The 57,033-nt window shown below is 60.0% G+C and carries 54 protein-coding genes and 1 riboswitch (1 of these 55 only partly in view); of the genes, 31 read left to right on the top strand and 23 right to left on the bottom strand.

Going from position 1 to position 57,033, the window contains the following annotated elements; genetic code table 11:
* The 13 genes from KHU30_RS08980 to KHU30_RS08920 form a co-directional block, all read left to right on the top strand.
* Positions 1–578, top strand: the 3' portion of a protein-coding gene (locus KHU30_RS08980; protein WP_211442331.1) for an NAD(P)H-dependent glycerol-3-phosphate dehydrogenase. Its footprint begins 439 nt before the window's first position; 578 of the gene's 1,017 nt are visible here — the last part of the coding sequence; the start codon falls outside the window, past its left edge; the stop codon is at positions 576–578.
* A 272-nt stretch (positions 579–850) separates the two neighbouring features.
* Positions 851–1,267 (top strand): type II secretion system major pseudopilin GspG, encoded by a 417-nt coding sequence (gene gspG / locus KHU30_RS08975; protein WP_329956516.1) that lies wholly within the window; start codon positions 851–853, stop codon positions 1,265–1,267.
* A gap of 2 nt (positions 1,268–1,269) precedes the next feature.
* Positions 1,270–1,767, top strand: a complete 498-nt coding sequence (locus KHU30_RS08970) for a GspH/FimT family pseudopilin (protein WP_211442329.1) — start codon at positions 1,270–1,272, stop codon at positions 1,765–1,767.
* Positions 1,768–2,160 (top strand): type II secretion system minor pseudopilin GspI, encoded by a 393-nt coding sequence (gspI, locus tag KHU30_RS08965; RefSeq protein ID WP_230411137.1) that lies wholly within the window; start codon positions 1,768–1,770, stop codon positions 2,158–2,160.
* Complete coding sequence (locus tag KHU30_RS08960; protein ID WP_211442328.1) at positions 2,150–2,803, top strand: PulJ/GspJ family protein; 654 nt, start codon at positions 2,150–2,152, stop codon at positions 2,801–2,803. The genes gspI and KHU30_RS08960 overlap by 11 nt, the downstream gene beginning before the upstream one ends.
* Entirely contained in the window at positions 2,800–3,804 is a 1,005-nt protein-coding gene (gene gspK, locus KHU30_RS08955; RefSeq protein ID WP_211442327.1) for a type II secretion system minor pseudopilin GspK, read from the top strand. Before KHU30_RS08960 ends, gspK begins: the two co-directional genes overlap by 4 nt.
* Positions 3,805–3,818: 14 nt before the next feature.
* Entirely contained in the window at positions 3,819–5,105 is a 1,287-nt protein-coding gene (gspL, locus tag KHU30_RS08950) for a type II secretion system protein GspL (RefSeq protein ID WP_211442326.1), read from the top strand.
* Complete coding sequence (gspM, locus tag KHU30_RS08945; RefSeq protein WP_211442325.1) at positions 5,102–5,644, top strand: type II secretion system protein GspM; 543 nt, start codon at positions 5,102–5,104, stop codon at positions 5,642–5,644. Before gspL ends, gspM begins: the two co-directional genes overlap by 4 nt.
* Before the next feature lie 51 nt (positions 5,645–5,695).
* A complete protein-coding gene (gene gspN / locus KHU30_RS08940; protein WP_211442324.1) occupies positions 5,696–6,493 on the top strand; it encodes a type II secretion system protein N in 798 nt (265 codons plus the stop codon).
* A gap of 89 nt (positions 6,494–6,582) precedes the next feature.
* The gene (gspD, locus tag KHU30_RS08935) at positions 6,583–8,865 is read left to right on the top strand and encodes a type II secretion system secretin GspD (protein ID WP_329956663.1); all 2,283 of its coding nucleotides are present in this window, start codon (positions 6,583–6,585) and stop codon (positions 8,863–8,865) included.
* Positions 8,862–10,313, top strand: a complete 1,452-nt coding sequence (gspE, locus tag KHU30_RS08930) for a type II secretion system ATPase GspE (RefSeq protein WP_199110794.1) — start codon at positions 8,862–8,864, stop codon at positions 10,311–10,313. Before gspD ends, gspE begins: the two co-directional genes overlap by 4 nt.
* 38 nt (positions 10,314–10,351) lie before the next feature.
* A complete protein-coding gene (gspF, locus tag KHU30_RS08925) occupies positions 10,352–11,572 on the top strand; it encodes a type II secretion system inner membrane protein GspF (protein ID WP_211442322.1) in 1,221 nt (406 codons plus the stop codon).
* A gap of 8 nt (positions 11,573–11,580) precedes the next feature.
* Positions 11,581–12,153 carry a type II secretion system protein N gene (locus KHU30_RS08920; RefSeq protein ID WP_329956662.1) on the top strand — a complete coding sequence of 191 codons (573 nt, stop codon included), beginning with the start codon at positions 11,581–11,583 and terminating at the stop codon, positions 12,151–12,153.
* 82 nt (positions 12,154–12,235) lie between these two features.
* Here the strand turns inward: KHU30_RS08920 and hslU are convergent, their stop codons facing one another.
* From hslU to KHU30_RS08865, 11 genes are all read right to left on the bottom strand, one after another.
* Positions 12,236–13,582, bottom strand: a complete 1,347-nt coding sequence (hslU, locus tag KHU30_RS08915; protein WP_211442321.1) for an ATP-dependent protease ATPase subunit HslU — start codon at positions 13,580–13,582, stop codon at positions 12,236–12,238.
* A 107-nt stretch (positions 13,583–13,689) separates the two neighbouring features.
* A complete protein-coding gene (gene hslV / locus KHU30_RS08910) occupies positions 13,690–14,226 on the bottom strand; it encodes an ATP-dependent protease subunit HslV (RefSeq protein ID WP_211442320.1) in 537 nt (178 codons plus the stop codon).
* Positions 14,227–14,458: 232 nt separating this feature from the next.
* On the bottom strand, positions 14,459–15,835 hold the full coding sequence (locus KHU30_RS08905; protein ID WP_211442319.1) for an STAS domain-containing protein: 1,377 nt from the start codon (positions 15,833–15,835) through the stop codon (positions 14,459–14,461).
* A gap of 436 nt (positions 15,836–16,271) precedes the next feature.
* Positions 16,272–18,314, bottom strand: coding sequence for a TonB-dependent receptor (locus tag KHU30_RS08900; protein ID WP_211442318.1), 2,043 nt, complete (start codon positions 18,312–18,314; stop codon positions 16,272–16,274).
* A gap of 217 nt (positions 18,315–18,531) precedes the next feature.
* Positions 18,532–18,903 carry a hypothetical protein gene (locus KHU30_RS08895; RefSeq protein ID WP_211442317.1) on the bottom strand — a complete coding sequence of 124 codons (372 nt, stop codon included), beginning with the start codon at positions 18,901–18,903 and terminating at the stop codon, positions 18,532–18,534.
* 150 nt (positions 18,904–19,053) lie between these two features.
* Entirely contained in the window at positions 19,054–19,458 is a 405-nt protein-coding gene (gene dksA / locus KHU30_RS25545; RefSeq protein WP_061946557.1) for an RNA polymerase-binding protein DksA, read from the bottom strand.
* 601 nt (positions 19,459–20,059) lie between these two features.
* Positions 20,060–21,112, bottom strand: a complete 1,053-nt coding sequence (locus KHU30_RS08885; RefSeq protein ID WP_211442316.1) for a CobW family GTP-binding protein — start codon at positions 21,110–21,112, stop codon at positions 20,060–20,062.
* 84 nt (positions 21,113–21,196) lie between these two features.
* Positions 21,197–21,799: a Fur family transcriptional regulator gene (locus tag KHU30_RS08880; protein ID WP_211442315.1), complete on the bottom strand. Its 603-nt coding sequence runs from the start codon at positions 21,797–21,799 to the stop codon at positions 21,197–21,199.
* A gap of 117 nt (positions 21,800–21,916) precedes the next feature.
* Positions 21,917–22,891, bottom strand: a complete 975-nt coding sequence (xerC, locus tag KHU30_RS08875) for a tyrosine recombinase XerC (protein ID WP_211442314.1) — start codon at positions 22,889–22,891, stop codon at positions 21,917–21,919.
* A gap of 18 nt (positions 22,892–22,909) precedes the next feature.
* Positions 22,910–23,575 (bottom strand): DUF484 family protein, encoded by a 666-nt coding sequence (locus KHU30_RS08870; RefSeq protein WP_211442313.1) that lies wholly within the window; start codon positions 23,573–23,575, stop codon positions 22,910–22,912.
* 201 nt (positions 23,576–23,776) lie between these two features.
* Positions 23,777–24,964: a porin gene (locus KHU30_RS08865; RefSeq protein WP_211442312.1), complete on the bottom strand. Its 1,188-nt coding sequence runs from the start codon at positions 24,962–24,964 to the stop codon at positions 23,777–23,779.
* A gap of 794 nt (positions 24,965–25,758) precedes the next feature.
* On the opposite strand from KHU30_RS08865, the gene KHU30_RS08860 reads away from it, so the two are divergent.
* The gene (locus tag KHU30_RS08860) at positions 25,759–27,378 is read left to right on the top strand and encodes a tetratricopeptide repeat protein (protein ID WP_211442311.1); all 1,620 of its coding nucleotides are present in this window, start codon (positions 25,759–25,761) and stop codon (positions 27,376–27,378) included.
* Here KHU30_RS08860 and dapF read toward each other — a convergent pair.
* Genes dapF through KHU30_RS08845 form a run of 3 tightly spaced genes read right to left on the bottom strand, consistent with a single transcriptional unit; the run spans position 27,375 to position 30,019 of the window.
* Positions 27,375–28,235 carry a diaminopimelate epimerase gene (dapF, locus tag KHU30_RS08855; protein WP_211442310.1) on the bottom strand — a complete coding sequence of 287 codons (861 nt, stop codon included), beginning with the start codon at positions 28,233–28,235 and terminating at the stop codon, positions 27,375–27,377. The genes KHU30_RS08860 and dapF overlap by 4 nt on opposite strands.
* A 42-nt stretch (positions 28,236–28,277) precedes the next feature.
* Complete coding sequence (locus KHU30_RS08850; RefSeq protein ID WP_211442309.1) at positions 28,278–29,171, bottom strand: LpxL/LpxP family acyltransferase; 894 nt, start codon at positions 29,169–29,171, stop codon at positions 28,278–28,280.
* A complete protein-coding gene (locus KHU30_RS08845) occupies positions 29,168–30,019 on the bottom strand; it encodes a lysophospholipid acyltransferase family protein (protein ID WP_211442308.1) in 852 nt (283 codons plus the stop codon). Before KHU30_RS08845 ends, KHU30_RS08850 begins: the two co-directional genes overlap by 4 nt.
* 287 nt (positions 30,020–30,306) lie before the next feature.
* On the opposite strand from KHU30_RS08845, the gene metK reads away from it, so the two are divergent.
* The 5 genes from metK (at position 30,307) to metF (ending at position 35,631) form a co-directional block, all read left to right on the top strand.
* Positions 30,307–31,467: a methionine adenosyltransferase gene (metK, locus tag KHU30_RS08840; protein ID WP_211442307.1), complete on the top strand. Its 1,161-nt coding sequence runs from the start codon at positions 30,307–30,309 to the stop codon at positions 31,465–31,467.
* 238 nt (positions 31,468–31,705) lie between these two features.
* Complete coding sequence (locus tag KHU30_RS08835; RefSeq protein ID WP_329956661.1) at positions 31,706–32,734, top strand: AI-2E family transporter; 1,029 nt, start codon at positions 31,706–31,708, stop codon at positions 32,732–32,734.
* Between the two features lie 89 nt (positions 32,735–32,823).
* Positions 32,824–32,897: riboswitch (S-adenosyl-L-homocysteine riboswitch) on the top strand.
* A gap of 26 nt (positions 32,898–32,923) precedes the next feature.
* Positions 32,924–34,360, top strand: a complete 1,437-nt coding sequence (ahcY, locus tag KHU30_RS08830; protein ID WP_211442305.1) for an adenosylhomocysteinase — start codon at positions 32,924–32,926, stop codon at positions 34,358–34,360.
* 71 nt (positions 34,361–34,431) lie between these two features.
* On the top strand, positions 34,432–34,776 hold the full coding sequence (locus KHU30_RS08825; protein WP_211442304.1) for a phage holin family protein: 345 nt from the start codon (positions 34,432–34,434) through the stop codon (positions 34,774–34,776).
* 12 nt (positions 34,777–34,788) lie between these two features.
* Positions 34,789–35,631 carry a methylenetetrahydrofolate reductase [NAD(P)H] gene (metF, locus tag KHU30_RS08820; protein WP_211442303.1) on the top strand — a complete coding sequence of 281 codons (843 nt, stop codon included), beginning with the start codon at positions 34,789–34,791 and terminating at the stop codon, positions 35,629–35,631.
* Here the strand turns inward: metF and KHU30_RS08815 are convergent.
* Positions 35,626–36,165, bottom strand: coding sequence for a 5-formyltetrahydrofolate cyclo-ligase (locus tag KHU30_RS08815; protein WP_230427297.1), 540 nt, complete (start codon positions 36,163–36,165; stop codon positions 35,626–35,628). The two genes, metF and KHU30_RS08815, sit on opposite strands and share 6 nt — an antisense overlap.
* A gap of 86 nt (positions 36,166–36,251) precedes the next feature.
* Here KHU30_RS08815 and KHU30_RS08810 point away from each other — a divergent pair, with 86 nt between their 5' ends.
* The 5 genes from KHU30_RS08810 to KHU30_RS08790 all read left to right on the top strand — a co-directional run bounded on the left by KHU30_RS08810 (position 36,252) and on the right by KHU30_RS08790 (position 41,313).
* Complete coding sequence (locus KHU30_RS08810; RefSeq protein ID WP_211442301.1) at positions 36,252–38,228, top strand: lytic transglycosylase domain-containing protein; 1,977 nt, start codon at positions 36,252–36,254, stop codon at positions 38,226–38,228.
* Positions 38,229–38,287: 59 nt separating this feature from the next.
* The gene (locus KHU30_RS08805; RefSeq protein ID WP_211442300.1) at positions 38,288–38,983 is read left to right on the top strand and encodes a glutathione S-transferase family protein; all 696 of its coding nucleotides are present in this window, start codon (positions 38,288–38,290) and stop codon (positions 38,981–38,983) included.
* Positions 38,984–39,011: 28 nt separating this feature from the next.
* Positions 39,012–40,238 (top strand): multifunctional CCA addition/repair protein, encoded by a 1,227-nt coding sequence (locus KHU30_RS08800; protein ID WP_211442299.1) that lies wholly within the window; start codon positions 39,012–39,014, stop codon positions 40,236–40,238.
* Between the two features lie 33 nt (positions 40,239–40,271).
* On the top strand, positions 40,272–40,985 hold the full coding sequence (locus tag KHU30_RS08795) for a GNAT family N-acetyltransferase (protein ID WP_211442298.1): 714 nt from the start codon (positions 40,272–40,274) through the stop codon (positions 40,983–40,985).
* Positions 40,986–41,058: 73 nt separating this feature from the next.
* Positions 41,059–41,313, top strand: a complete 255-nt coding sequence (locus tag KHU30_RS08790) for a YciI family protein (protein ID WP_211442297.1) — start codon at positions 41,059–41,061, stop codon at positions 41,311–41,313.
* A gap of 12 nt (positions 41,314–41,325) precedes the next feature.
* Here KHU30_RS08790 and KHU30_RS08785 read toward each other — a convergent pair whose 3' ends face one another.
* A complete protein-coding gene (locus tag KHU30_RS08785) occupies positions 41,326–41,847 on the bottom strand; it encodes an Lrp/AsnC family transcriptional regulator (protein ID WP_098494301.1) in 522 nt (173 codons plus the stop codon).
* Positions 41,848–42,006: 159 nt separating this feature from the next.
* Here KHU30_RS08785 and phhA point away from each other — a divergent pair, with 159 nt between their 5' ends.
* Both phhA and KHU30_RS08775 read left to right on the top strand, forming a co-directional pair.
* On the top strand, positions 42,007–42,885 hold the full coding sequence (gene phhA, locus KHU30_RS08780; protein ID WP_211442775.1) for a phenylalanine 4-monooxygenase: 879 nt from the start codon (positions 42,007–42,009) through the stop codon (positions 42,883–42,885).
* Between the two features lie 419 nt (positions 42,886–43,304).
* The gene (locus KHU30_RS08775; protein WP_211442296.1) at positions 43,305–46,910 is read left to right on the top strand and encodes an indolepyruvate ferredoxin oxidoreductase family protein; all 3,606 of its coding nucleotides are present in this window, start codon (positions 43,305–43,307) and stop codon (positions 46,908–46,910) included.
* A gap of 104 nt (positions 46,911–47,014) precedes the next feature.
* Here KHU30_RS08775 and queC read toward each other — a convergent pair whose 3' ends face one another.
* Genes queC through KHU30_RS08760 form a run of 3 tightly spaced genes read right to left on the bottom strand, consistent with a single transcriptional unit; the run spans position 47,015 to position 49,708 of the window.
* Positions 47,015–47,749, bottom strand: coding sequence for a 7-cyano-7-deazaguanine synthase QueC (gene queC, locus KHU30_RS08770; RefSeq protein ID WP_211442295.1), 735 nt, complete (start codon positions 47,747–47,749; stop codon positions 47,015–47,017).
* Position 47,750: 1 nt separating this feature from the next.
* The gene (locus KHU30_RS08765; protein ID WP_211442294.1) at positions 47,751–48,521 is read right to left on the bottom strand and encodes a DUF3108 domain-containing protein; all 771 of its coding nucleotides are present in this window, start codon (positions 48,519–48,521) and stop codon (positions 47,751–47,753) included.
* Positions 48,522–48,556: 35 nt separating this feature from the next.
* Positions 48,557–49,708 (bottom strand): DUF3108 domain-containing protein, encoded by a 1,152-nt coding sequence (locus KHU30_RS08760; protein WP_230427296.1) that lies wholly within the window; start codon positions 49,706–49,708, stop codon positions 48,557–48,559.
* Positions 49,709–49,805: 97 nt separating this feature from the next.
* On the opposite strand from KHU30_RS08760, the gene KHU30_RS08755 reads away from it, so the two are divergent.
* The 4 genes from KHU30_RS08755 (at position 49,806) to rfaE2 (ending at position 53,731) form a co-directional block, all read left to right on the top strand.
* Entirely contained in the window at positions 49,806–51,104 is a 1,299-nt protein-coding gene (locus KHU30_RS08755; protein WP_407928047.1) for a branched-chain amino acid ABC transporter substrate-binding protein, read from the top strand.
* Positions 51,105–51,149: 45 nt separating this feature from the next.
* Positions 51,150–51,815, top strand: a complete 666-nt coding sequence (locus KHU30_RS08750; RefSeq protein ID WP_211442293.1) for a PhaM family polyhydroxyalkanoate granule multifunctional regulatory protein — start codon at positions 51,150–51,152, stop codon at positions 51,813–51,815.
* Positions 51,816–52,302: 487 nt separating this feature from the next.
* Positions 52,303–53,157 (top strand): ferritin family protein, encoded by an 855-nt coding sequence (locus KHU30_RS08745; protein ID WP_098494296.1) that lies wholly within the window; start codon positions 52,303–52,305, stop codon positions 53,155–53,157.
* A 94-nt stretch (positions 53,158–53,251) separates the two neighbouring features.
* Positions 53,252–53,731, top strand: a complete 480-nt coding sequence (rfaE2, locus tag KHU30_RS08740) for a D-glycero-beta-D-manno-heptose 1-phosphate adenylyltransferase (protein WP_211442292.1) — start codon at positions 53,252–53,254, stop codon at positions 53,729–53,731.
* Positions 53,732–53,794: 63 nt separating this feature from the next.
* Here the strand turns inward: rfaE2 and KHU30_RS08735 are convergent, their stop codons facing one another.
* The 3 genes from KHU30_RS08735 to KHU30_RS08725 all read right to left on the bottom strand — a co-directional run bounded on the left by KHU30_RS08735 (position 53,795) and on the right by KHU30_RS08725 (position 55,674).
* Positions 53,795–54,271, bottom strand: a complete 477-nt coding sequence (locus tag KHU30_RS08735; RefSeq protein WP_211442291.1) for a copper chaperone PCu(A)C — start codon at positions 54,269–54,271, stop codon at positions 53,795–53,797.
* 122 nt (positions 54,272–54,393) lie between these two features.
* A complete protein-coding gene (locus KHU30_RS08730; protein ID WP_211442290.1) occupies positions 54,394–54,876 on the bottom strand; it encodes a tRNA (cytidine(34)-2'-O)-methyltransferase in 483 nt (160 codons plus the stop codon).
* Positions 54,877–54,918: 42 nt separating this feature from the next.
* A complete protein-coding gene (locus tag KHU30_RS08725; RefSeq protein ID WP_230427295.1) occupies positions 54,919–55,674 on the bottom strand; it encodes a ComF family protein in 756 nt (251 codons plus the stop codon).
* A 119-nt stretch (positions 55,675–55,793) separates the two neighbouring features.
* Between KHU30_RS08725 and KHU30_RS08720 the strand changes: the two genes are divergently transcribed.
* A complete protein-coding gene (locus tag KHU30_RS08720) occupies positions 55,794–56,738 on the top strand; it encodes a methyltransferase domain-containing protein (RefSeq protein WP_211442771.1) in 945 nt (314 codons plus the stop codon).
* Positions 56,739–56,762: 24 nt separating this feature from the next.
* Here the strand turns inward: KHU30_RS08720 and KHU30_RS08715 are convergent.
* The coding region (locus tag KHU30_RS08715) for a hypothetical protein (RefSeq protein WP_211442289.1) at positions 56,763–57,033 on the bottom strand (271 nt) is incomplete at its 5' end.

Raw genomic sequence — 57,033 nt, 5'->3', positions numbered from 1 at the left:
AAGTCGCGCGCGGCCTGCCTTGCGCCTTGTCGGTCGCCAGCGTCCATGCGGGCTTGTGCGAGCAGGTGGTGGCGGCGGTGCATGGCGATAACATCCGGGTGTATTCGACCGACGACCTGATCGGGGTTGAAGTCGGCGGCGCGGTAAAGAATATCCTGGCGATTGCCACCGGCGTCGCCGATGGCCTGGGACTCGGCTTGAATGCACGGGCTGCCTTGATCACCCGCGGCCTGGCGGAAATCACCCGGCTCGGCGTGGCGCTCGGCGGCCGCAGCGAAACTTTCATGGGTTTGTCCGGCGTCGGCGACCTCATCCTGACCTGCACCGGCGATCTGTCGCGCAACCGCAAGGTCGGGCTGGGGCTGGCGCAGGGCAAGCCGCTGGCGTCCATCGTCACCGAGCTCGGCCATGTCGCCGAGGGTGTGCGCTGTGCCGCTGCGGTGCGTGCTCTGGCGCAGCAGCGCGGCGTCGACATGCCGATCACCAATGCAGTTGCCGGCGTGCTGTTCGACGGCGCTTCCCTGCGTTCGGTGATGGAGCTCCTGCTATCGCGAAATCCGCGCGAAGAAGCCGCCTAAGGCGCTTGCAAGCCGGCCGGCAAAGCCGATTTTACATAGCGATGCAATGTCGTTATGCCGCTTTGGCGCAGCATCAAGTAGTATCATTTCTTTATGTCAAATCCATGACAAAACCTGGATAAATACGCCGAAGACAATTAAGTGTATTTCTCCTGCTTGTTGGCAACGATTGCGGCATATAATCGCCCTTTCCAAACATGATCGTGGTTTTTTTGATAAGGAAAGAAATGCATAGCACAATGTTCCCGGCTGTTCGACGTCGCTCTGCCCTTATGCAACGCGGATTCACGCTGATTGAAATCATGGTGGTGGTGGTGATCATGGGGATTCTGGCGGCCTTGGTCGTGCCTAAGCTGATGGGCCGCACCGACGATGCGCGGATCCAGGCTGCGCGCCAGGATATCGGCACCCTGATGCAGGCCCTCAAGCTGTACAAGCTGGACAACCAGCGTTATCCGACCACTGATCAAGGCTTGCAGGCGCTGGTGGTCAAGCCGACCAGCGGTCCCGCCGCCAATGGCTGGAAAAGCGGCGGCTATATCGACAAGCTGCCAAAAGACCCTTGGGGCAATCCGTATCAATTCCTGTCGCCCGGCATCCATGGCGAAGTAGATGTATTTTCCTATGGCGCCGACGGCCAGCCGGGTGGTGAAGGTAACGACGCCGACATCGGCTCTTGGGATTTGTAATAATGTCCCTCATGGCGCATCGCAACCTGCGCCAGGGTGCAGCGCGCGGCTTTACCTTGCTGGAGCTGCTGGTGGTGGTGGTGATCGCAGGCATCACTCTGGGCGTGGTGTCGCTCAACGCGTTTCGCAGCGATCGCCAGGTCATGCAGGACGACGCCAGGCGGATTGCCTTGCTGCTGCAGCTGACGCGGGAAGAAGCCATCCTGCGCAATCGCCCGACGGCTTTCGAAGCCGACGCCAGCAGCTATCGTTTCATGGTGCGCGAAGAAACCGGCTGGCAGCCGCTGGCCCAGGACGACATGCTGCGCCAGCGCGATTTCAAGCGCAGTCCGATGCTGCTGGCCATGGATCCGGCGCCGACCGAGGCAGCGCCGCCAAATACCCTGCGCATCACCTTCGGCCGTGAACCGGTCGACAAGCCTTTTACCCTGACCATGAGCAGCGGCGACAGCACGGTCCTCATCCGTGCCGATGGCATCGGTCATTTTGCGGTTGAATAAATGTCTAACTTGCGCATGCCTCCCCACCGTTATGAAGCAGGTTTCACCTTGCTGGAAGTGCTGGTGGCATTGGTCATTGTCGGCACCGCCCTGGGCGCCAGCTTGCGCGCGGTCGGCAGCCTGACGCAAAACAGCAGCGGCTTGCGGGCCGCCATGATGGCTTCCTGGTCGGCCGAAAACCGGCTGACGCAAATCCGCCTCGGCCATGAATGGCCGGCAATCGGCAACCGTTCCTTCGATTGCCCGCAGGGCGATCTGCCGCTGTATTGCCAGGAACACGTGCTGGGTACGCCCAATCCCTATTTCCGGCGGGTGGAAGTATCGGTGTTCGCCGACGCTAACTCCGAACGGCGCATCGTCAATCTGTCGCAGGTGGTGCCGAATGCACGTTAGCAGAAAGCTGAAAAGCGGCAGCCGCGGTTTTACGCTGGTGGAACTGATCATCGCCGTCACCATCCTGGCGATGGTGGCGATACTGGGCTGGCGCGGCCTGGACGGCATCGTGCGTTCGCGGATTTCGCTGACGGCGGAAATGGAGCAGACGCGCGGCATGCAATTGACGTTTGCCCAGCTGCAAAGCGACTGCGCCCAAATCGCCCCCAAGATGCTGATGACCACGCGTCCTTATTTATCGGCGGAGCCGGGCCGTTTGCTGATGGTGCGGCTGGTGTTCGCCGACCAGCAGCCGACCCGCCTGCAGGTGGTGGACTACCGTCTGCGCGACGGCCGCCTGACGCGCCAGGAGTCGGTGGCGACGCGCGATCCGAGCGTGATCGATACCTGGTGGCAGAACGCGCTCAACGATAGCGGCGACGGCGCCAACAGCCAGGCGGTGCTGTTGCAATCCGATATCGCCAGCATGCAGACGCAGGTGTGGGGCAGCGACCAGCAAGGCTGGCGTCCGTCTTCCGCCATCAGCGCTGGCAGCCAGGATAGCAGTGCCAACGCCAATAAATGGACTGGCTTGCAGGTGGCGCTGCAGCTGCGCGGGCGCAGCGGCGCCATGGCCAAGACTTTCCTGCTGGGGGCCTCATGAGGCGCGCGCTGCGGAGTCGCTATGCCCAGCGCGGCGTTGCGGTAGTGACGGCCTTACTGCTGACCACGCTGGCGGTCACTATCGTCGCCAGCTTGTTCTGGCAGCAGCAGGTGCAGGTGCGCTCGATCGAAAACCAGCGTTTGCAGCTGCAGAAAAACTGGATCATGCGCGGCGCGCTGGATTGGGCCAGCATGATCCTGCGCGCCAGCGGCAAGCAATTCCGTTACGCTGACCTGAGCCAGCCGTGGGCTGCGCCCCTGGCTGATACCCGCCTCGACCAGTATGTGGAAGACGGCCAGGCGGTTGGCGATGCCGGCGACGCCATCCTGTCCGGCCATATCGTCGATGCGCAATCGCGCTACAACCTGAATAACCTGAGCGTGGGCGGCAAGCCTTCCCCCGATGAGGTGGCCGCCTTCAAACGTCTGCTAAGTTACCTGCGCCTGCCGGGCACGCTGGCCACGGCGGCGGCCCAGGCCATCGCGCAAGGCTTGCCGGCGCCGCCGTCGGCCACCCCGCCAGGCACGCCGCCAGCCGGGCAGCAGGGGAATGCCGCAACCGCCGCCAGTTCGACCTTGCCGATGATGCAGGTCGACGATTTGCTGTCGGTGCCAGGATTCACGCCGGACATCGTGCGCCAGCTGCAAGATTATGTGGTGGTGCTGCCCTGGACCGGCGGTCCTACGCCGGTCAACGTAAATACAGCGTCGGCGGAAGTACTGGCTTCCCGTATTCCTAGCTTGACGCTGGCGCAGGCCAATACGCTGGTAGCCATGCGGCGCGCGGCGCCATTTACCGATATCAACAATTTCACTGCGCAGCTGACAACCCTGTTCAACATATCAACGCTGCCGGCAAACGCGTATCTCGAGGTTTCCAGTAAAAATTTTTTGGTCTACGGCAAGATTCGCATGGGTCGCGCCGCCCTGAATACCGTATCCTTGCTGAACCGTGCCGATAACGGCGCCAGCACCAATATCGTGTGGATTAGAGAACAATAAATGGAAGACGCGTTTTGAGTACCTTACTTCTCCGCTTACCCGCCAGGGCGACTGTGGACAGCGCCGCAGCGGTGGCCATGCCCGATTGCCGCTACGCGCTGGTGTCGGACGCCGGCCGCATCGAGCGCCAGGGCGCCGAACAGCTGTCCGGCCTGGCCGAGCAGATTGCCGCGGCGAGCCGGGTGGTGCTGATACTGGCTGCGGCCGACGTCAACCTGCTGCAGTTGCAGGTGCCGCCGCTGTCCGACGCCAAGCTGAAGATGGCGCTGCCGAACCTGGTGGAAGAACAATTGCTGGTCGATCCCTTCGACTGTGTGATCGTGCCCGGCCGCAAGCGCGTCGGCAGTGCCGGCGGTGCCGCCGACAATAAGCTGCGCCTGATTGCAGTGGTGCAAAGAGACTGGCTGGAGTTGCTGGTCAAGACCTTGCTGGCGCTGGGCGCGCATAACCTGCAAGCCTGGCCGGCCCAGCTTTGCCTGCCCCTGCGCGAACCGGATATGGCGGTCGCCGCCATCACCGATCACGGCGGCGACATCGACGTCGCCTTGCGTCTGTCAGGCGAACAAGGCATGGGCTGGTCGCTGTCGCCGGTTTCGGGACAGTCGGTGGCGCAGGAAGTACTGGAAGGATTGACGTCCATCCTGCCGCAGCAGCAGATTACTTTATATGTACCGCAATCCTCCCTGGCGGCTTACCAGGAACTGGAGCCGGCGCAGGTCACAGTGCTGGCCGACGACTGGTCGCACTGGCTGGCCGGCACCCAGGAGCAGGCGCGCAGCGGCATCGACCTGATGAGCGGCCTGACCGCCAGCGCCGCCGGCACCGAATTCAGCTGGCGCCGCTGGCGCTGGCCGCTGGGCCTGGCGGCGGCGCTGCTGCTAGTGAATGTCGTCAGCCTCAACTATGACTGGCTGCGCATGCGGCGCGAGGCTGCTGCCCTGCGCAGCGGCATGGTGCAAAACTACCGCGCCGCCTTCCCGAAAGAAACCGTGATCGTCGACCCGATCGCCCAGGCCAAGCAAAAAATCGCCGCTGCCCAGCGCGATGGCGGCCAGCTGGCGGCGGACGACTTCATCGCCCTGGCGGCCGCCTTTGGCTCGGCCTGGGCAGGCTTGCCGCAGAGCTCAGACAACGGCGCCATCGCCAGCCTGGAATATCGTGACCACCATCTGCTGGTGCGCCTGAAAAATCCCGGCGACGCGGATGGGGCCGAAGCGCAGCTCAAGAGTGCATTGAGCAGCATGAAATTAACGCTCAGCAAACCGGCTACCGGGGTCTGGCAAATCGGGAGCGGCAAGTGACGTCTACACGCAACCCCCTGCAGCAAGCCTGGAGCAAGATTTCAGCGCCGGCCGGCGCCTATTGGGCGCAAAGAAACCAGCGCGAACGCCGCCTGCTCGGCGCTGCGGCGGCAGTGATCCTGCTGGCCATCATTTATCTGCTGTTGCTCGATCCGGCCCTGAGCGGCCGCAGCCGCCTGCAAAAGGACTTGCCGGCGCTGCGCCAGCACGCTGCCGAATTGCAGGCCTTGACGGCCAAGGCGGCATCGCTGTCCAGCCAGATGGCGGAACGGCCGGCTTCGCCCTTGAGCAAACAGGCGGTTGAAACAGCATTGAAGAGCAAGGGACTGAGTCCGCAAAGCGTGACGTTGAACGGCGACATGGCCAAGGTGCAGTTGGCGGCGGTGGCCTTTGCCGGCTTGCTGGACTGGCTGGACGACGTCCAGAAGAATTCGCAATGGCAGGTGGTGGATGCCAGTGTCACGGCGCTGGGCGGTGCGACGCCGCAGCCGGGCATCGTCAACGCCACGGTCACTTTGCTGCAGCAAAAACATGAATAAAGTGTTGCGAGGGACGTCGCCGGCGTCGTTGTTCCAGATTGCAGGATAGCGATGCGCGGACTAGGCAGAGCATTGATATGGCTGGTGGCGGCTGGGTTGAGTGCAGTGATCACGGTACTGGCTTTCTTGCCGGCGGCGTGGCTGGCGCCATTGCTGGAAAGCCGTACCGGCGGCCGCCTCACCTTGGGCGATGCGCAAGGATCCTTGTGGCAAGGCTCGGCTTTTATCGGCGCCGCGCCTAGCGGCAAGGATGCGGTGGCGGCCCTGCTGCCGGGGCGATTTTCCTGGCATCTGTCGCCGCTGGTGCTGCTGGGAAGGGTCGATGCAAGGCTGGAGAATGCGCAAGTGCTGTCGAGCGCGGTCAGCATCCGCGGCAGCTGGAGCGAATGGACCGTCAGCCCGTCCGGCATGCTGTTGCCGGCCGAGCGTTTGTCGGCCTTGGGCGCGCCATTGAATACCTTGCAGCCGTCGGGCAAGATGCAGCTGGGCTGGCAGCAGCTGACGCTGGCGCGGACCAGGATAGGCAACGCTGACGGGATTGCCCTGCACGGCGTCATGACGCTGGACCTGCTGGCGATGGCGTCGCGCTTGTCGCCGGTCAAGCCGCTGGGCAGCTATCGCATGCGGCTGGACTGGCAGGGCACGCAGGCGGACATGACGCTGAGCACTTTAAGCGGCGCGATGTTGTTGAATGGCAGCGGCAAACTGCAAAACGGTCATTTTCAGTTTTCGGGGACCGCGGAAGCGGCGGTGGGACAAGAGGAAAAGTTGGCTACTTTACTGAGCCTGCTCGGCCAACGGCGCCAGATGAATGGCAGAAATGTTATCGGACTAGAGTTTAAATCATGAAAGATAAAATGTATCTCGCACTAATCAACGCAACTGCGAACACAACTGCGAACACCACTGCGTCGACATGCGAAACTCCGCATTTGCACTTGGCCGCGCGCAGTTCCTGGCGCTACGCCGCCGCCATTGCCTTGTTGACTTGTGCCGCCGGCGTCTCGGTTGCCGCCAGTGCGCAGCCGGTGCTGGGTACGGCCCCCTTGGGCGCCAGCACGGAAGGGGCGAACGGCCAGGCAGTGATGAATTTTGTCGGCGCCGACATCGAGTCGGTCATCAAGGCGGTCGGCCAATATACCAACACGACTTTCATCGTCGATCCGCGCGTCAAGGGCACCATCAACCTGGTCTCCGAAAAGCCGGTGAGCAAGACGCAGGCTTTCGATCTGCTGGCCTCGACCTTGCGCCTGCAAGGCTATGCCGTGGTGCGCGGCGACGGTTTCGTCAAGGTCGTGCCGGAAGCCGACGCCAAGCTGCAGGTGGCGCCAACCCGCCCGGCCAGTGTCCGCGGCGACCAGATCGCGACGCAGATTTTTTCCCTGAACTATGAATCGGCCACCAATATCCTGCCGGTGCTGCGGCCGCTGATTTCGCCGAACAACACGATCAACGCGAATCCGGGCAACAACACCCTGGTGGTAACCGACTACGCGGAAAACCTGCAGCGCCTGGGGAAAATGATCGCCGCGCTGGACGTGCCCGCAGTCAACGACCTCGACGTGATCCCGATCCGTTATGCGGTGGCCAGCGATATCGCCGTGATGGCCAGCAAGCTGCTGGATGCCGGCTCGGCGGCGCCGGGCGCCGGCGACAGTGCGCGCACCATCATCATGGCGGATTCCCGCACCAACTCGGTGGTGATCCGGGCGCCGTCCGCCGGCCGCGCCAACCTGGCCAAATCGCTGATTTCCAAGCTTGACCAGCCGACCACCAATGCCGGCAACGTCCACGTGGTGTACCTGAAGAATGCCGATGCAGTGAAACTGGCCAAGACCTTGCGCGCGATTGTGTCGAACGATACCTCGCTGCCGACTTCCAGCCAGTCCAGCAAGAGCTCTGGCAGCGGCTCGGGCGGCATGCTGCAAGGTTCCAGCGGCAGCGGAGCGCTAGGCTCAGGAGCCTCGACCACGCCGCAGTCCCAGACACCGCAGGATAACTCATCGCAATCGTCCGGCGGTGGCAGCGGCAGTGGAGCCGCCGGCTTTATCCAGGCTGACGACAGCACCAATACGCTGATCATCACCGCCAGCGAACCGGTCTACCGCAATATCCGCGGCGTCATCGACCAGCTCGATACGCGTCGCGCCCAGGTTTATGTGGAAGCCTTGATCGTTGAAGTCACGGATAGCGCAGCCAGTGAAATCGGGGTGCAGTGGCTGGCCTTGAGCGGAGATAAGAACAGCGCCTACCGGGTCGGCGGCGGTACCGGCTTTACCGGCACCAATACCGGTCTCATCAATAGCAACTTGTTCAATACGGCGATTGGCCAAACTGTCAATACCGGCACTACCACTTCCGTACCGACAGTCGGCAGCGGCTTGCAGCTTGGTATATTCCGTCAGATCGCTGGAAAAATCGGTCTGGGCGCCTTGGCGAGCGCCTTAAATTCCACCACCGGCAGCAATGTATTGTCGATGCCGAATTTGCTGACGCTGGACAATGAGGAAGCCAAAATTATCGTTGGCCAGAACGTACCTTTTGTCACGGGTTCCACCTTGACTACCGGTGCGGGTACCAGCAGTCCGTTTACAACCATCGATCGCAAGGACGTTGGTACTGCATTGAAGATAAAGCCGCACATTTCCGAAGGCGGCACAGTGCGCCTGGAAATTTCGCAAGAGGTATCGGCGGTAGTTACGGGTACCGCGGGCAATACTAATGGTCCGACGACGACCAAGCGTTCTCTGGATACGAATGTGGTCATTGATGATGGCGAGATCATTGCCTTGGGTGGCTTGATTGGCGATAACAATACGGGGGGCGTGCAAAAAGTACCGCTGCTGGGAGATTTGCCGTTTATTGGCAATTTCTTCAAATACCAGACCGGTTCCCGCGAGAAAACCAATTTGATGATTTTTCTGCGCCCGATTATTGTGCGCGACAAAGAGACCAGCAATCTGTTAGCCGTAGACCGTTACGACTACATGCGCAAACAACAGATTAAGGTCCAGCCAAGTAAGAGCATTCTGACCGATTTTGGCTCATCGGTGACATCTAGAATAGAAGACGGCGGCCCCTTCATCGACCTGCGTAAAAACAAGAATGCGCCGGATGGGCCAGACCAGCCAACGCCGGAACAGCAGCAGATGCCGATGCTGGTGCCAGCCAAGCCACAGGTCTCGCCGGCGCCCGGCTTCCAGAACGACAGAACGCCATGAGCGATCCAAGAATGACCGATACGCGCCTGCTTCCCTACGCCTTCGCCCGCAATTTTTCATTGCTGGCGCAGCGTACCGAGGATGCCAACGGCGCCGACAATCCGGTGGAGTTATGGATTTCCGACGCCACCCAGCCGAGCGCGATCGCCGAAGTCAGCCGGCGCTTCGGCCGCATCAAGTTCCGCAAGTTTTCACGCGATGAGCTGGAGGCGGCGATTGCGGCGGCCTACGCCGGCTCTGGCGGCGATGCGGCGCAGGTGGTGGATGAATTCGAATCGGATCTCGACCTTGCCAAGCTGATGCAAGACATGCCTGCCATCGAAGATCTGCTGGAATCGTCCGATGATGCGCCGGTGATCCGCATGATCAACGTGCTGTTGACGCAGGCTTTGCGCGAAGGCGCTTCCGATATCCATATCGAACCGTTCGAGCAGATCTCGGTAGTGCGTTTCCGTATCGACGGCAGCTTGCGCGACGTGGTGCGGCCGAAGAAGGCGGTGCATGCCTCGCTGATTTCCCGCATCAAGATCATGGCCCAGCTCGACATCGCCGAAAAGCGCTTGCCGCAGGATGGCCGCATCACCTTGCGCGTCGGCGGCAAGCCTGTCGACGTGCGCGTCTCCACTTTGCCTACCGGCCACGGCGAACGCGCGGTGCTGCGTTTGCTGGACAAGGAAGCCGGCCGCCTGGATCTGCAGCATCTTGGCATGAGCCCGGACGTGCTTCCGCAGTTCGACCGCCTGATCGCGCAACCGCACGGCATCGTGCTGGTCACCGGACCGACCGGTTCCGGCAAGACCACCACGCTGTACGCCGCGCTGTCGCGCCTGAACACCAGCAGCACCAATATCCTGACGGTGGAAGATCCGATCGAGTATGAACTGGCAGGCGTCGGCCAGACCCAGGTCAATGCGCGCATCGAGATGACGTTTGCCAAGGCGCTGCGGGCAATTCTGCGGCAGGATCCGGACGTCATCATGATCGGTGAAATCCGTGACCTGGAAACCGCGCAGATTGCGGTGCAAGCCTCGCTCACCGGCCACCTGGTGCTGGCGACCTTGCATACCAACGACTCGGCGGCGGCCGTTACGCGTTTGCTGGACATGGGGATCGAGCCCTTCCTGCTGTCGTCCTCCCTGCTGGGCGTAGTGGCGCAGCGGCTGGTGCGCAAGCTGTGCGTCCATTGCCGCCGCCACGACGGCCAGATGTGGCATGCGGTCGGTTGCGAGCAGTGCGGCCATACCGGTTATCACGGCCGGGTCGGGGTCTATGAATTGCTGCTGACCACGGATGAAATCACTGCGCAGATCCATAACCGGGCTTCCGAAGCAGAGATCCAGCAAGTGGCGCAACGCAATGGCATGCGCACCATGCGCCAGGACGGCGAGCGCTGGCTGACCGAAGGCGTGACGACGCAGGCCGAGTTGCTGCGCGTGACCAAAGAGTAAGCCTGAACAGTAAGCTGAAAACATAAGCGAGGAGCAGAGTGCCAGCATTTCGTTACGAAGCCGTAGATAGCAGCGGCAGCAGCGCCAAGGGCGTGGTGAACGCGGATAGCGCCAAGGCGGCGCGGGCCGACTTGCGCGCCCAGGGTTTGCTGCCGCTGACGGTAGAGCTCATCGCGCAGCAGGTGGACGCCGCCGGCAACACCCAGCGGCGCGGTTTTGGCGAGCATCTTTCGACGGTCGAGATCGCCTTGTTTACGCGCCAGCTGGCCAGCCTGCTGGAAGCCAGCCTGCCGCTGGAGCAGGCCCTGACCGCCTTGCTGGAACAGTCCGAGCGCAACTACCAGCGCGACCTGATCGCCTCGATCCGTTCCGAGGTGATGGGCGGCGCCTCCCTGTCCAGCGCGCTGGCCGGCCATCCGCGCGACTTTGCCGAGATCTACCGGGCGCTGGTGGCTTCCGGCGAACAGATCGGCCAGTTGTCGCGGGTGCTGTCGCGCCTGGCCGACTACATCGAACGACGCAACTCGCTGGTGCAAAAGGTGAAGCTGGCCTTCACTTACCCGGCCATCGTCACGGTGGTGGCGTTTGTGATCGTGATCTTCCTGCTGACCTACGTGGTGCCGCAGATCGTGTCCGTGTTTGCCAACACCAAGCAGAAGCTGCCGATGCTTACCGTCATCATGCTGGCGACCTCGGATTTCGTTCGCAACTATGGCTGGATCGTCCTGATCGCAGTCATTGCGCTGTTCTACGCCTGGCGCACCGCGCTCAAGAATCCCGCCACCAAGATGCGCTGGCATACCTGGCTGCTGGTCGCGCCCTTGTACGGCAAGTTCGAGCGCAGCCTGAACACCGCTCGTTTCGCCAGCACCCTGGCGATTACCACCGGCTCCGGCGTGCCTATCCTGAAGGCGCTGCAGACCAGCCGCGACACCTTGTCCAACGTCGCCATGCGCCAGCAGGTCGATACTGCAGCCACCAGCGTGCGCGAAGGGGTGGGCCTTGCGCGCGCGCTGGCCGCGCACAAGCATTTCCCGCCGATGCTGATCCACATGATACGCGCCGGCGAAGTGACCGGCGAACTGCCGGCCATGCTGGAACGCGCCGCCAGCGCCCAGGAGCAGGATCTGGAACGGCGCGCCATGACCATTGCCGGCTTGCTGGAGCCGGCCCTGATCCTGGCGATGGGGGTCGTGGTGTTGCTGATTGTGCTGGCTGTGCTGATGCCGATTATTGAAATCAATCAGTTAGTTCATTAGGAATCAATGTGAAATTACCGATTACAAAAAAACTGGGACGGCACACCAGGCGCCTGCCTGAAATCGTCAGCCTGCTGTTGTTCATGCTGCTGTGCGCCTGCACCGCCTATTGGGTGATGCAACTGATCAAACCGCCGCTGCGGCCTGTGACCGCGCCGCCGCAGGCCGAGGATACCCAGGTCGATGTGACCCTGGCGGCCGGCCTGTTCGGCGGTCGCGGCACGGTCACCGTGGCCAGCAACTATCAGCTGCTGGGCGTGGTCGCGGCCAAGCGCGACGGTGAAAGCGTGGCCATCCTCAGCGCCGACGGCAAGCCGCCGCAGGCGGTCCGCCAGGGCAAGGAGCTGCTGCCTGGCACTAGCATCAAGGAAGTGCATTCTACTTACGTGCTGCTGTCGGAAGGCGGCGTGCTGAAGCGGGTGATGCTGCCGGAAGACGCGCGCGCCAAAGCGGGATTGGGAGGCGGCTCGCCGATGCTGGCGCCGCCGCAGCCAGTGCCGCAGCAGATGCAGCAGCCACAGCAGGCGCCTAACCAGGACCTGCCGCCGGAACAGCCGGCGGTGCCGGTGCAGGATAAATAAAGCAAATGGCCCATGCTTTTGAAGGCATGGGCCATTGAGGCAAAGCGACTCTGTCCGAGCGACTCTATTCAAACTGCAAGGCTTACAGCACGTAGCGCGACAAATCCTCATTGACCACCAGCGCACCCAGGCGCTCATCGACATAAGCCGCATCGATCACCATGGTTTTCTCGCCGGCATTGGTGGCCGAGAACGAGATTTCTTCCAGCAGCTTTTCCATCACCGTATACAAGCGGCGGGCGCCGATGTTTTCCGTCTTTTCATTGACTGAAAAAGCGATTTCCGCCAGGCGCTGCACGCCTTCCTTGGCAAATTCCAGCGTCACGCCCTCAGTCGCCAGCAGCGCTTCGTACTGCTTGGTCAGACAGGCGTCGGTGCCGGTCATGATTCTTTCGAAATCGCTGATTGAGAGCGAATCGAGTTCGACCCGGATCGGGAAGCGCCCTTGCAGTTCCGGGATCAGGTCGGACGGCTTGGCCAGATGGAATGCGCCGGAAGCGATGAACAGGATGTGATCGGTCTTGATCATGCCGTACTTGGTGTTGACGGTGGTGCCTTCCACCAGCGGCAGCAGGTCGCGCTGCACGCCGGCGCGCGAGACGTCGGCGCCGCCGTTTTGCGAACGGGTGGCGATCTTGTCGATCTCGTCCAGAAACACGATGCCGTTCTGTTCGACATTGCTGATGGCCTTTTGCTTCAGCTCGTCTTCATTGATCAGCTTGGCGGCTTCTTCTTCGATCAGGACTTTCATCGCGTCCTTGATCTTGATCTTGCGGTTTTTCTTGCGGTTGCTGCCCATCCCGGAAAACATGGACTTGATCTGCTCGGTCATTTCTTCCATGCCCGGCGGCGCCATGATTTCCATCTGCGACGCCGCTTCCGACAACTCGATCTCTATTTCCTTGTCGTCGAGCGCGCCTTCGCGCAGCCGTTTGCGGAAAGTCTGGCGGGTATTGCTGCCCTTGTCCGCACTGTCGCCATCAGGGCCTTGCTCCGGATGAAAGCCGAAATCGCGTGCCGGCGGCACCAGGATATCGATGATGCGGTCTTCGGCGGCGTCTTCCGCACGGGTGCGGACCTTGCGCATTTCGCTTTCGCGCGTTTGCTTGATGCCGATGTCGATCAGGTCGCGGATGATGGTGTCCACATCGCGTCCGACATAGCCGACTTCGGTGAATTTGGTCGCTTCGATCTTGATGAACGGCGCATCGGCCAGCTTGGCTAGGCGGCGCGCGATTTCGGTCTTGCCGACGCCGGTAGGGCCGATCATCAGGATGTTTTTCGGGGTGATTTCGTGGCGCAGCGGCTCGGCGATCTGCTGCCGGCGCCAGCGGTTGCGCAAGGCGATCGCCACCGCGCGCTTGGCGCGGTCCTGGCCGACCACATGTTTATCCAGTTCCGAAACAATTTCTTGGGGCGTCATGTTCATGTTTTTTTCCGTGTTGGGTTTGGGTGCGCTGTCGCCGATTTGCCCGGCCGCATGCAGGTCAGGCGTTCATCAGGGCAAGGCGGCGTTGCGCATCACAGAAGGTGGTCTTAGTCGAGGGTTTCGATGATGTGCGACTGGTTGGTATAGATGCAGAGCTCGCCCGCGATCACCAGCGATTTCTTGACGATCTCGGCCGGCGTCAGCTCGGTATTTTCCTGCAGCGCCTTGGCCGCCGACTGGGCGAAGGTGCCGCCGGAACCGATGGCGCCGATGCCGTCGGCCGGCTCCAGCACGTCGCCGTTACCGGTGATCACCAGCGTGGTTTCGCGATCGGCCGTCAGCAGCATGGCTTCCAGCCGGCGCAACATGCGGTCGGTGCGCCATTCCTTGGCAAGGTCGACCGACGCGCGCATCAGATTGCCCTGGTGCTTTTCTAGTTTCGATTCGAACAGGTCGAGCAGCGTGAATGCATCGGCGGTGCCGCCGGCGAAACCGACCAGCACTTTGCCCTGGTATAGCTTGCGTACTTTGCGGGCAGTGCCTTTCATTACGACGTTGCCCAGTGTTACTTGTCCGTCTCCGCCCAGGGCGACGCTATTGCCGCGCCGTACTGACAGGATGGTGGTGCCATGAAATTGTTCCATTTTGCGAGCCTCAGAAAATGCGGACGTTGCCGCTCATGCAGGGCGCAGGATGCTGCGGCCAGCTGCATGTGATGCAGTATCGAATGATCAATTGAAGATCAATTGATGCGATAAATTGATGCTGTTCCGAAAAAATGGGGACGGCTGGCGTGATTACAAGCGCAATTTAGAGCGACTTGGACGGCGTTGGGGTTGTTTTTTAACTACGGCCGAGCCCGGCTTTGTTAAAAAATCAATTCTTGCGCGACACGACCCGGACGATTTCCTGTATGCCCACTACCTTGAACAAGGCGGTCACCAGATGGTTGACGTTGTGGAATTCGATAGCATTGCCGTTGCTGGCAAGCTGGGCCAGTCCGTTCAATAATTCGCCTGCGGCGCTGAAATCCACCCTGACCAGGCGGGAGCAGTCCATGATCGCCGGGCTGTGGCTGTTGGCGTGGGTTTGAATTTTGGTCAGCAGTTCTTCGGTGCGGCCTTCGATCAGGATAGGCATGAGCAAGCTGTTGCTGCCGGCCGTATTGGCGACAGGAGTTTCTTCAGCGGCCGTAATGATCTTGGAATGCGGCGCGACGAACGGCGGCGGCGACACTTCGAAGGTGATCGAATAATCGATGCTGGCGTCTTCGTAGGCTTGCTCGAGATTGAGCAGATGCAGGATTTCCAGCAGCAACAGCCATGGCGCGGCGGTTTCGTCGCGACGGCCGACCAGCAGGATCTCGCGGATCTTGTCGGCCAGCTCATCGGCGCCGACCAGAACCAGGTCGAGTCCGGATTTTTGCAGTTTTTTCAACATGCGCAGCAGCAGCCCGCAACCGATGGGATCGACCGAGCTGACGCGGGTGAATTCCAGCCGTACCGCCGGGTGGGTGACGCTCAGTTTCTGGGCGCGCTCAAGCTGCTTGCCGATGTTGGCGTCGAGCTTGCCGGAAAATGCCACTGCGGGGGTGGCGCCGGTCTTTTCCTGGCTTTTCGCCTGCGGATCGAGGGTCATGATATCGATCCAGGTCGGCGGCGAGGTTTCAAATTTGTTGGCGAAATCGACCGAGAGGTTGTCAAACTCCTGTTGCTTGCCGGTGATCTGGTACAAGTCCAGCAACATCCACCAGACAATGTGGGTGGAGGAGCCGAGCTGGTCTTCGCTGATCGCACTCAACAGCAAGGCTTCGGCGATGTCGCTCTGGTCGCTGGCAAACAGCACCGCGGCTTCTTCGATCACTTCCGGCGTGTCGGAGACAGAGACTTCGATGCTGCCGCTCCTGGATTGGTCGTCCAGGTATTCAGTGGTCCGGCTCATGACCGGCAGCGTTAGCTGGGTGGTGTTCGCCCCCAGGAGGCCAGGCGTCGTCGTGGCAGAGTCCGCCAGCGATTTCTGCGATGGCGGCAGATGGACGAATTCGGACGACATCTCCGATTCGATCGCATCGATCTTCATGGTGGTGGTGCTGCGCACGGAACCGTCGCGCGCGATAGTCGTGTTGATCAGCCGCTCCGGGCTTTCGCCAAACAGAACCGGCGCCTGATTGTCTGCCGCGGCTGGTAACTTGTCATCTTCCGGCCGTGTGCCGCCTGGACGATTATTTTTGCCGAAGAGCGAGAAAATCCCCACGTGTTAATCCTGAAAGTTAGTTGCTGTTAAAGCTGCATGAGTAGCTGTAATTTTGTTGAAAACCGGGTTGTCGGATATGACCGCTTGCTGACGGGCCGGACACCGATTCCGCGAATTTTCAGATGCGCTTTTGTCATCGCTTTTGCCAATGCTTTTGCCATCTTCATGGCCGCATTTTTGTTTTGGGACTGCCCCTGCTTTTAAGTTTCAGATTAAAAAAAGCACGATCAATCGATACCGCTAAAGGTAACACAAAGCCACTCAGGAAGTATGTCTGGTCCCCCCAAAGTTACGACATAAATATGTTGTGATTTTCGCACATTGCGGATGAAAAGTGCTCATCCTTTACGAACCGGTCCAAGGCACATCGGGATTGCAAAGCGCAGGCGCTTTGTGCGCGCCTCATATTCCGGCCTTGCAATCCCGCCGCCTCGGCTTAGAACTTGCTGCGGACCCCCAGGATCAGACTGCGTCCCGGCTGCGGCGCGACATCTTTCAGCACCGAGGTCGCCAGGCGGATATCCTGGTTCAGCAGGTTTTTGGCCAGGGCGAACCAGGTCAGCTTCAGCGCCCCTACAGTTTGCGTGTAGGAGAGGCTGGCGTCGATCTTGGTGTAGGCCGGCGTCGCGCTGTGTTCGAATGTCGCCAGCCGGTCTTGCTGCTGGGCGCGAAGGATGGTGAGGCCGCTGCGCCATGCGCCTTGGGCATAGCCGAGATCGACACCGTAGCGGCTGGCCGGCTGCAGGGGCAGATTGCCCATGTTAGTCAGTTTGCCGCGCGACGTATCGGCAAAGCCGCGCACCGAAAAGCCTTCGCCGAGCAGGTTGTAGCTGATTTCCGCTTCAGCGCCGCGGATGGTGGCGTCGGCTTGCGACCAGAACCGTTCCGTGAATTCGCTGTGATCATGGTCGTGATCGTCGGCGGCGCCATGATCATGTTCGTCAACCGCGCCCTCGCCCAGGCGGCCATACACGTAGTTGCGTACGTGGTTTTCGAACAGGTTGGCTTTCCAGCGTATCAAGCCTGTGGTTTTCTGCAATGTGAGTTCGATGTTGCGCGAGGTTTCCTTTTTTAGGGTGGGATCGCCGATATCGAAAGTGGCCGTCGCTTCGTGCGGCCCATGCGAATACAGCTCTTCAGCGGTAGGCGCGCGTTGCGCGACAGAGAGTGTCGGACCGAAGCTGTAGCCGGGAGCGAAGCGCCACAGGCCGCCGATCGAGTACGAGGCCAGGTTGAACTTGCGGTCGGCCAGCTGGGCAGCGGCATCCGGCTGGCGTTTCACCGATTCCAGGCGCAGCCCGGCGGTGGCAAGGACAGGACCGAAGTTGCGCTCTTCGACCAGGAATGCGGCAAATGAGGCGGATTTGGTTTTCGGAACCGTGTCGGGCATATTGCTCGCCGCGCCGAGCGACGAGAAACGGGTGTCGTCGCTTTGCACGCCGAAAGTGCCATGCCAGCCTGCCAGCGGTTTGTGCGCCAGCTCCAGCCGGGTTTCCGTGGATTGGTTAGAGAAAATCGTGTGTGCTGTGCCGTCTTCTCCCTTCTCGGTGTGGCCGTAGTCGGTGCGGCCCAGCTTGAAGCTGAATTTTTCGAAGCCGGCCAGCGGCTCATTGATCTGGCCGGCGACATCGTAACGGGTCTGGTGCAGGTCGATGAACGATTTTTCATCGGTTGGAATGCCGTAATGATCGTCCAAAGTTGCTACCGACGCGCCGATATAGCCCCAGGAAGCAATATACGAGGCGCCGAGGCCAAGATTGGTTTCGTGGGTAAAGGAGGTCGGCAGCCGGCCTGACGCAGAAGCAGGATCGTTGCGGGCGGCATTGCCGGGGATTTTGTAGTTGCCGGTGTCGCGCCAGTTGCCGTCCAGATGCATGCCGATTGGTCCGGCCGAGCCGTCGAGCATCACGGAGGTGCTTCTGCCGTTGTCGACGCTGCTGTAGCGCGTATCGGTTTCCCCGCTGATTTCGTCTTGCAGCCGAGTCGGGATGCGGTCGTTGACGACGTTGACCAGGCCGCCGATGGCGCCGGAGCCATACAGTAAAGCGGCAGGGCCGCGCAGGATTTCAATTTGACGGGCCAGCGCGGCTTCGGTGGCGACCGCGTGATCGTCGGACAGGCTGGAGACGTCTGCCACCGACATGCCGTTTTGCAGGATCTTGACGCGTGGACCTCCCATGCCGCGGATGACAGGGCGGGAAGCGCCGGCGCCGAAGCCCGATGCGGAAACGCCGAGCTCTTGCGACAAGGTGTCGCCCAGCGAGGTGCCGGTCTTGTTGCGCAGCTCTGCGCCGGACAAGACTTTGGTCGGGCTCAGGATCTGGGTGTCGACATCGGCGTTGAGCGGGCTGGCGGTAACCACGATGGGCGGCAAGGCGCCGGCCTGTTCGACGGTCTCGGTCTGGGCGGATGCCGCAGACGATAGAACGGCCAGCGCGGACAGAACCGCGCTGGATAACAGCGTACGTTGTACAAGCATGATGATTCCTAGACAGGTAAGGGCCGTCGATGTCGGGATCTATGCGTGAGCAATGCGCGGCGGCGCTGCATCGGCTGTCAGCAGCGCCAGGCAAGACGAATCGTGCGAGGCGGCAGGCAGCCGGGCATGGCTAGCGCGATCGAGCGGGCATGATCCCGGGCGACGGCAATCAATGATTAAACGCTTCGGGATGAGCGAAGCCGAGGTAGGCGTCCTGTCAGGAACGGGGTGGAGCGCGCGAGGAGAAATGGCAGGTGAACGGAGCATCCCAGGAGGCGAACGCCTGCCATAGGGCCAGCAGGTGTTTGCCCGGCACTGGCGGCAAGGTTGGCGGCGCCGAGTATATCGTCGCCGCCAGGGTGGCGTCGTCGAACGCAGCACAGGAGTGATGTGCTTTGCTGCCGCCCTCGATGGCGCGTTCAATCACCGAGGTGATGTGCGTCAGATGGGTCTCGGCTTTATTTTCCCAGGCGGCATGCACAATGCTATGCGTCAGTCCCAGCCATTGGGCGAACAGGATCGACAACATCAGCAGCGGCGCCAGTATGGCGTGCCGGAGATGTCTTGATCGGAATGGCTGGGCTGGCATCAGGGATTCTGGATAAAGCAAACGGCGGTGATAAATCAGGCTTGACGATCCTAAGACAGGGAGGCTATCCGTCGTGCGCCGGTTCAGGCTGCAGGAACTTGTCCCTGCAGCGTTTGCCGGCAGCTCCTCTGTCGGGACTGCTGGCGAGGATCAGTCGCCGTAAAGTTTTTGCTTCAGTTCGCGGCGTTGCTGCGCTTCCAGCGACAGGGTTGCTGTCGGCCGCGCCAGCAAACGCGGAATGCCGATCGGCTCGCCGGTTTCTTCGCACCAGCCGTATTCGCCGGCGTCGATCGATGCAATCGATTGCTGTACTTTCTTCAGCAATTTGCGCTCGCGATCACGCGTGCGCAGTTCCAGGGCATGCTCTTCTTCGATGGTGGCGCGATCGGCAGGATCCGGCACCAGGACGGTTTCACGCAAATGTTCGGTGGTTTCTCCGGCGTTTTTGAGCAGGTCGATTTCCAGCTGCTGCAAACGCGCCTTGAAGAACGCCAGTTGTGCCTCATTCATGTAATCCTTTTCGCCCATCTTAAGGATTTGCTCTTCGGATAACAGAATGTCAGAGGTTGGTTTGGTTGTTTTAGTAGCCACTTCGCTTGCTTTCGATACGACGTTTTTTTCAATTTTATCCGTTAATCCGGCACTTGCAGGCTTGCTGCTGGTATTGCTGGCGCCGGATCTGGCCGTTGGTGAACTCAGTTTCTTTGTAGCAGAACTACTGGTCGTTGTCTTGCGTGTCACCTCATTGCGTGTTGCCTCGTTGCGTCTTTCCTTGTCAGCGGCGAGATCGGATCTTGTTGCAGTCGCTGATTTCTTGGCTAGGGATTTTACAACAGGTTTGGGACTGGGTTTGGCAACTTTGGAAACGGCCTTGGTTGCGGTTGCAGCAGGGGCTTCGGTTTTCCGTTGCGCCCCGGCGGAGAGCTTTGCCGATTTTTCGGCCGGTTTTGCGCTGCCGGCGGTTTTGCCGGCGACAGCAGGGGCCTGGCCCGTTTTGAGGGCTTTGCTTGATGACGTCAGTTTCCCTTGCGAAACCGCTGCTTTGGCGGCGGTTTTTTTGTCGGTCAGGTTCATGGTCCTCTCCCTTAATCAGCGGCCAAAGGACGACGCTATTGGCCTGCTATCCAGTGATTTCCCAGCGCAAAACTGCCATAGTTTATACCAAACATTGCTCCAAACCGCGAATAAAGATGTCTTTTGGCAGATTCTTGCCGATGAAGACCATTTTACTGCCGCGTGTCTCATTTGCATCCCATTTGCCGCCGACGTCGCTGCCCATGATCTGGTGCACTCCTTGGAACACCACCTTGCGGTCGGCGCCATCCATCAACAATACGCCTTTGTAGCGCAACATGCGCGGTCCGTATACCTGCACCAGGCTGCCGAGAAACTCATCCAGGCGGGCGGTATCGAAAGGTCTTTCACTTTTGAACACAAAAGCGGCGATTTCATCGTCATGATGGGCATGATGGTGGTCGTGGTGGTGCTCATGGCCATGCTGGTGGGACGGATGGTCGCAATCGTCGCCGCTATGGTCATGGACATGCTCTTCTGTTGCCAAAAAATCAGGGTCGATTTCCAGCTTGGCGTTCAGGTTGAATCCTCGGATATCCAGGATTTCTTCTATCGGCGTGTGCTGCGGATCAAGGGTAATGATGGGCGCACGCGGATTGATGCGTTTCAGGCGCGTGCTCAGGGCCGCTACTTCCGCCGGGCTGACCAGATCGGTTTTGGAGAGCAACAGTTTGTCGGCGAAACCGACCTGCCGCTGCGCTTCTTCCTGCTGGTCGAGCTGCATCATTGCATGTTTGGCATCAACCACGGTGACGATTGCATCCAGCATGAAGTGCATCGCCACTTCGTCGTCGACAAAAAATGTTTGCGCCACCGGGCCCGGATTGGCCATGCCGGTGGTTTCGATGATGACCCGGTCGAAGTTGAGTTCGCCGGCGCTGCGGCGGCGCGCCAGCGTGGTCAGCGCCACGATCAGGTCGCCGCGCACGGTGCAGCAGATGCAACCGTTGTTCATTTCGACGATCTGCTCGGTGCTGTCCTGCACCAGGATTTCATTGTCGATATTTTCCTGGCCGAACTCGTTTTCAATCACGGCAATCTTGTGGCCGTGCTGCTGTTGCAGGATGCGGTTCAGCAAAGTGGTTTTGCCGGCGCCGAGAAAGCCGGTCAGGATGGTGGTGGGAATAAGTGCCATGGCGGATTCGAGAAATAAAAGAAGAAGGAAGGTTTAGCAGGGCAGGCGATGCCCGCGCCTGCCCATGGTGAATCGGGAGACCGGCTAATGCACGCAATCGGCGCACCAGCCTTTGATCGTCAATTCGATCTCATGGCCTTGGAAGCCCTTGCCCAGCGTGTCTTCCAATGCCTGCTGCAGCTGCTTGCGCAGCGCCGCCGGGCTGCTGCCGCCATGTTTGTCGCCGAGTGCCAGTATGCTGTCCAGGAAGCCGGCATCGCCGCTGCCGTCCAGGCAAAACACCTTGGCGCAGCGGGTGCATTTGAAATGGCCGTGCTGATGCTGGGCATGCTGGGCCGGGTCGCCATGCGCGCCGCCATCGCTATGCTCGGCGCCGGCGCTGTAGCGAAACACGCGGTCGTCGCCGGCGATCTTGTGCGCCAGGCCGGCCTCGGTCAGGCAGTCGAGTGCGCGATACAAGGTAACCCGGTCCATGTCGACAAACTGATCCTGCATGTCTTGATGAGAAAAGGCGCAGCGCGCTTCCAGCAGGGCCGCCAGGACCTTGATGCGGGCCGGCGTGATGCGCAATGCTACTTCGCGCAGCTGCGCTTCGGCCAGGACGGCGGCATGCTGATGGAGACTCGTCTTGGCGGCTGTTGCGGCGGCGCCGCCGACGACAGATTTGGATTTTTGGCCTGGGTTCATGATGCGCTGCCGGGATAAATAAGGCTTCAATTATGCCTGAAATGCAATTCAGTTGCATCTTTGCTGTCGCGTTTGATGCAGGAAGTCTGGTTAGCGCGGTTTGTCCGCAGCTTGTCTTTATTTGTCAGAGATTTTTTTTGCGCGCGGATGGGCTGCATCGTAGACCTGCGCCAGACGCTGGAAATCCAGCGAAGTGTAGACCTGAGTGGCGGCAATCGAAGCATGCCCCAGCAGCTCCTGCACCGCGCGCAGGTCCCCCGAGCCTTGCAGCATGTGCGAGGCGAACGAATGGCGCAGCATATGCGGATGGACATTGCTGCCGGCACCGAGCGCCTGTGCATGATGCTTCAAGCGCAATTGAATCACGCGCGCAGACATGCGGCTGCCGCGCTCGGTCAGGAACAGCGCCGCGGCATGTTCGACCTGATCGCCTTTCAGCAGCGTTTCCCGTTGCGGCAGCCAGGCAGCGATAGCGCGTATAGCGGGACCGCCGACCGGCACGCTGCGTTTCTTGCTGCCTTTGCCTGTGACGGTGACTTCGGCGCCGTCCAGATCAATCCAGCCGGCCGATTCATAGCCATCCTGGCGCGTATAGCGCAGATCCAGCCCGGCCAGCTCCGAGACCCGTAATCCGCTGGAATACAGCAGCTCGAACATGGCCTGGTTGCACAGGGCCATGCTGGAGCCGGCGTCGGCCAGCGGGTTGCCGCTGGCGACCAGGTGGATGGCGTCGTCGGCGGCCATCGCCTTGGGCAGCGGCTTGGCGCGTTTGGGCGCCTTGACGCCTTCGACCGGATTGCTGGCGAGCGTGGTCTGTTGCGCCAGCCATTCGAAAAAGCCGCGCCAGGCCGACAGCTTGCGGGCAATCGAGCTTGGACCCAAGCCGCGCGCGTGCAATTGAGCAGCGAATTTGCGGATGTGGAAATGGCTGACCGCGGCAAATTCCCACCGTTCTCCCAGCGTCTGCGTGAAAGCCGCCAGTTCCCTCAGGTCGCGCGCATAGTTGCTGATGGTGTGCGGGGACAACTGGCGCTGGCCCGCCAGGCTATCCAGGTAGCCGCTCAGGTAAGACTGATTGGTGCCGGCGTCCACGTGATCCTTGATCTGTGCCTATTCGAGCAGGCAGGCGAGCGCCGCGCTTGCGGTTTCGCCGATCTGCACCAGGAAATCGGTCGCCATGTCGGCGCTGAAGCGCTGCGCGTCGGGCGAACCCAGCACCAGCAGGCCGAAGGCGGGTGACGATGCCGAGTCGTTGCGCAGCGGCAGCATGGCGATCGACTGTACATCCTGCTCCAGCCAGGAAGCGGCTTCGAAGTCATTATTGCTGCCGCAAAACGGCATGCTCAGGCCGTTGGCGAAAATCTTGACGTCTTCGGACGCTGCCGCTGCAAACCAGGTATGCGAATAAGCTTCGGCCACGCCCCACAGCCGCAAGGTCGCCTGAGGCACCGCAAAGGTGCTGCGCAGGCCATCCACCAGTGTGTGCGGCAAGTCGACATCATTGCGCGCCAGCAGCAGGCTGCGCGCCCAGCCAAACAGTTTCTGGACACTGGCGTCGTTTTCCTGGGCGTTGCGGACCATGTCGGCCAGCCGCAGGTCCTGCACCTTGATTTTCTCGCGCAGTATTTCCATTTGCCGTTCCTGCAGCGATACGGCGCGCCCCAGGAGCGGGCTGCTGAGGCGGATTTTGCCCAGCAGTTCGGCGTGTTCTTCGAAGAAATGCGGCGAGTCGATCAGGTATTGGGCGATGCTGTCGGGATCCAGGGGGGAGGTCATGTGCTGTGTGTCGATGATGAAGAAAGAGAATGACCTAGGGTACACCGCTAAGCGGCTGTATGACAACCTGAGGTGTTCAGAGCGTGGCGAGACAGATGCGGCAGGCGATAAAAAAAGCCCACATGGCGAACCATGTGGGCTTTTCAGATCTTGATTCAAGCAACCTGGCCCGCTTGCTGCCGCGGGTTCGGTCAACTTAAATTAGAACTTGTGACGGATACCAACAGCAACTGCTGTTTGGTTGTTGTCGGAACCAGTGCTGTCGCCGAAGACGCCTGGATTGACAGCATCCTTAGCGCGCAGGAACGATGCGAATGCATACAGGTCAGTACGCTTCGACAGGAAGTAGTCTGTACCCAGGTTGACTTGGGTCAGCTTGCCCTTGTTCGAGCCAGCATCAGCAAATGTCAGCTTGTTGTACTGAACGCTAGCCAACAGGTGCAGAGGAGCTGTAACAGCGTAGTTCACGCCCAGTTCGAAGATGTCAGCCTTGCTGTTGTTGAAGCTGCCAACAGTGAAGCTGCCTGGTTGCAGAATGCCGGTAGCAGCCAGAGTCGAGCTAGTAGCCAAAGGCTGCTTGACGCGCGACCAGTTACCGTACAGGCGTGCTGGACCAGCTTGGTAGCTAGCGCCCAGGCTGAATGTCTTCAGAGCTGTGTCGCCGGCTTTGCCGGAGAAGAAGGTTACTGGAGCATTGTTTGTCAGGGAAACGTCAGCAGGTGTAGTACCCAGCTTCGATTGGTAGTAAGCAGCGAACAGACCCAGTGGGCCGTTTGCGTACTGACCGCCCAGACCGAACGATTGGCCGTTCGAAGTTTGGCCAGCAGCTTCGCCGAAGCCATAGATCAGGCTACCAGTGAAACCAGACAGGTCTGGAGTGTTGTAGCGGATCGAGTTGTTAGTACGTGTACCTTCCAAACGGTCCAGGTTGTGGCCGACGGAACCAGTTACACCACCGAAGTCTTGAACCGAAGTCCATTGGCTGACGTCGTCCAGGATGTCAGTTTGACGACCCAGCAGAACGGAACCGAAGTTGCCGCCCAGACCGACTACCGACTTACGACGGAACAGAGTCGACGAACCCTTGTCGCTTTGCAGCGCGCCAGTGTCGTTCGAGAAGCCAGCTTCCAATTGGAACAGAGCCTTCAGACCGCCGCCCAGATCTTCAACGCCTTTGAAACCCAGACGCGAACCTTGGATAACGCCGGAGTTAACACTGAATTTGCTGCCGTTGTTCGACGACAGGCCGTTTGCGCCAGTTGCAGTCGAAACTTTGCTTGTGTAAACGATACCAGTATCAACGATACCGTAGATGGTGACGGAGCTTTGAGCTTGTGCTGCACCTGCGATTGCGCCGAGTACGGCCAGTGCGATTAGTGATTTCTTCATTTGACGTCCTTTATTTAGAAAACTGTCTTAAGGATCCGTACATCTTGCCGGATGGATGAACATTAAGGGGTCTGGCCATCTATGCTGGCGGTTTGGTTTCCTGTGGAGCTATAAATTGGTCGAAATTGAAGAAGATTGTTAATTGTGTTGTATTTTTGTGACAGGCGGCGAAGGCATGGGCAATGCTTGTAGCGGCTCAGACTTGCGCGAATTGGGAGATTGCGGGATTTATAATTTAGCAATTACGTATGTTGCGTAACTGATATCAGACTTTCGCCTTGGATTTAGTGCAAAAACAAGCTTTGCTGCGGGGCGGATAATTTACGTTGGAGCTTGTGGCAGATGCTGGGTGCAACGGCAACCTGGCTGCTCTTGCCGGTTTCCCCACTGCACGGCAGGGGCTGCGATGTCGCCGACTTGGTGCAAAGCTCTTGTCCTCGGCGTGAGAAGCCCTGGTGTACAGGTCGGTACGCTTACAGGTAGTGATCCACGCTCAGGTTAGCTTGGGTTGCTTGCCAATTTGTCGGCGGTCTCGACCTTAAGGGTTCAAGTCGCCCGGTTTTGAAATCTGATGGGTAGTTCTTTTATTAATTCATAAAAATAGTAAAAATGGACAAATGCATTGCATTTTCGTTATATCAATTGCGCTAAAGAATGATGTACCGGCAGGCACAAAGCGGCAGGTTCAGAGCAAGCAAGATGTTGCGTAAAAGATGCATATCTCGTAAAAAACCAGCAAATATAAAATTTTTCCCATTTATAAAGGATAATTTACGTTTTGGTAATGGATGCTTATGGCTAAACGTGAAGACTTGGCGATTATTCGCGCTGCTCGTGCCGGGCAGGGGCCGGCCCAACTGGCCTTGGGTAAACGCTATTTATTTGGCGGCAACGGTTTGCCGCAAAGTTTGTCGACGGCGCTGCATTGGCTGGATCGGGCGGCGCAGCAGCAGGAATCAGAAGCCTGGATGCTGATCGGCAGCCATATCCCGCTAGACGTGGCGCGCGCTGCCGCCAATCCGCTCGACCTGTGCGTCTGGTACGAACGGGCTTTTGATGCCGGCTTGATGCAAGCCGGGCTGGTGCTGGCGCAACTGGTGCTGACCGGCGACAGCCAGACGGCCATTCAGCAGGCATCCCCCGGATTGCGCGAGAAGGTAATCAAGGTGTTGGAAACCGCGGCAAATGCGGGTGTTGCCGAAGCCCAGTGGCTGCTGGCGCAGCATGCCGACATTGCACCGTCGGTCCTGCCCGAGAGGAAGACGCCGGCCGAGCGAGTCATCGCCAGCCAGCCGCGCAAGCCGGCTGAGCCGCAGACGGAACAGGATGTTACCCTCAAGTGGACTGCCCGTGCCGCCGACGCCGGCGTCACGCAGGCGCAGCAATCGCTGGCGCAGCTGGCTTGGGAAAATGCCGACTGGCCAGTGTTTCTGGAAAGAGCGCTGCCGCTGGCCAAGGCGCTGGCGGAGCAATATACCGACATCCTGGCGCAATTGAATGTGCCTTCGGAAACCTTGGCGCGCCAGCTTGGCGAAGAAAACCTGTCCATGCTGCTGCGCTGCGCCCAGGTGCTGCAGGGCAGCGCCGGCTTCGATGCCGCTGAAGTGCAGCAGTTTCTGGAACTGGCGGCCTTTGGCGACGACAAGGCTGCCCAATTGGCGCTAGGTCTCTGGTATGCGCGCATGAACAGCGATGGCGAACGCTTGCTGGTGGGAACCGGTTCGGCAAATTATAAGAAAGCGATCCGCTGGCTGACGCTGGCCGGGGAGGCCGGCCTGGCGGATGCCTGGTATGCCTTGTCGCGGATCTATCTGAAGTCCGAATTTTCACAGCGCAATCTGGTCGATATGCAGCGCCACCTTGAGCATGCCGCTGAAATGGGGCATTGCGCGGCGCAGCTGGAATGTGGTTTAAGCGCCTGGCGCAATCGCCGCGAAAAACTTGCCAACGACGTCCGCGCGGTCTACTGGCTGCAAAAGGCGGCGGCGCAAGGCAGCAGCGAAGCCGCCAATTTGCTGGCGAAGATCGCCGATAGCGCCGCACCGGCAGCCTGGGCCGAAGCTGCCAAACAGCAACTGACGCGCGAGCTGGTCAAGGCTCATCCGTTTCTTGCGGCGCGCATTGAGCTGGCGACCATATTTGGCTTGAGCCGGCCGGAAGCCCTGTTGCTGGATTTGAACCAGGCCGATTGCGGGCATTGCCTGGTGGTCGACATCCGGGCGCATTATGCGCGCAGCAAACGGCGCCTGATCCAGATCCAGACCGGCGACGAACGCCAGGCGTTGAGCCGGATTGCGCGATTGTTTGAAGATGTGGATTGCGGGCCAAACGGGCCCGAGGGCAATTATCGCCAGCGCCTGTACCGCTTCAAGGCCGCGGTGGCTTCTGTCAGCGACGCCGACGACCCGGCTTAGCCCGCGTTCATCTCGATTTCGCCCTCGAATACCGAAACTGCCGGGCCGGTCATCATGACCGGCTGCCCGCCGCCTGCCCAGGCAATCGACAGTTCGCCGCCGTGGGTCTCGACTTTCACTGGCGTATCCAGCAAGCCGCGGCGGATGCCGGCCACCACCGCGGCGCAAGCCCCGGTGCCGCACGCCAGCGTTTCCCCGGCGCCGCGTTCGAACACGCGCAGTTTGATGTGATGGCGATCGACCACTTGCATGAAGCCGGCATTAACCCGCTTCGGAAAGCGCGGATGATGTTCTATCAGCGGTCCGTCGGTCAAGACCGGCGCGGCTTCGCTGTCCTCGACCACTTGCACCGCATGCGGGTTGCCCATCGACACCACCGAGATCCAGGTTTGCTTGCCCTGGATTTCCAGCGGCCAAAGCGCATCGTCGCCTTGCGGTCGGCTCTCCAGCTTGCTGGCGTCGAACGGCACCGCTGCCGGCGCCAGGATGGGCGCGCCCATGTCGACCGTGATGCGGCCGTCGTCTTCCAGTCTGGGTTCGATGATGCCCGACATGGTTTCCACGCGAATGTTGCGTTTGCTGGTCAAGCCCTTGTCGGTGACGAACTTGACGAATGCGCGGGCGCCGTTGCCGCACTGTTCGACTTCGCCGCCGTCGGCGTTATAGATGCGATAGCGAAAATCGACACCCTCCGCCGGCGATTTTTCCACCACCAGCATCTGATCGGCGCCGACGCCAAAGCGGCGGTCGCCCAGATGCTGCCATTGCGCTGGGGTGAAGTCGATATGCTGGCTGATGGCGTCGATCACGACGAAGTCGTTGCCGGCGCCATGCATTTTTGTGAATTTGAGTTTCATGCGGCTATTATCGATGAAAGCGTGTTCCGCTGCATCGCTGTTTCAATTCTGCTCCGGCGCCGCTGTGGTGTAAACATCGGCCTGTCCCGGCGGCCGGCTCTTGAAGCGCTTGTGGGCCCAGAAATATTCGGCCGGCGCTTCCAGGATGCGTTCTTCGATAAAGGCGTTCATGCGCCGGGTCGCTTCTATCATATCGTCGCCGGGGTAGTTTTCCCAAGCCGGATAGAAGGTGACTTTCCAGCCTTTGTAGCCGGGCAGGAAAGTTGCAATCATCGGCACCACATTGGCCTTGGTGGCGGCGGCGATCCTGGCGGTGGCGGTCAGCGTTGCCGTCGGCACGCCAAAAAAAGGCACGAACTCTGCATCTTTCATGCCGAAATCCATATCCGGCAGCATGATGAAGGGATAGCCTTCGCGCATGGCGCGGATGATGGGTTTGACGCTTTGCTCGCGGGTGAACAGCTTGACCGGGCGGAAACGCGAGCGTCCTTTCAGCAATGCAGCATCAATGACAGCATCCTGTTGGCGCGTGTAGATGGTGCAGATCGACAGCGACGAATTGAGCACCAGTGCAATGCCGGGAATTTCCAGGCAGACGAAATGCGGGCACAGCAGGATGGTCGGACCGGATTGCAGGGTACTGAGCGGCAGGTCGGATTCGATCTTGATCAGGCGCCGCAAGCGCTTTTCGGACGCCCACCACAGCACGCTGCGTTCCAGCACGCTGCGCGAGTAAGCCTGGAAGTGGCGGCGCGCCAGCGCTACCCGTTCCTGTTCCGGCATCTCTGGAAAGCACAAGCGCAGGTTGGTCAGGGTAATGTGCCGCCGCGGCTTCATGATGATGAACAGCAATGAGCCCAGCGCTTCACCGATCGGGCCCAGGACCCACAACGGTAAGAAATGCATCGCCCGCAACAGCAGTAGCAGCGCCCTCATGCCTGCGGCTCCCGCGCCGCCGGCGCAACGCCGGGCGGCGTCTTGTAGCGGTTGTAGCTCCAGATATATTGCGCCGGGCAGCGCGCGATCAGCCGCTCCATCGCCTGGTTGATGGCCAGCGTTCTTTGTTCCGGCGTATGGCTTGGGGTTTCCTCGAAAGGCACAAAGCGGATCACATAGCCGCGCCCGAGCGGCAGCCGTTCGGCGTAAGACAGGATGATCGGCGCGCCGCTCATCTGCTGCAGCTTGGCCGGCAAGGTCATGGTGTAGGCCGGGCGGCCAAAGAAATCGGCCCATATGCCTTCGCCGTTCTGCGGCACCTGGTCCGGCAGCAAGCCAATCGCCTGGCCTTTTTTGAGCGCCTTGAACAAGGTGCGCACGCCTGCCAGGCTGGCCGGCGCCAGCAACAGGTTGTGGCGTCCGCGCGCGCCTTCGATCAGCGGCTTGAGCGCGGCCTTGCGCGGTGGCCGGTACAGCGCCGTCAGCGAAGTCTTGGTGGCGATCGCCTGGGCGATGATTTCAAAGCAGCCCAGATGCGGGGTCAGGAAAATCACGCCGGTCCTGGCGTCCAGCGCCGCCTGCGCCAGTTCCCAGTTTTCGATGACGGCGGTACGCAGCACCCGTTGCGGCGAGGCGCACCAGATGAACGGCAGCTCGAACATGCTCTTGCCGGATTCGCTGACCGCTTGCGGCAGGTCTGCCTGATAGCCGGCCCGCGTCAGGTTCTCTTTCAGTTTATGGCGATACGAGGAAGAGGCCAGATAGACCAGCCAGCCGCCGGCCGTGCCAATTGCATGTAAGAAAGGAAGCGGTAGTTTCGATAGCAGGCGAAAGAGTGATACGAGCATTAGCGAGGCCTAGAAGAGCCAAAAAAGACCCAAAAGGGGTCGTTTTTTGCCGAATTTTTTCAAGAGGCGTAAAATAGCACAATAGTTTGAAATTCAAACAGCGTTGCTAGCTTGTCTGGATTGCAGAGAGATTGCTTATCAGAATCATCTTAATATATAGTAATTAGCATTATCCGCCGAGTTAATAGACAACTTGCGAGGCGGAATACAAATTTCGCTAAAGCGTCGCAGGCTCAACAGGTTTGACTGCGACATGGTCACCACTTGTTTTTTTGTTGGAGCTTGCAATGGCACATGAATACCTCTTTACCTCAGAATCCGTTTCCGAAGGTCACCCCGATAAAGTCGCGGACCAGATTTCCGACGCGATCCTCGACGCAATTTTCACCCAGGACCCGCACGCCCGGGTCGCCGCAGAAACCCTGTGCAACACCGGTCTGGTCGTGCTGGCAGGTGAAGTCACTACCTTCGCCAATGTCGACTACATCGCGGTAGCGCGCGAAACCATCAAGCGCATCGGCTACGACAATGCCGACTACGGCATCGATTACAAGAGCTGCTCGGTGCTGGTCGGCTACGACAAGCAATCGCCGGATATCGCTCAGGGCGTGGATGAAGGCAAGGGCCTCGATCTCGACCAGGGCGCTGGCGACCAGGGCCTGATGTTCGGTTACGCCTGCGATGAAACGCCGGAACTGATGCCTGCCGCGATCTACTACGCGCACCGTATCGTCGAGCGCCAGTCGCAATTGCGCAAGGACGGCCGCCTGCCATGGCTGCGTCCGGACGCCAAATCGCAGGTCACGCTGAAATACGTCGACGGCTTGCCGGTGGCGATCGATACCGTGGTGCTGTCGACCCAGCATGCGCCGGAAATGCAGCACAAGGCGATTGAAGAAGCGGCGATCGAAGAAATCATCAAGCCGGTAGTGCCGAAGGAGTGGCTGCAAAATACCCGTTACCTGGTCAACCCGACCGGCCGTTTCGTCATCGGCGGCCCGCAAGGCGATTGCGGCCTGACCGGGCGCAAGATCATTGTCGACACCTACGGCGGCGCTGCGCCCCACGGCGGCGGCGCATTTTCCGGCAAGGACCCGTCCAAGGTGGACCGTTCGGCCGCTTACGCTGGCCGTTATGTGGCGAAGAATATCGTTGCCGCCGGCCTGGCCTCGCGCTGCCAGATCCAGATATCGTACGCGATCGGCATCGCCAAGCCGACTTCGGTGATGGTCACCACTTTCGGCACCGGCAAGATCAGCGACGAAAAGCTGGCGCAGCTGGTGCTGGAACACTTCGATCTGCGCCCCAAGGGCATCGTGCAGATGCTTGACCTGCTGCGTCCGATCTATCAAAAGACCGCCGCCTACGGCCATTTCGGCCGCGAAGAGCCGGAATTCACCTGGGAGCGCACCGACAAGGCTGCCGCACTGAAGGCTGCTGCGCTGTAACGACTGCTCAGGCATGGGTCCTGGCGAGGATATGATTCCTTGCCAGGCCAAATAGCGGCAACGCCAGAATCGTGCTTTGCACGATGGTAACGACTTGTTACACTGATCGCCTCAGTGACTATCCCACAAGAAAGATGCAAGAGCTTTACTTCGCTTCCGCTGTATTTTGCGTGAGCATTGCGCTTGATCTAACCAAGTCTCCCATATGGCCCCTGCCCCCAAACACGTCCCCGAATCTGTGTCTCGACAACTGCGCCCGGTAGTCACCGAGCTGCCGCGCTTTCGCCTGGCCGCCTGGCTGGTGGCGCTGGCTGCGCTGTTCCTGGTGATGTCACTGCACATGTTGACGGCGTTGCTGGCCGGCTTGCTGGTGTACGAGCTGGTGCGCACGCTGACGCCGTTTGTCCAGCACCGCCTGACCAGCGAGCGGGCTCACCTGATTTCGGTGGTGTTCCTGTCGGTGATCATTATCGGCCTGTTGTCGCTGGCGATTTTCGGCTTGATTGCCTTCTTTCACGGGGGCCCCGACCGCCTGCAAGTGCTGCAATCGAAGCTGATGGTGGTGGTCGACCAGGCGCGCACGCAACTGCCGGAGTGGCTGCAGCAATATCTGCCGGACGACATCGAAGATATCCGTCAACTGTTCAGCGACTGGCTGCAGGCCCACAGCGGCCAAGTGCAGTTGGCGGGCAAGGAAGCTGTACAGGTGTTCGTGCACGTGCTGATCGGCATGGTGCTGGGCGCCATGATTGCCTTGAATGCGGCGCATCCGATGCCTTTGCTGCAACCGCTGGCGAGCGAACTGCTGGGGCGTGCGCAATTGCTGGCGGATGCCTTCCGCCGCGTGGTGTTTGCCCAGATCAAGATTTCCCTGCTGAATACGGTCTTGACGGCGATTTTCCTGCTGGTCGTGCTCAAGCTCGCCGGCATCCATCTGCCTTTGACCAAGACCATGATCGTGGTCACCTTCCTGGCGGGTTTGCTGCCGGTGATAGGTAACCTGATTTCCAACACCCTGATCGTGCTGGTCGCCTTGTCGGTTTCGGTCTATGTGGCCCTGGCGGCGCTGGTGTTCCTGGTGGTGATACACAAGCTGGAATACTTCCTGAACGCGAAGATCGTCGGCACCCAGATCAATGCCCGCAGCTGGGAGCTGCTGCTGATGATGGTGCTGGCGGAAGCTGCATTCGGCCTGCCGGGACTGGTGGCGGCGCCGATTTACTATGCTTATATCAAGAGCGAGTTGCACGAAATGGGCTGGGTCTGAGGGCCGCCGGGTTATTCGGATATCGGGATAACCGGAATATGTGTCCCGGCTAGCCGAAAACCCGCTGTTTTGCTTTAAAATGGCAGATCGTATCCAAGGAGCGTTGCGACAGACATGGTCTGCCAGGCTTGGAGCGGTCAATATGCAACTGCGCTCACGTTACTTTTTTTCTAACGAAAGGAGGGCGTGATGAACGCCGCTGTAATGAACTCTACCGCACACTCAACCTCTTCCAACCAAGACTACGTCGTTGCCGATATCAGCCTGTCGGGCTGGGGCGACAAAGAAATCAAGATCGCCGAGACCGAAATGCCGGGCCTGATGGCCATCCGCGAGGAATTCGCGGCTGCCCAGCCGCTCAAGGGCGCGCGCATCACCGGTTCGATCCACATGACGATCCAGACCGCGGTGCTGATCCAGACCCTGGAAGCACTGGGCGCCAAGGTGCGCTGGGCATCCTGCAACATCTATTCGACCCAGGACCACGCCGCCGCCGCGATCGCCGCTGCCGGCACGCCGGTGTTTGCCTTCAAGGGCGAATCGCTGGACGACTACTGGGAATTCACGCATCGCATTTTCGAATGGCCGGGCGAAGAGCAGGCCAACATGATCCTGGACGATGGCGGCGACGCCACCTTGCTGCTGCACCTCGGCACCCGCGCTGAAAAAGACGCGTCGGTCCTGAACAACCCAGGTTCGGAAGAAGAAATCTGCCTGTTCAACGCCATCAAGAAAAAGCTGGCGACTTCGCCCGGCTGGTATTCGACCCGCCTGGCGCAGATCAAGGGCGTGACCGAAGAAACTACCACCGGCGTGCATCGCCTGTACCAGATGCACAAGGAAGGCAAGCTGGCTTTCCCTGCCATCAATGTCAACGACTCGGTCACCAAGTCCAAGTTCGACAACCTGTACGGCTGCCGCGAATCGCTGGTCGATGGCATCAAGCGCGCCACCGACGTCATGATCGCCGGCAAGGTTGCCGTGATCGCCGGCTATGGCGACGTTGGCAAGGGCTCGGCGCAAGCCATGCGCGCGCTGTCGGCGCAGGTGTGGGTAACCGAAGTCGACCCGATCTGCGCTTTGCAGGCGGCGATGGAAGGCTACCGCGTGGTGACCATGGAATACGCAGCCGAACATGGCGACATCTTCGTCACCTGCACCGGCAACTACCATGTGATCACCCATGCACACATGCAAAAGATGAAGGACCAGGCGATCGTCTGCAACATCGGCCACTTCGACAATGAAATCGAAGTCGCCGCCCTGAAGCAGTACACCTGGGAAAACATCAAGCCGCAAGTCGACCACATCATTTTCCCTGACGGCAAACGCATCATCTTGCTGGCTGAAGGCCGTCTGGTGAACCTGGGCTGCGGCACGGGCCATCCGTCGTATGTGATGAGCTCGTCGTTCGCCAACCAGACCATCGCCCAGATCGAATTGTTCGTGAACACCAAGGCCTATCCGGTCGGCGTGTATACCTTGCCTAAGCATCTGGATGAAAAAGTCGCGCGCCTGCAATTGAAAAAGCTGAACGCGCAACTGTCGGTGCTGACGGAAGAGCAGGCTGCCTATATCGGCGTCAAGCAAACCGGCCCTTACAAGCCGGAACACTACCGCTATTAAGCAGTAAATAATCCGGCCGCCGGCTGCCCGATGGCGGCCGGCGGATCTTCCACCATCAAGAGGAAACCTCAATGCGCTTACTGATTACCTGGCTGATTAACACCCTGGCCTTGCTGGCAGTGCCGTATCTGATGCACTCGGTGCAGTTCGCCAGTTTTTGGGCGGCGCTGATCGCGGCGCTGGTGCTGGGTTTCGTCAATACCTTGATCCGCCCGGTGTTGCTGTTGCTGACTTTGCCGGCGACCTTGCTGACCCTGGGCTTGTTCATCTTTATCATCAACGGCCTGATGTTCTGGCTGGTCTCGCATCTGGTAAGCGGTTTTTATGTCGCCAGTTTCTGGGCGGCGGTAGGCGGCGCTATCTTGTACAGCATCGTTTCGTGGGCGTTGTCCACGCTGCTGTTGAAGAAGAATTGATTGGTACAGAAAATGGCACAAAAGAACTTTAGTATCGAATTTTTCCCGCCGAAGACGCCTGAGGGAACGGAAAAACTGCGGGTCACGCGCGCCAAGCTGGCGGAGCTGCATCCGCGCTATTTCTCTGTGACTTTCGGCGCCGGCGGTTCGACGCAGAAGGGTACGCTGGACACGGTGCTGGATATCCGCAGCGAAGGCCACGAAGCGGCGCCGCATCTGTCCTGCCTGGGCAGTTCGCGTGAGTCGCTGCGCGCCATCCTGGGGCAATACAAGGATCACGGCATCAAGCGCCTGGTGGCCTTGCGCGGCGATCTGCCGAGCGGCTACGGCGCCATGGATTTTTCTTCCGGCGAATTCCGCTACGCTAATGAGCTGGTGGAATTCATCCGCGCCGAAACCGGCGACTGGTTCCATATCGAAGTCGCGGCCTATCCGGAAATGCACCCGCAGGCGAAGTCGCCGCAGGACGACGTGCAGCGCTATGTCAGCAAGGTCAAGGCCGGCGCCAACGGCGCCATCACCCAGTACTTCTACAATGCCGACGCGTATTTCCGTTTCGTCGACGAAGCGCAAAAACTGGGGGCGACGGTGCCTGTGGTGGCCGGCATCATGCCGATCACCAACTACGCGCAACTGATGCGTTTTTCCGACATGTGCGGCACCGAGATACCGCGCTGGATCCGCCTCAAGCTGGCCAGCTATGGCGACGACACCGATTCGATCCGCGCTTTCGGCCTGGACGTGGTGACTCAGCTATGTGAGCGCTTGCTCGCCGGCGGCGCCCCGGGGTTGCACTTCTATACCTTGAATCATTCGCCGGCGACGATCGCCATCTGGCAGCGCCTGAAGCTATAAGCAGGCAGATTCAGTGATGACGGCGTCCAGCGCAATATCATGCGGGTCGCCGTCGAATTCCGCCAGTCCGCAGGAGTAGGCAATCCCGATTGCCTGCGGACGCGGCGCCAGCGCCAGGGTCCTGTCATAAAAGCCCCCGCCGTAGCCTAGCCTGAGCTTGCTGCGATTGAAGCCGACGCAGGGAATTAGCAAGGCCGACGGCGTCGCGCTCACATCGCTGGCCGGCACCGCGACCCCGAAACTATCTTTCACCATGCTGTCACCGGGCGTCCAGGCAACAAAACGCAGGGGGCTATCGTTATCCACCACAATCGGCAACGCCAGCGGCACACCGCTTGCCGCCAGTTCGGCGTAAGCCGGCCGCAAATCCGGTTCGCCGCGGATCGGCCAGTAGACTCCCAGAACGCCGTCCGGCTGCGCCTGCCGCCATGACGCGACCCAGGCGGTCACGCGGCGCCCCAGTTCCAGGTCCCAGCCGCGGCGGCTGTCGGCGGCTATCGCCCGCCGCGCAGCCAGCAGGGCAGGACGCAGCAATGCTTTGTCGGGGTTTGGTGTTGCATCACTGGCATCACATGCTATGCTAGGCGTCATCGTTCGTACCCGTAAAAAATAGGTTTAACATGTTCAAAAAGAAATGGCTTGCTGTCATCGCCGTCGCCGTGGCTTCCTCCGCCGTGCTGACAAGTGCAGCTTATGCGCAAAAGCGCTCCGCCGGCAACGCATCCATCGGCAGCTATGCCAGCCAGGATGACGCCTTCCTGGCCTTGCGCGACGCCGCGCGCGCGAATAACGCCGACAAGGCCGAATTGCTGGCCTCGACCTTGAGTGATTATGACATTCCTTCGTATGTCGATTATTACCGCCTGAAACCGCTGATCAAAGACCTGGTCGCACCGCAGGCCGATATCCGCGACTACCTCAGCCGTTACGACGGCAGCGCGATCGCCGACCGCCTGCGCAACGACTGGCTGCTGGAGCTGGGCAAGGCCGGCGACTGGGCCACTTTTGATGAGCAATATCCGAAATTCGTGCTGGATGACGACACCCAGCTGAAATGCTATGCGTTGACCTCGGCCGCCCTGAAAGGCACGAATGTGGCAGCGGGGGCACGCGCCTTGCTGACCACGCCGAAGGACTTTGGTCCAGCTTGCACCGACCTGGTCGGCACGCTGGCGCAAAACGGCCAGTTCAGCGCCGACGATGTCTGGTTCCAGATCCGCCAGGCAGTGGAGTCCGGCTTTGCAGGAGTGGCGCGCCGCATGACGCCGTTCGTCGACGCCGACGATGCCCAGGTGGCGCAAGCCATCGACAAATCCGCGCTGGTGCTGGCGCGCGGCCCGGGCGCCGGACGCAGCGGCCATGAATTATTCATCGTGGCGCTGGGACGTGTGGCGAAGAACGATACCGGTCGCGCGGCCGGCGCACTGAACGCATCCCTGGATCAATTGACATCTACCGAGCGCTCGCTGGCATGGGCGCAGGTCGCTTTGCAGTCGGCGCTCAAGCTGGAGCCGCAAGCGATCGACTATTGGCGGCAGGTAAAGGGCAGCGCGCCATTGTCCGGCGACGCTTATCAATGGCGCGTGCGCTCCGCCCTGCGCGGCGGCGACTGGAAACTGGTCAGGAGCGGCATCGAGGCGATGCCGGCGGCCCTGCGCAGCGACCCGGCCTGGATCTATTGGCTGGCCCGTGCCGACCAAGCCGAAGGCAAGGTTGATCAGGCCCAGCAGCAATTCCAGGCTATCGCCGACCAGACCAATTTCTATGGCCAGCTGGCGCTGGAAGAGCTGGGACAGAAAATCATTGCGGTTTCCTCCTCCCAGACATTTACGCCGGTTGAAATGGCGGCGATGACAAATAATCAGGGCTTCCGTCGCGCCCTGCGGTTTTTTGACATGAATTTGCGGTTTGAAGGCGTGCGCGAATGGAATTGGGAACTGCGCCAGATGACTGATCGCCAATTGCTGACTGCGGCTGAATTCGCGCGCCAGAACAACGTCCTCGACCGTATGGTGAATACCTCGGACCGGACCAAGGTCGAAGTCGATTTCAACCAGCGCTTCCCGTCGCCGCATCGCGATGTCATGAGCACCAATACCCAAAGCCTGGGGCTCGACATGGCCTGGGTATACGGGCTGATCCGGCAAGAATCGCGCTTCATGCGCAGCGCCCGCTCGAACGTCGGCGCCAGCGGCCTGATGCAGGTGATGCCGGCGACGGCGAAATGGGTTGCCAAGAAAATCGGCCTGAGCGGCTTTACCGTCGATCAGATTGCCGACGTGAATACCAACATCCTGCTGGGCACCAACTATCTGAGCATGGTGCTGTCCGACCTGGATGGCTCGCAGGCGCTCGCATCGGCCGCCTACAATGCCGGTCCGGGCCGGCCGCGGGCCTGGCGTGCGACGCTGCCCGGCACCGTGGAAGGCGCAGTGTTTGCCGAGTCGATTCCGTTTAATGAAACCCGCGGCTACGTCAAGAATGTGCTGTCGAACGCGACTTACTATGCAGCCTTGTTCGACGGCAAGCCGCAGTCCCTGAAAGCGCGCCTGGGCACCGTTGCACCCAAGGGTTTTGTCGAATCGTCGCTGCCTTGATGCGGCCTTGAGTAGAATTACTGCGTGGAATCTCGACATTCGTAGTCCCGGAGCTGCATATGCAAACCACAGAACTCGATCCAAGCCTGTCAGCCGCTTTGCAAAAAGCCGGCAAGGACGGCCTGATCCTGGTGATCGGCAATAAAAACTATTCTTCCTGGTCGATGCGGCCATGGGTGGCGATGACTGCGTTCGGCATTCCGTTCAAGGAACACAAGATCCTGCTGCGCCAGCCGCACACCGCCAACGAAATAGGCCGCTATTCCGCCAGCGGCCGGGTGCCGATCCTGCTGGTGGGTGAGACGCCGGTCTGGGACTCGCTGGCCATCTGCGAATATCTGGCGGATCAGTTCCCCGATCTTGGCATGTGGCCGCAAGACACGCTGGCGCGCGCCACCGCGCGTTCGATCTGCGCCGAGATGCATTCCGGATTTGCCGCCCTGCGCGCAGACATGCCGATGGATATCCGCGCCCACAAGCCGGGGCATGGGCGTACCGCGGGCTCCCAGGCCGATATCGCCAGGGTGGTGGAAATCTGGGAAACCTGCTTGTCCGAATTCGGCCATCACCAGTTTCTGTTCGGCGCATTTTCGATCGCCGACGCCTATTTTGCGCCGGTCGTCATGCGCTTCCACAGCTACGGCGTATCGCTGGCGCCGGCATTGCAAGCCTACGCCGAGCGGGTGCAGGCGCACCCGGCCGTGGCCCGCTGGATGCGCGAGGCGCTGGCGGAAACCGAAGTATTGCCGGACTAGTCTTTTCTCATCAGGTTCAAACAACGACATGAAAGTTTTTGCGGTAGGCGGCGCGGTGCGCGATGAGTTGCTCGGTTTGCCGGTCAAGGATCGCGATTACGTGGTGGTCGGAGCGACGCCGGACGACATGCTGGCGCAAGGTTTCCGCCCGGTCGGCAAGGATTTTCCAGTGTTCCTGCATCCGGATACGCACGAGGAATATGCGCTGGCGCGCACCGAGCGCAAGACTGCGCCGGGCTACAAAGGCTTTGTGTTCCATACCGCCGCCGATGTCACGCTGGAGCAAGACCTGGTGCGGCGCGACCTCACCATTAACGCCATTGCGCGCGCAGAGGACGGCACCCTGGCCGATCCTTTCAACGGCCGCCAGGACCTGCAAGACCGCATATTCCGTCACGTATCCGACGCTTTTGCCGAGGATCCGGTGCGCATCCTGCGCGTAGCGCGCTTTGCCGCGCGCTTCACCGACTTCACGGTAGCGCCGCAGACCAACGCCCTGATGCAGCGGATGGTGGCGGCCGGCGAAGTCGATGCGCTGGTGCCTGAGCGGGTCTGGCAAGAGCTGGCGCGCGGGCTGATGGAAAGCAAGCCGTCGCGCATGTTCGAGGTCTTGCGCGCGTGCGGCGCGCTGGCGCGCATCCTGCCGGAACTGGACGCGTTGTGGGGCATACCCCAGCCGGAAAAATATCATCCTGAAATCGACACCGGCGTGCATGTGATGATGGTGGTGGATACCGCCGCCCGCGCAAATTATCCGCTGCCGGTGCGCTTCGCCGCCCTCATGCACGACCTCGGCAAAGGCGCGACGCCGGCCGCCGGCTGGCCCAGCCATCACGGTCATGAAGGCCTGGGCGTGGAACTGGTGGAACGGGTTTGCCAGCGCCTCAAAGTGCCGGGCGAGGCGCGCGACCTGGCCTTGATGACAACGCGCGAACACGGCAATGTAGGCCGCGCTTTCGAACTGCGCGCCGCTACCATCGTCAACCTGCTGGGACGCTGCGATGCATTCCGCAAGCCCGAGCGCTTTATTGATATGCTACGTGCCACCGAATGCGATTACCGCGGCAGGACCGGCTACGAGGAGCGGCCGTTTCCGCAGCTTGCTTATCTGCAGGCGGCGTTGCAGGCAGCGCAGTCGGTCAATGCCGGCGTCATTGCCGGCATGTTCCAGCAGCAGCCGCAACGGATACCCGAAGCGATCCATGCCGCCCGGGTTGAAGTGGTCGAGCAGCTGCTGCAGGCGCAACGACAATAATCCCGATCAGCTTGTCCGACCAGAGAGGCCAGGATGACAGCTACAGATGCGAAGGCGGCCGGCGCCGGCAGCCAGGCGCCGGCAACAGCCGGCGGTCCCGGGTCGGGCCAGGCCAAGGCTGCGCGGCCTATCGTCTTCGTCAAGGAGTTGTCGCGCCGGGCGCGCAAGCGGCTGTTGCGCCATTTCCTGGCATTGAGCAGCGGCGACCGCTTGCTGCGCTTCGGTTCGGTGCTGTCGGATGATCTGGTCAGCCGCTACGTGGAAAATATCGATTTCTCGCGCGACACCGTGTTCGGCGTCTACGATCGCAAGCTGCGCTTGCTCGGGGTCGGTCACCTGGCCTTTGCGCCGCGCGAGGCGCTGCCTTCGGTGAGCGCGTCGACCACCAAGGAAAGGGTCGCCGAATTCGGCGTCTCGGTGGCCGCTTCGGCGCGCGGCATGGGCGTCGGCAGCCGCCTGTTTGAACGGGCGGCGATACGCTGCCGCAATGTCGATATCGACACCTTGTACATGCACTGCCTGTCTTCGAACAAGGTGATGATGCATATCGCCAAGAAGGCCGGCATGGCGATTCATCGCGATTACGGCGAGGCGGATGCTTATCTGAAGCTGCCGCCGGCCAATCCTGCCAGCGTGTTGCAGGAGGCGGTGCAGGAACAGGCGGCGATGCTGGACTACACCTTCAAGGCGAATCTGCGCGCTGCGCTCAAGTGGCTGAGCAACCTGCCTGGCATCAAGCGCGACTAGACGGCCCGGCCGCAACGAAGCTGCGCGTTTTGAGATAATATTTCCGCCTCGTCATCTGCCTCCGGAAATTTTCATGTACCGCTATCTGGTCACTACAATGCGCACTCCCGCCTTTCAACCGAGCGTGGTAGAACAGCATTATGTCTTTCTCGATCAGCTGCGGGCGCAAGGCAAGCTTGAGCTGGCCGGCCCGTTCACCGACAAGTCGGGCGGCGCCTATCTGATCAAGGCCGCCAGCCTGGAAGAAGCAAAAAGCCTGGCGTTTGCCGATCCGGTGCATGTCAGCGGATCGTCGCTGGTGACGGTCTACGAATGGAATGCGGCCTAGGCCGGAGGCCTGTTATAGCAAGGGCAGCGCCGTCGTATCTTTCACCCGTTGCAGCGCAAAACTCGATTTGACGTCCAGCACCGCCGGATGGCGCAGCAGGGTTTCCATCATGAAGCGCGAAAAATGCGCCATGTCTTCCACGTGCACCCTCAGCAGGAAATCCATCTCGCCGGTCATGGCATAGCAGGCAACCACCTCCGGCCAGCGCTCCACCGCGGTAGAAAACGAAACCCGCGGCGACATGGTCTGATGCTGGGCCGCCGCCGCTTTGGTGCCGCTCAGGTATAGCGGATCGCTATGCTTTTCCAGGCGCACGTTGATATAGGCCAGCAGGCCCAGGCCGATCTTGTCCGGCTCCAGCAGCGCCACGTATTGCCGGATGACGCCAGCCTGTTCCAGCTGCTTGATGCGGCGCAGGCAGGGCGAGGGCGACAGGTTGACCCGTTCCGCCACCTCCTGATTGCTGAGGCGGCCATCCTCCTGCAGGATCGCCAGAATTTTGCGATCGGTTGCATCCAATGCAATCGTTGGCATAAGTCACCTTAAAATGGATGTTTTAAGACATATTAATGCGCAAATTCTGGTTCGTGGGACAAATTTTGCAATTAACTGCCCTCGTCTCAGCCCTATACTGTAGGCATAAAAGTAGCTAAACGCGCTGAATCCGGGACCTACATAATGAATGCAAACGTAATGGACATGAGCTTGAACACCGATGATTTTTTTGCCACCGTCGCTGAAAAGTCGGACGGCGCTTCCCTGCGCGGCGACTACAGCAAGATCGACGCGCGCTATGTAGTCAAGCAGGACTGGGATGCCTACACGCCGGAGCAGCACGCTCTGTGGCGCCGCCTGTATCAGCGCCAAGCCAAGCTGATCCCCGGCCGCGCCTGCGACGTCTTTATCGAAAGCCTGGAACTGCTCAATATCGGCGACGGCATTCCGCGCTTTGAAGAAAGCTCGGCCTTGCTGTCCAAGGCTACCGGCTGGACGCTGGTGGCGGTGCCGGGCCTGGTGCCGGACCATGTTTTTTTCGAGCACCTGGCCAGCCGCCGTTTCCCCGTCACAGTCTGGCTGCGCGATCCGGAGGAATTCGACTACATCGTCGAACCCGATGTGTTCCACGATTTTTTCGGGCACGTGCCGCTGCTGTTCAATCCGATTTTTGCCGACCATCTGCAGGATTACGGCAAGGGCGCGCTGAAGGCGATGAAGCTGGACGGCCTGTCGATGCTGGCGCGCCTGTATTGGTACACGGTTGAGTTCGGCCTGATCCAGAGTCCGGAAGGCCTGCGCGTGTATGGTGCCGGGATTCTGTCGTCCGGCGGTGAAATCGAGCATTGCCTGAGCAGTCCCGCGCCTTTGCGCCTGCCGTTCGATGTCGAGCGCGTGATGCGCACCCTGTACAAGATCGACTCTTATCAGGAAACCTATTTTGTCATCAATGATTTCAAGCAACTGTTCGACGATACCGCGCCGGATTTCACGCCCATCTATGCGCGCCTGAAAGCCTTGCAGCCGTTGCCGGCGAATACCTTGCTGGATGGCGAGACAAATCTGCAGCTGAAATAAAAAAGCGGATTCTGCAGGGGAGTGCAGAATCCGCAAACTAGTGATAATGGGAACACTAGAGGGAGGAATGCCCGACATGGCTGGTCCAGGGGAGGTATTCAGCCACATCTGACAAGTTGCCATTACACGCCGAGTCGTGCTCCCGATCTACTCGATTTACCAGTTGTTACAGTTGTTACCCTGGGGCTGCTTAGCATTTGATTTTGGAAATGCGACCGCGCGGCAGGCGCTACAGACCCAGTACCGGCGCGGGTGATTGCTGCGCCGTGCATTGAGTCGGCCACCCGCTTGTGATATTCTGGTGGCTGCAGGAAATAGTAAAAAACAGGACGATTTGCCCACAAGGCGAAGACGTTTGACCGCGTAGGATAACCTCCACGCAGTGCAATCAAAAACATAATTTTTGGCACGGAGACTGAATGAACGCACCACTCAAATCGGCGCAAGCCTTGCTGCCCACGCAAGCGTCTGAAGCTGATAGCATTTCCCTTGATGATAAATTCACATTAGAACGTGGCCGTGCTTTCATGACGGGCACACAGGCCATCATTCGCTTGCCGATGCTGCAACGGCAGCGCGATGTGCAAGCTGGCTTGAACACCGCCGGTTTCGTGACCGGCTATCGCGGTTCCCCGCTCGGCAGCGTCGATCTGACCGCCGCCAAGGCCAAGAAATACCTGGAATCGCATCACGTCAAATTCCACCCCGGCATGAATGAAGACCTTGCCGCCACCAGTGTCTGGGGTACGCAGCAGGTCAACCTGTTTCCCGGCGCGCAATACGATGGCGTGTTCGGCATGTGGTACGGCAAAGGCCCCGGCGTCGACCGTTGCGGCGACGTCTTCAAGCACGCCAACATGGCCGGCACTTCCAAGAATGGCGGCGTGCTGGTGCTGGCCGGCGACGATCACGCGGCAAAATCGTCGACCACCGCACACCAGAGCGAACATATCCTGAAAGCCTGCGGCATTCCGGTGCTGTATCCGTCTTCGGTGCAGGAATATCTCGACTACGGCTTGCATGGCTGGGCCATGAGCCGCTATACCGGTTTGTGGGTATCGATGAAATGCGTCACCGACCTGGTCGAGTCCGGCGCGTCGATCGATCTCGATCCGGACCGCGTCAAGATTGTCTTGCCGACCGCCGCTGATTTTGAACTGCCGGCAGACGGCTTGAACATCCGCTTGCCCGACACCGTGCTGGGACAGGAAGCGCGGATGAACAATTACAAATGGTACGCAGCGCTGGCCTATGCCCGCGTCAACAAGCTGAACCAGATCATCTGGGACAGCCCGCGCGCCAAGATCGGCATCATCACCGCCGGCAAATCCTATCTGGACACGCGCCAGGCGCTGGCCGACCTCGGCATCGACGAAACCGTGGCGCGCGACATTGGCATCCGCCTGTACAAGATCGGCATGACCTGGCCGCTCGAAGCGGAAGGCGTGCGCGAGTTTGCGCAAGGCCTGGAAGAAATCCTGGTGGTGGAAGAAAAGCGCCAGATCCTGGAATACCAGGTCAAGGAAGAACTCTACAACTGGCGCGACGATGTGCGGCCACGCGTGGTCGGCAAGTTCGACGATACCGGCGAATGGAGCAACCGCAGCGGCGAAGGCCATGGCGACTGGCTGCTGCCGGCCACCTATGAACTGAATCCGGCGCAGATCGCCCGCGCCATTGCGACCCGCGTGTCGAAATACTTTGCCGGCCATCCGGTGGCGCAGCGCGTGCAGCAACGGGTTGCCTACCTGGAAGCCAAGGAAGCACTGCTGAACATCAGCAGCAAGCCAGATCCGAACAAGGACCGCGTGCCGCATTTCTGTTCCGGCTGCCCGCACAATACTTCGACCAGGCTGCCGGACGGCAGCCGTGGCCTGGCCGGCATCGGCTGCCATTACATGGTGCTGTGGATGGACCGCGAATCGTCCACCTTCACCCATATGGGCGGCGAAGGCGTGACCTGGGTCGGCCAAGCGCCGTTCACCACGGAAAAGCACGTGTTCGCCAATCTCGGCGACGGCACCTATTTCCACTCAGGCCTGCTGGCGATCCGCGCGTCGGTCGCGGCCAAGGTCAACATCACCTACAAGATCCTGTTCAACGATGCGGTCGCCATGACCGGCGGCCAGGCATTCGACGGCCCGCTCGATCCGGCCATGATTTCGCGCCAGATTGCCGCCGAAGGCGTGACGCCGATTATCGTGGTGACCGACGAACCGGAAAAATACGGTTCGAGCACCGACTGGGCGCCTGGCGTGACGATCCGTCACCGCAGCGAACTGGACGCGGTGCAACGCGAACTGCGCGAGATCGAAGGCTGCTCGGCCATGATTTACGATCAGACCTGCGCGTCAGAAAAACGCCGCCGCCGGAAACGCAACGAGTATCCGGACCCAGCCAAGCGTGCCGTGATCAACGAAGCCGTGTGCGAAGGCTGCGGCGATTGCAGCGTGCAGTCGAACTGCCTGTCGGTGGAGCCGCTGGAAACCGAGTTCGGCCGCAAGCGCCAGATCAACCAATCTTCGTGCAACAAGGATTTCTCCTGCGTTACCGGATTCTGCCCGAGCTTTGTCACGGTCGAAGGCGGCAACCTGAAGAAGCCTGCCAAAATATCGGCGGCACCAGCCACGGCGGACGCTCCAGTAGCTGCCCTGCCGGCGCCGGTCTTGCCAAACACCGTCAAGCCTTTCGGCATCCTGGTGACCGGTATCGGCGGCACCGGCGTAGTGACCATCGGCCAGATCCTGGCGATGGCAGCGCACGTCGAAGGCAAGGGCTGCTCGGTGCTGGACATGAGCGGCCTGGCGCAAAAGGGCGGTCCGGTGATGTCGCACGTGCGGCTGGCCGATCATCCGGACGATATCTATTCGACCCGTGTCGGCACCGGCGACGCCGATCTGGTGATCGGCTGCGACGCCATCGTCAGCGCCAGCCGCGATGCCCTCTCGCGCATGGGCGAGGGGCGGACTTACGCAGCGATCAATTCGACTCGTACGCCGACCGCCGCATTCGTCAAGAATCCGGACTGGCAATCGCCTGATGCGGCGGCCGAGCACGATATCCGCACAGCCTGCGGCAGCGACCGCGTCGAGTTCATCAATGCCGGCCATATCGCTACCGCCTTGATGGGCGACGCCATCGCCACCAATATGTTCATGCTGGGCTATGCCTGGCAAAAGGGATGGGTGCCGTTGCAGGAAGCATCGCTGATGCGGGCGATCGAACTGAATGCCTTGCAAGTCGCGTTCAACAAGCAGGCGTTTGTTTGGGGCCGCACGGCAGCGATCGATCTGGCGGAACTGGAAAAACGTACCCGCCTCAGCGATACGCAGGCGCAGGTGATCGAATTCAAACGCACGCCTAAGCTGGATGATTTGATCAAGCGCCGCGTCGCCGTCCTCACTTCCTACCAGGACGCCGCCTATGCGGAACAGTACCGCGCTTTTGTCGAGCAGGTACAGGCTGCAGAACGCCAGCATGGCGGGCATCGTTTGAGTACCGCAGTCGCTACGTATTTGTTCAAGCTGATGGCTTACAAGGATGAATACGAAGTGGCGCGCTTGTACACCGACGGCGCTTTCAAGGCGAAAATTGCCGCCATGTTCGAAGGCGACTACAAGCTCAAGTTCCACCTGGCGCCGCCGCTGCTGGCCAAGCACGATGCCCACGGCCATCTGGTCAAGCAGGAGTTCGGACCATGGATGATGCGCGCTTTCGGCGTCCTGGCGAAACTGAAATTCCTGCGCGGCGGCGCGCTGGATATTTTCGGCTACACCGCCGAGCGCAAGGAAGAGCGGGCCCTGATCGTGCATTACAAGGAACTCGTCAGCTCCTTGCTGCCGAAGCTGACTGCCGACAACCTGGCCACCGCCGTCGCGCTTGCCAGCCTGCCCGAAGAGATTCGCGGTTATGGCCACGTCAAGGACCGGCATCTGGCGGCAGCCCGCGCCAAGGAAGCACAGTTGCTGAATCAGTTTGCTGCACCTGAAGCAAAAGGGGAGTTGTCTCGTTCGATCGCGGCTTAGCTGATCGTGGTTGATCGTTAAAAAAACGGCGGGTAGATGAAGATCTACCCGCCGTTTTGTCTTTCAGTGTCCAGCATGTCTCCAGCGACTGCCAGGCTGGGCGCTCAGGCTGGAGCGCCTTGCCTGAATTGCTGGTAGCCGCGCGCGCGCAACGCACATGCCGGGCAAGTGCCGCAACCATAGCCCCAGTCATGCAAGGCGCCGCGTTCGCCCAGATAGCAGGTATGGGTATCGGCCCGGATCAGGTCGACCAGGGCATCGCCGCCCAGATCTTGCGCCAGTTTCCAGGTTTCCGACTTGTCGATCCACATCAACGGCGTTTCCAGCTTCAGCCGGGTCGCCATGCCGAGGTTGAGCGCCACCTGCAGGGCCTTCATGGTGTCGTCGCGGCAATCCGGATAGCCTGAAAAATCGGTTTCGCACATGCCGCCCACCAGTACGTTCAAGCCGCGCCGGTAAGCGACGGTGGCGGCCACTGTCATGAACAGCAGGTTGCGGCCGGGGACGAAAGTATTCGGCAAGCCGTTTTCCTGCATCACGATTTCGACGTCTTCTGTCATGGCGGTCGATGAAATCTTTGAAATCAGCGACAGGTCGATCATATGGTCTTCGCCCAATTTATGTGCCCAGTGCGGAAACTGGGCGCGGATTTTCTGCAGCAGGACCGGGCGCACGGTCAGTTCGACAGCATGCCGCTGGCCGTAGTCGAAGCCGATGGTCTCGACCCGCTCATAGCGCGCCAGGGCCCATGCCAGGCAAGTAGTGGAATCCTGGCCGCCGCTGAACAGGACGATGGCGCCATTCGGTACGCTGCCTGGTGCGCTGTTTGGTGTACTCATATTATTTTGCTCCCTTGTTGCTGACCTGTTGCAGAGTCTGTTCGACAAAATCCTTGTTCGGCTCGGTAAAGCGCAAGCGCACCGGATACCATTCCAGGGAAGGCGCCAGCCAGATGTCGAGCTGCTGGTCCTTGGCGTCTGGCGGCGGCGCCTTGAAGATATGAATGGTCTCAAGATCGCCCATGGGGGTCTTGATTTTTTCGGTATCGACGACCTTGAAAGTCCATGCTTCGGCGTCGTGCATGCCGGCCACGAAGAAGGTCCAGTTTGAACCTGGCTTGAACTGCTGCGGCGCCGCCCGCGCCACGGAAATCAGCTGCCAGATGATGCTGGTGCGATCCTGCTCGCCGCCCTTCAGCGGGTAGCTGTCGCCGGACTCGGAAAAGCCGATGGTGCCGCTGTCGCGATGGAAGGTGGTGGTGGTGGCTTGCTTGCGGTAGCGTTTGTTGATGAACTGCGTCGGCGCCAGGCCGAAATCGTCGATCGCGCCTTCGCTGGACGACTCCAGGATTTTCCCGAACAGCATGGCGCGGGTTTCCGAATTGACGCTGAAGCGCTTGTCGGCGACTTGCCATTTGACCGTGCCTTCACCGCCGAGCGTGATGCCGCTCTGCTTGGCTTGAATCGCGTAGTCCAGCTCGGCGGACGGCGGCAGGTCGATTTTGTACTTGGTGGCAGGATGATCCGTGCCGGCTGCGCTGGCGCTCAGCAGATGACAGCAGAGCGCGGCAGCGGCGGCAAGACGGAACAAGGACAATGTTGATGATTTCATGATTTCCCAAAAAAATGCTGGTTCACCAGCTTGGTCTAATTCAGTGCGTTTGGATCCAGCTGCTTCAGCTTGGACAGCGACATGTCGAGGTAGTCGCCGTCGGTTTCGGTAAAGCGCAATTTGACCGGATACCATTCCTGTTGCGGCGACAGCCAGATGTCCAGCCGCTGTTCGTGCGAGCCAGGCTCGGGAATGCGGATCACATGCCAGACTGCGCGCTGGTCGCCGTCGACATCGATTTTTTCCTGGCCGACGATCTGCATGCGCCAGGTTTCGGCATCCAGCGGACCGGCGACAAACAGGTCGATCACAGCGCCCGGCACAAATTGCGAGCTGTCGCCGCGGCCGATGCTCGCCAGTTGCCACACTACGCTGGCGCGGTCCTGCTCGCCGCCGCTGCGTGGATATTTGTTGCCCGAAGACGAAAAGACAATCTGGTTGAGTTCGCGGTGAAAAGTGGTTTTCGTCGCCGGTTTGCGGAAACGCTTTTGCGTGTAGGTGATGGGCGCGACGCCAAAGCCATTGAATTCGCCTTCGCTCTTGAAATCCAGAACAGTGAAGAACAAGGCGCCAGCTTCGCCATTGATGGTGTAGCTGCCGCCATCGGTTTGCCAGGTGATTTTACCGCTGCCATGATAGTTCTGACCCTTTTGCAAGGCTTCCACGGCGTATTTCAGTTCAGCTGAAGGCGGCGCACTGGTTTGATAATGCTTGCCGGCAGCGGGAGTGACCTTCGCAGGTTCCGCCAGTCCGGGATGTTCCATCGGCGGTTTGGCCTCGGCGGCGCCGGCAGCTGCATCAGCCGTGGCTGCGTCGGCCGGCTGGGCATCGACGTTAGGCGTCACGGTTTCCCTGATCGGCGTATCCGGCACTTCCACCGCGGGTTCGGGAGCCGGACGGGGTTTGGCTGCGGCAACCGGACGCGGTCGTGGGCTCGGTTTCGGCTGCGGCTTTGGTTCTTGCGGCAACAGCACCGGTTTTTCCACCGGCGGCAAGGCAGCGATATTGGTCATCACGATGTGATCGCGCCGTTCCACCGACAACGGTGCGTTGAACTGACGGCCGCCCCATATGATCAGCAGGATGTGCAGCAAAGCAGTGAGCAGCAATACCCACAGCCAGCGGCGCCGGCTGCCAAAGGTAAAACGCGGTGTTGAGGTGTATTTGGAGGAAGACGACATCCGCATAGTGTAAACGATCCGTCCAGATTCACTCCCGCCGGCGCAAGAGTATGCAATAAACAACGTAAAATATCGGACTTACATCAAACTGGAATAGTTACCGATGTCGTACCGATCACGTTTCACCGCCAGCCTGGCGCTGGCATTCATGCTGGCCGGCGGGCTCATGCCGCCGCTGGTCCTGGCCGCGGCTCCCGCCATGCTGGCGCCGATCCGGCTGGGCATGATCGAAGGCATGTCGGGCCCGTTCGCCAATGCCGGCGAGGCGGTGGAGCACAATATCCGCTTCGCGGTGGAGCAGGTCAATGCGCGCGGCGGCGTGCGCTTGCCGGACGGCCGCCATCCTCTCAGCCTGACGGTGTTCGACAGCAAACAAGGAGTGGAAGACGCCTTGTTGCAGCTGAAGCAATTGACTGACCAGAAAATCCCCTTCGTGCTGGAAGGTAATAGCTCCGCGGTGGCGGGCGCGCTGGTCGAGGCGATCAACAAGCACAATGTCCGGACACCCGGCAATCGCGTGTTGTTCATGAACTATTCGGCGGTCGATCCGGCGCTGACCAATGAAAAATGCAGCTTCTGGCATTTCCGTTTCGATGCCAATGCCGATATGCGCATGCAGGCGCTGGTGGAAGTTATCAAAAGCGACGACAAGGCGAAAAGCGTTTACCTGATCGGCCAGGATTACAGTTTCGGCCAGCAGGTGGCCAAGGCCGCGCGCCGGCAGCTGCTGGCGGCGCGGCCGGACATCAAGATCGTCGGCGATGAATTGCATCCGATCGGCAAGGTTAAGGATTTCGCGCCTTACATCGCTAAGATCCGCGCCAGCGGCGCCGATACGGTCATCACCGGCAATTGGGGCAATGACCTGACCCTGTTGGTGAAAGCCGCCAAGGAAGCCGGCTTGCATCTCAAGTTCTATACTTTCTATGCCAACAGCCTGGGCGCGCCGGCTGCCATCGGCGATGCAGGTGTGGGGACGGTGCGTGCGGTTGCGGAGTGGCATTCGAATATTGCCGACGGCGTCCAGGATGCCGCCAGCGATGTTTTCTACCGCAGTTTCCGGCAGCGCTTTCCGCAGCCGAAAGATGACTATATGTTTTTGCGCATGGATGTCATGATAGACATGCTGGCGAATGCCATCGAGAAGGCCCAGTCCACGGAGGCGGCGGCGGTGGCGCGGGCACTTGAAGGGGCGCAATACAAGAGTAAATTTCACGAGGCAAGCATGCGTGCCAGCGACCATCAATTGATCCAGCCGCTGTATGTGGCGGTGATGCAAAAGCTTGCCGACGGCGGCATCCGCTTTGACAATGAAGGCAGTGGCTATGGCTTCAAGACCGAGCGCTATCTGGCGCCGGCGGCGACGGCGCTGCCCACCACCTGCAAGATGCAGCGCCCCTGAGGCGGAAGTAGCGGTAAGATGGATTTTCCTTGAAGGAGATTGGCGATGAGCGGTTCTAGTATTCCAGGAGCGGACGCAATGCAGGACAGTCTTGAATTCATCAAGAAGATGTGGGGCGGGATGGGCGTGCCGGGCATGGTCGTGCCGACCTTGTCGGTGGAAGAGATCAACAAGAAGATCACCGATCTGAAGGCGGTGGAGTCATGGCTGAATCTCAACCTGAACATGTTGCGCACCACCATCCAGGCGCTCGAAGTGCAGAGCGCGACGCTGTCGGCGCTGCGGGCAATGGGCGCCGTCAATCAGCCGGCGGAAGAGAATGGCGATGAACCGGCTGCGAACGCATGGGCCATGCCCTCGGGTTTTCCGTTTTCATTCATGAACCCGGCGCCAAGTGCCGATGCGGCGCCGGCAGCGAAAGAGCAGGAGCCGGAGCCGCCTGCAACGCCGGCGCCGGAAGCCGCTGCTGTCCCGCCTTCAACAGGAAATGCCAATGCCTGGTGGGACCTGTTGCAAAACCAGTTCAAGCAAGCGGTGAACAGCGTGGCGGCGGCGGAGAAAATGGCGAAGCCGGCCTCAGGAACGGCAGCTGGGAATGATGGCAAGAGCCGCACCAAGCCGCGCAGCAAGCCTGCCGTAAAAAAAGCTGGCGGCACTGTCGCCGGCAAGACAAAAGCGGCAACAACGAAAGCCAAACCGGCCTCTAAATAAGAGCTGCTGCGCAGCATGCGCGCAGCGCGCGGGCTTGGAAAATTGCGCGCTGTTCAAAACCGGCCGCCATCATGACGGGATATGACGTGTCGGTTGCCATTGTGGCAATGTCGCGTTCTTCGGACAGCTTGACTAGCTTCGGATAAGTGCCATGATTGAAGTCTAGGAAGCCTGTCGACGCAGTAAGTCTGGCGCTACTGTAGCAAGTTGTGTGCGATATCCAGGCCTCGGACTTGAAAGTGGCTGCTTGGCCAACTGTTTTTATTGCGGTAGCGTGGCGATGGAGAAAGCTCTTTTTCCGCAGCTTGCGAATAGGACAATCCGGGAGACGGGCTTCGGATCGACTAAAAACTCTAAACGACCCATTGACTTTGTTGTGATTTAAGCCAAATTTCCAGCAAAAAAAGGCTGGTCGGCAGGTTTATAAACGGCCTTGTAACAAATTCTTGGTAAAATCGAACAGTTAACTCACTTGCTTAAGGTATGTATGCTGTATCCAGAACTGTTTAAATCGCTTGAACAAGTCCGCTGGAACATGGAGACCGATATTCCATGGGACAAGTTTGATGCCACCCAGCTGTCCGACGAACAAGCTCAAACTATTCGTATGAATGCGATTACGGAATGGTCGGCGCTGCCTGCAACCGAGATGTTTTTGCGTGACAACCACGGCGACAGCGATTTTTGCGCTTTCATGTCGGTCTGGTTCTTCGAAGAGCAAAAGCACTCGCTGGTGCTGATGGAATACCTGCGCCGCTTCCGGCCTGAGCTGGTGCCTACCGAAGCCGAGCTGGACAATGTGCGTTTCGAATTCGATCCGGCGCCGGCGCTGGAAACCCTGATGATGCATTTCTGCGGCGAAATCCGCCTCAATCACTGGTACCGTTGCGCCTCCGACTGGCACACCGAGCCGGTGATCAAGCAGATCTACAAGATCATCAGCCAGGATGAAGCACGCCACGGCGGCGCTTATCTGCGCTACATGAAGAAGGCCTTGTCTGAAGTAGGCGACAGCGCTTCGGCCGCATTTGCCAAGATCGGCGTCCTGATGGCGTCGGCGCGCCGCACCGAAAAGCCGTTGCACCCGACCAATCTGCACGTCAACCAGTCGCTGTTCCCGAACGACACGGTGCAAAGCCGCCTGCCGGATCCGGAATGGCTGGAGCGCTGGCTGGACGACCAGATCAAGTTCGACGGCGTATGGGAAAAGAAAGTGGTCGATCGCATTCTGCACAATATGTCCCTGCTGTTTGAACGCACTTTCGACACCGTGCAGGAACTGAACCGTTATCGCAAGGAAGTGGTTGCGCGCCTGGCGCTGAAGTCGGCGGAAGCAGTCTGATCACCGGGAGCATCGGCGGCCAGGTTTTTCTGCGCCGCCTCCCGGACCGTCATTGATATCAAGCCGCGTTGTTGCGGCTTTTTTTATACTCTCCATGCCTACATTTGAAAACAAGCTTTGTACCCGCGCCGAATTGACAGCGCGCGTTGCCGCTCTGCCGCAGCCGGTGGTGCTGACCAACGGTGTGTTCGACATCCTGCATCGCGGCCACGTCACCTATCTGGCGCAGGCGCGCGAGCAAGGGGCGTCGCTGGTGGTCGCGGTGAATACCGATGCTTCAGTCAAGCGCCTGGGCAAGGGCGACGACCGTCCGATCAATACCTGCGCCGACCGCATGGCAGTGCTGGCGGCGCTGGAAGCGGTCAGCCTGGTGGTCGAGTTTGATGAAGATACGGCGCTGGAGGTGGTGCAGGAAGCGCGGCCCGGCGTGTATGTCAAAGGCGGCGATTATCAGATGGATGCGATCCCGGAAGGCCAGGCCGTGCTGGCCTACGGAGGCCAGGTGGTCGCCATCGCCTTTGCCCATGACCGTTCTACCAGCAAATTGCTGGACAAGGTGCGGCAAGGCACGTGACAACAGTGGCATCAGACGAAAAAAGCGCGGATTCCGCGCTTTTTTATTGCCCAGGTCAGCTGCTCAGTGCTGGTGCATGGTCTCGGCCGATTTGCCGCTCATGTCCGTGACGTTGACCGATACCTCGATCTTGCCGGCTTTCTGGAAGGTCAGCGTCAGCGGAAACTTGTCGCCCGCCTTCAACGGCTGAGTCAGGCCGATCAGCATGATGTGATAGCCGTTGCCCGGCTTCATGTCGACGGTGGCGGCCGGCGCAAGTTCAATCTCGCCGACCTCGCGCATTTTCATGACATTGCCATCCATGGACATGGTGTGGATCTCCGAGCTCTTGGCTGCCGGCGAACTGACGCCGATCAGCTTGTCGGCGTCCTTGCCGGTGTTCTCGATGCTGAGGAAGGCGCCGCCGCTGGGCTGGCCCGGCACGGTGGCGCGGGCGTAAGGATGGCCGATATGCAAAGCGCCGACTGTGTATTCGTGGGCATGGGTCGACACGCTGATCGCCAGCGCGCAGAAGAACAGGGAAACCGAACGTAAAGACATGCTGATCCTTTGGGTAGATTGCGCAGATTGTTCTCGAAGCGCGGGTTGTGCTGGTTGCTGTGGCATGGCTTACGATTATAGCAATGCGGCCACGACTATGATTGCATTCATGGAGATGTCTATCAGGCGCCGCCGCTGAAGCCGTTCTGGCGCCAGGCTTCATACACGACCACCGCCACGGTATTCGACAGATTCAGGCTGCGGTTATCCGGTCGCATCGGCAGGCGGATGCGCTGCGCAGGCGCGAATGATTCGCGCAACGTCGGCGCTAAGCCACGAGTTTCCGAACCGAACACGAAGACGTCGCCCGGCAGAAAGGCCAGGCTGGCGAACGGCGTCGAGCCGTGGGTGGTCATGGCAAACATCCGCTCTGGCGCATAACTGCCGGCTGCGCGCATGCTGGCGACAAAGGCATCCCAATCCGCATGCACCTTCATGCTGGCGTAGTCGTGGTAGTCGAGGCCGGCGCGACGCATCTTGGCATCATCGAGGGGAAAGCCGAGCGGCTCGATCAGGTGCAGCTGCGCACCGGTATTGGCGCACAGGCGAATGATGTTGCCGGTATTCGGCGGAATTTCCGGTTCAACCAGGACGACGTGGAACAATCTGCTTCTCCTTCTCTATATAGTAATGGCGACGCAAGCCGCTCAAGGGGTTCTTGCGAAGACGAAATTGGTAATGCGGCGGGCACCATGGCGGCGCAGGGTCTTGGCCAGCGCGTGCAAAGTTTCGCCGGTAGTCATGACATCGTCGACCACGCCTATATGGCAGCCGTCGATTTTTGCGCTTGCCGCCGGCGCCATGACAAAGGCCTGGCGCAAATTGCGGCGGCGCTGCTCCAGGTCCAGCCCCATGGATTGCGGCAAGGTGTCGCGCTGCCGCTGCAACAGATCGTGGCGCACGAGAATGCCGGTCAGGCGCGCCAATGGCTTGGCTATCTCATGCGCCTGATTGAAGCCGCGCTGCTGCAGCCGCTGTGCGCTGAGTGGAACCGCCATCAATATTTCCGGCAGTTCCAAGCGGGCGGCTGTTGCCTGCAGCAGCATGGCATCCCTCAGCATTTGCGCAAACACCGGCGCCAGCGCCAATTGGCCGCGGAATTTCAGCGCCAGGATCAGTTGGTCGACCGGCGCAGCATAATCGCATACAACGACAGTGGCGTCGAAGGCCCTGGCCTGCTTCAGGCAGTTGCCGCACTGGAGCAGGCTGGCGCCGCCGGACTGGGGCAGCGGATTTGCACATTGGGCGCAGCGGCGCGGCCGGTCGGCAAAGTAGCGCTTGCTGCAGCTGTCGCAAATCACGCGCTTGCCGTTCTGCCCGCATAAGGCGCAGCAGGACGGCATGCTGTTCAGGATGCGGGCAAGTTGCTGTTGCGACCATAGTCGTAGCCGGGGGAATGGCAAGGGCGAATCTCGTTCTGGTTAATCAGGGCATTGAATCAGGACACTGCGGCCAGCTTACATACAATCAAGCGTGTAAACTACTGGCGATTATCGCATTTCATCTCACCTGCCGGATTTTGATGTCTACCTCATTGCCTCCTTCTGAAACCAGCCAAAGCGCCCCGATCGACTTGCGCCGGGTACGCCAACTGTTTGCCCAGCCTGCACTGGTGCGCGAATCCGAGTTCATGCGCCGGGAAATATCCAGTCGCATGCACGAGCGCCTCGCTCTGGTGAAACTGGCGCCGCAGCGGGTGCTGGATGCCGGCTGCGGCGCCGGCCCCGATATATATACATTGCAGCAGCGCTTTGCCGATGCCGCGATTATCGGACTGGATGCTTCGCCCGCCATGCTGTCGTTGGCGAAAGAGCAACGACAGGGCGCGCAGCTGTCGGTCAACCGCTTATTAAAAAAGTGGCTGCCGTTTACTAATAGCGGCGAGCAGTTGTCGTCGGCGCTGCTGTGCGGCGATTTCGCCCAGTTACCGCTGGCGCCTAACACGGTCGACCTGGTCTGGTCGAACCTGGCGCTGCACTGGCATCCGCAGCCGGACCGCGTGTTTGCCGAGTGGCGCCGCATATTAAGGGTGGACGGATTGCTGATGTTCTCCTGCTTCGGTCCCGATACCTTTAAGGAGCTGCGCAATGCATTTGCCGGCATCGATGACGGCGCTCATATATTGCCGTTCGTGGACATGCATGATTTCGGCGACATGCTGGTCAATGCTGGCTTCTCTACGCCGGTTATGGATATGGAAACGATTACCGTCACCTATGACACGGTGGATAAACTGCTGGCCGATGTAAGAGCCTGGGGCGGCAACCCTCTGGCGACGCGTGGCCGCGGCTTATTAAGTAGAGAGACAGGCGTGCGCCTTAAAGCTGCGCTGGAAGCGCGCCGCAGGGCGGATGGCAAATTGCCGCTGACCTTTGAGATCATCTATGGCCATGCTTTCCGGCCGGTGCCCAAAACTACTAGTGGCGGCGAGTCCATCGTGCGCTGGGATTTGGGTAAAAACAGGTAAATCGAAATATTTTAAAGAATTTGGTTAAAAGTACTTGCGGGGAAGAGGTGGTGTTGCTATAGTTCGCCTCCCGTTGAGAACGACGCGAAAGAAACGAAACAGCAGCAAGGAATTGGTGCTGAATTGGGCGCGAAGTTTGCGGGAAAAAAGCGGGTTGAAGTGGTTGTGGTGAGTAAAAAGTTTTTCGGTAAGAAGTAAAAAAGTAGTTGACGAAAAACTTGAAACGCTACATAATCTCATCTCTCTGCTGCTGACAAACAAAACGATTTGACAGCGACGCGAGCCGGGTAACTGG

Origin of the sequence: Collimonas humicola, from assembly GCF_018304945.1 — a bacterium.
GTDB classification, from domain to species: domain Bacteria; phylum Pseudomonadota; class Gammaproteobacteria; order Burkholderiales; family Burkholderiaceae_D; genus Collimonas; species Collimonas humicola.
Note: the sequence above shows the minus strand (reverse complement) of the source record. Positions and strands in the feature narration are given on the sequence as shown.

Bases quoted from the DNA above. Each gene is read 5' to 3' on its own strand.
- KHU30_RS08845 (WP_211442308.1), bottom strand. From the start codon at position 30,019: ATGCTCGTATCACTCTTTCGCCTGCTATCGAAACTACCGCTTCCTTTC.
- KHU30_RS08720 (WP_211442771.1), top strand. From the start codon at position 55,794: ATGTCTACCTCATTGCCTCCTTCTGAAACCAGCCAAAGCGCCCCGATC.
- KHU30_RS08895 (WP_211442317.1), bottom strand. From the start codon at position 18,903: ATGCCAGCCCAGCCATTCCGATCAAGACATCTCCGGCACGCCATACTG.
- KHU30_RS08860 (WP_211442311.1), top strand. From the start codon at position 25,759: ATGGCTAAACGTGAAGACTTGGCGATTATTCGCGCTGCTCGTGCCGGG.
- gspE (WP_199110794.1), top strand. From the start codon at position 8,862: ATGAGCGATCCAAGAATGACCGATACGCGCCTGCTTCCCTACGCCTTC.
- phhA (WP_211442775.1), top strand. From the start codon at position 42,007: ATGGACATGAGCTTGAACACCGATGATTTTTTTGCCACCGTCGCTGAA.
- gspI (WP_230411137.1), top strand. From the start codon at position 1,768: ATGTCTAACTTGCGCATGCCTCCCCACCGTTATGAAGCAGGTTTCACC.
- KHU30_RS08825 (WP_211442304.1), top strand. From the start codon at position 34,432: ATGCGCTTACTGATTACCTGGCTGATTAACACCCTGGCCTTGCTGGCA.
- KHU30_RS08880 (WP_211442315.1), bottom strand. From the start codon at position 21,799: ATGAACCCAGGCCAAAAATCCAAATCTGTCGTCGGCGGCGCCGCCGCA.
- KHU30_RS08850 (WP_211442309.1), bottom strand. From the start codon at position 29,171: ATGAGGGCGCTGCTACTGCTGTTGCGGGCGATGCATTTCTTACCGTTG.
- KHU30_RS08900 (WP_211442318.1), bottom strand. From the start codon at position 18,314: ATGCTTGTACAACGTACGCTGTTATCCAGCGCGGTTCTGTCCGCGCTG.
- KHU30_RS08750 (WP_211442293.1), top strand. From the start codon at position 51,150: ATGAGCGGTTCTAGTATTCCAGGAGCGGACGCAATGCAGGACAGTCTT.
- KHU30_RS08790 (WP_211442297.1), top strand. From the start codon at position 41,059: ATGTACCGCTATCTGGTCACTACAATGCGCACTCCCGCCTTTCAACCG.
- KHU30_RS08760 (WP_230427296.1), bottom strand. From the start codon at position 49,708: ATGCGGATGTCGTCTTCCTCCAAATACACCTCAACACCGCGTTTTACC.
- KHU30_RS08800 (WP_211442299.1), top strand. From the start codon at position 39,012: ATGAAAGTTTTTGCGGTAGGCGGCGCGGTGCGCGATGAGTTGCTCGGT.
- hslV (WP_211442320.1), bottom strand. From the start codon at position 14,226: ATGGAACAATTTCATGGCACCACCATCCTGTCAGTACGGCGCGGCAAT.
- KHU30_RS08735 (WP_211442291.1), bottom strand. From the start codon at position 54,271: ATGTCTTTACGTTCGGTTTCCCTGTTCTTCTGCGCGCTGGCGATCAGC.
- KHU30_RS08795 (WP_211442298.1), top strand. From the start codon at position 40,272: ATGACAGCTACAGATGCGAAGGCGGCCGGCGCCGGCAGCCAGGCGCCG.
- KHU30_RS08970 (WP_211442329.1), top strand. From the start codon at position 1,270: ATGTCCCTCATGGCGCATCGCAACCTGCGCCAGGGTGCAGCGCGCGGC.
- KHU30_RS08865 (WP_211442312.1), bottom strand. From the start codon at position 24,964: ATGAAGAAATCACTAATCGCACTGGCCGTACTCGGCGCAATCGCAGGT.
- dapF (WP_211442310.1), bottom strand. From the start codon at position 28,235: ATGAAACTCAAATTCACAAAAATGCATGGCGCCGGCAACGACTTCGTC.
- rfaE2 (WP_211442292.1), top strand. From the start codon at position 53,252: ATGCCTACATTTGAAAACAAGCTTTGTACCCGCGCCGAATTGACAGCG.
- queC (WP_211442295.1), bottom strand. From the start codon at position 47,749: ATGAGTACACCAAACAGCGCACCAGGCAGCGTACCGAATGGCGCCATC.
- hslU (WP_211442321.1), bottom strand. From the start codon at position 13,582: ATGAACATGACGCCCCAAGAAATTGTTTCGGAACTGGATAAACATGTG.
- KHU30_RS08885 (WP_211442316.1), bottom strand. From the start codon at position 21,112: ATGGCACTTATTCCCACCACCATCCTGACCGGCTTTCTCGGCGCCGGC.
- metF (WP_211442303.1), top strand. From the start codon at position 34,789: ATGGCACAAAAGAACTTTAGTATCGAATTTTTCCCGCCGAAGACGCCT.
- KHU30_RS08745 (WP_098494296.1), top strand. From the start codon at position 52,303: ATGCTGTATCCAGAACTGTTTAAATCGCTTGAACAAGTCCGCTGGAAC.
- KHU30_RS08775 (WP_211442296.1), top strand. From the start codon at position 43,305: ATGAACGCACCACTCAAATCGGCGCAAGCCTTGCTGCCCACGCAAGCG.
- ahcY (WP_211442305.1), top strand. From the start codon at position 32,924: ATGAACGCCGCTGTAATGAACTCTACCGCACACTCAACCTCTTCCAAC.
- KHU30_RS08755 (WP_407928047.1), top strand. From the start codon at position 49,806: ATGTCGTACCGATCACGTTTCACCGCCAGCCTGGCGCTGGCATTCATG.
- metK (WP_211442307.1), top strand. From the start codon at position 30,307: ATGGCACATGAATACCTCTTTACCTCAGAATCCGTTTCCGAAGGTCAC.
- KHU30_RS08960 (WP_211442328.1), top strand. From the start codon at position 2,150: ATGCACGTTAGCAGAAAGCTGAAAAGCGGCAGCCGCGGTTTTACGCTG.
- gspK (WP_211442327.1), top strand. From the start codon at position 2,800: ATGAGGCGCGCGCTGCGGAGTCGCTATGCCCAGCGCGGCGTTGCGGTA.
- KHU30_RS08870 (WP_211442313.1), bottom strand. From the start codon at position 23,575: ATGACCTCCCCCCTGGATCCCGACAGCATCGCCCAATACCTGATCGAC.
- gspG (WP_329956516.1), top strand. From the start codon at position 851: ATGCAACGCGGATTCACGCTGATTGAAATCATGGTGGTGGTGGTGATC.
- KHU30_RS08805 (WP_211442300.1), top strand. From the start codon at position 38,288: ATGCAAACCACAGAACTCGATCCAAGCCTGTCAGCCGCTTTGCAAAAA.
- gspN (WP_211442324.1), top strand. From the start codon at position 5,696: ATGCGCGGACTAGGCAGAGCATTGATATGGCTGGTGGCGGCTGGGTTG.
- KHU30_RS08765 (WP_211442294.1), bottom strand. From the start codon at position 48,521: ATGAAATCATCAACATTGTCCTTGTTCCGTCTTGCCGCCGCTGCCGCG.
- KHU30_RS08810 (WP_211442301.1), top strand. From the start codon at position 36,252: ATGTTCAAAAAGAAATGGCTTGCTGTCATCGCCGTCGCCGTGGCTTCC.
- KHU30_RS08785 (WP_098494301.1), bottom strand. From the start codon at position 41,847: ATGCCAACGATTGCATTGGATGCAACCGATCGCAAAATTCTGGCGATC.